Consider the following 57,671-nt stretch of genomic DNA (forward strand, 5'->3'; position numbering starts at 1 on the left):
CTATTTCATAAATAAAATTAGCATTAGAAGAAATAATTTCAAAAGGAAAAAGGCCTGAATATACTCGAATCATAAGTGCAGCCATTCCTCTAGGTAATAAAGCATCACTGTCTCCTTCAAAAAAAATACGTGAACCATTTAATTTTGCCTTTAACCAAACTTTTGATTGACACCCATGAATTAATTTATCTTCAGACCTAAATATAGATGATTTTTTGGACAATTTTTTTCCCAAATTTATCAAATATTCATATTTTTCCTCCCAATTTTTAAGAACTTGAAATTCCTTTTTTATTATTTCTTCTTTTTTATGCAAAGTCATTTCTAAATTTTTATATCAACATGAAAATATACACTTTTCTTCTTTTTAAGAATGGGGGCTTAATTTTATTCTAGCCATTTTTGCTGCTTTTGTCATATTTTTTAGAGAGATCAATACTTCCTTCCATTTCCTAGTTTTTAATCCACAATCTGGATTTATCCAAATATTTTTTATAGGTAATTTTTTTGAAGCTTTTTCTATTAAATCAAAAATTTCTTCTACGGTAGGGATTCTTGGAGAATGAATATCATATACTCCTGGACCTATTTCATTAGGATAAGAAAAAACTGAAAAGGCTTTTAACAATTCCATTTTAGATCTAGAAGTCTCCATAGTAATGACATCGGCATCCAGATCTGCTATATGTTTAAAGATATCATTAAATTCACTGTAACACATATGCGTATGTATTTGAGTTTCATCTTTCACTACACTTGAAGACAGACGAAAGGCCTTAATAGACCAATCAAAATAAGATTTCCAATTCTTTTTTTTCAAAGGCAATCCTTCTCTTAGGGCAGGTTCATCAATTTGAATCATTTGAATTCCAGATTTTTCCAAAGATAAAACTTCTTCTCTAATAGCCCAAGCTATTTGATAAGCAGTAAGAGAAATAGGTTGATCATCTCTTACAAAAGACCATTGTAAAATTGTCACTGGTCCAGTTAGCATTCCTTTTATTAATTTTTTTGTTTTAGATTGGGCAAAACATATCCATTCTACAGTCATATCTCCAACACGATCAATATCTCCATAAATAACAGGAGGTTTAACACAACGGCTCCCATAACTTTGAACCCACCCATTATCAGTAGATAGTATTCCTTTTAGTTTATCGGAAAAATATTCTACCATATCAGTTCTTTCAAATTCTCCATGAACTAATACATCTAAATCTATTTTTTCTTGCTCTTTAATAACATATATAATAAAATTTTTAATTTTTTCATCATATTTTTCTTGACTAAGTTCTTTTTTTCGAAATTTATTTCGTAAAGAACGTATTTCTTTCGTTTGAGGAAAAGATCCTATAGTAGTAGTGGGGAATAAAGGAAGATGAAATTTTTTTTTCTGCTTTTTTTGTCTAATATGAAAAGGATTCTTTCTTTGTATATCTTGCTCTGTTATTTTGGTTGTTCTTTCCTTTATTTTTTTATCATGAAAAATAGAGGATGATTTTTTTAGTATATAAGAATTACTAAGTAAAATACTTTTATTTCCTTTTACAATTTTTTCTAAATCATTTAATTCATAAATTTTTTGTTTTGCAAAAGACATTTTATTTTTTATATCTATATGAATGGAATTTTCATATTCTATGTCTATAGGGACGTGCAAAAGAGAACAATTAGGAGCTATCATAACTCTATCTTCTCCTATAGATTCTATGGTTCTTTTTATCTTTTGAATAGAATTAGCGTAATTGTTTTTCCATATATTTCTTCCATCAATAAGCCCCAAAGATAAAATCATTTTTGACTCTTTTGAAAAAAAAGAAAGAACTTGTTCTAATTGATTTGAATTTTCCACTAAATCGATATGTAAAGCTTGAACAGATACATCTTGTAAAAGAGATATATTTTCTGATATACCATCAAAATAAGAAGTTAACAGAATATTTATTTTAGAACAAAATTTAGAGATTTCTCCATAAGCATATTTAAAAACTTTTTTTTCTTTTTCAGACATATCTAAAACTAAAATAGGTTCATCTAATTGAATCCAATTAATTCCTTTATCTTTTAATTTGTTGATAATTTTTATATAAATAGGAATAATATTTTCTATTAAATCCATCTTATGAAAAGATTTTTCTTTTTCTTTTCCTAAAAATAAATAAGATACAGGTCCAATTAATACAGGTTTAATTTTTTTTATCGATTTCAATATATTTTTAGATTCCTCTAATTCATCAAAAATTTTATTTGAAAAAATAGAAAATTTTTGATTTTTATCAAATTCTGGAACAATATAATGATAGTTAGTATTAAACCATTTGGTCATTTCCATCGCTTTAATATCCCATCCATTTTTTTGAAATCCTCTAGCCATAGAAAAATATAGATCAATATTATTATTATGATTATGAATCACTGGAATAGAAAGATATGGTTCTGAAACAACTCCTAATAATAAAGACATATCTAAAACATGATCATAAAAACTGAAATCATTACATGGAATTAAATCTAAATCAGCTTTATCTTGCGTCTTCCAATTTTCTTCTCTTATTTTTTTCCCTACTTCAAACAAAGCATTAGAATCAATTTTATTTGACCAATAAGCTTCACAAACTTTTTTTAACTCTCTTCGTATACCTATCCTAGGATAACCCAAATTATGTTTCAGCATAAAATAATAATTTTTATTATTTAAATTTTATTTCCAATTATATGATAAAGAAAAATTAACTAAATATCCAATAATTGATATAAATATTCTAAAATTTTTTTATCTAAAAAAGAAAAATTAACATTTCTTCTGTTCATCATAATTTCAGCAGTTTCACAAACTTTATTGAAAGGAATTCTTTTTTTACTTTGAATCCCTCCCAAAGAAAAAGAAGGAATATATCTAGGAGGAAATCCATATCCAAAAATACTATTACTAACACCTACGATCGTAGCTGTATTAAATTGAGAATTTATTGCTGATTTGGAATGATCCCCCATTATTACACCAATAAATTGAAAATTTGTAGGAACAAAATCTTTTTTTTCATAATTCCAAACTGTTACTTTTCGATAATCGTTTCTCAAATTAGAAATATTTGTTCCAGCTCCTAAATTACACCATTCTCCCAAAACTGAATTTCCTAAAAATCCATCATGTCCCTTGTTAGAATAGGAAAAAATAACAGAGTTAAAAATTTCTCCTCCTATTTTACAAAAAGAAGCAATAGTTGTCCCTCCATATATTTTTGATCCTATATTCAATGTAGTATTTTTTCCAATTGCTACGGGACCCCTGATTATAGATCCTTCCATAATAACAACTTTTTTATCAATATATATGGGCCCATCTTTAGCATTTAATACTACATTATTTGTTTTTATATTTTCTTCCAGAAAAATTTTATCCCTACAAATAATATTATTATTTCCTAATAAAGAAAAAGATTTTTTTCCTTTTGTGAAAAACATAAAATCCTTTTTTAGTACAGTTTCATTATTTATAAATATATCCCATGGAGATTGAATATGAATAACTTCTTTTACAGAATATGTTTTTTTACACTTTTTTAAAGGAAAAGAAAGAATGTCTTCTTTTCCTTTAAAAAAATTCTTTTTTATAGCAATCATTTTTTCTTGAAAAAAAATGGTTTCGTTTTCTTTCAAAGAAAAAAGAATTTGAATTAACTCTTCATTGGGAAGAAACGAAGAATTAATTAATAATATATTATCAAAAAAAGAAAATTCTTCTTTTGAATATTTTTTTGAAAGAAATGGTTGTGTAATAACATCTTCAACATTTTTTTTCATGTATTTTTCCCATCTTTCTTTTATCGTACATAAACCCAATATGATTTCTGATACAGGTCTAGTAAGTGTTATGGGAAATAATTTTTTCCATTCTACTCCATCATATAATATAAAATTCATATGAATATATCTCTATAATTTTTTATATTTTTCATATTTCTTTTTAAACTTCTCAGCTGGACCTGTTTTCCCTAAAAATCTTTTTTCTCCAGTAAAAAATGGATGTGAATAACTAGAAATTTCCATTTTGTATAATGGATAATCATTTCCATCTATGTGTATCAAATCTTTTGTTATTACAGTCGATTTACAAATAATCATTTTGTCATTATTAATATCTTTAAAAACAACAGGTCTGTAATTTTTTGGATGTGTTTTTTTTTTCATATTTGTTTTTTTTTAGGAAAACGATAAATCATTCCATTAATATTCATTCCAGCGCCTAAAGAAGCCATAAGAATAGTATCTCCAGGGTTAATTTCATGAGGAGTCATTTTCCCTTTAAGAATTAAATCCAATAAAGTAGGAACGGTAGCTACAGAAGAATTTCCAAATTTTTGTATTGTTGTAGGCATAATTTGATATAAAAAATCTTCGCTTAAGAATCTGTAATTATATAATTTCAACAATCTTTTTAAGATTGCATAATCCATTTTAGCATTAGCTTGATGAATCAAAATTTTTTTTATATCCTTTAGATTTAAATTAGCATGATCAAGTATATTTTTTAGCATTTTTGGAACTTCTGTTAATGCATATTCATAAATTCTTCTTCCATTCATTCTAATATGAACTAAAGATTTTTTATAATTTGGATTTAAAGAAGGTCCATTAGTTAAATAATATAATTTTTCATTATTATCACATTGAGTATCATAATGAATAATCCCATGTTTTTCGTTTTCTTCGTTTTCCAAATATTCTACTGCAGATAGAACAGCCGCTCCTGCTCCATCGGAAAAAATCATTGCATTTCTATCATGTGGATCAATTACTTTAGACAAAGTTTCGGAACTAGTAATTAATATATTCTTAGCATATTTAGATCGTAAAAGTTGATCCGCAAGAATCATCCCTTCTATCCATCCTGTACAACCAAAAATCATATCATATGGTCTACATTTTTTATTTTTTATTTGAAGTTTATTTTTTACTTTAGCAGCTACGGAAGGCATCAAATCAGATTGATAAGAAATGGGATTAATGTCTCCATAGTTATGAGCCGATATGATATAATCTATTTTTTCTTGATTAATTTTAGAATTAATCAAAGCTCTTTTTGCTGCTATTGCAGCAATATCAGAATTAAATAAACCTTTATTTATATATCTTCTTTCCTCTATTTCTGTTATTTTTTGAAATTTATTAATGATTTCTTCATTAGATTTTTTAATTTTTAATCCTTTTTTATCGTAAAATTTATGTTTAAAAAAATAATCTTTTTTTATAATTTTATTTGGTAAATAATGTCCTGTTCCTGTAATGATTGATCGAATCATTTTTTAAAAAATTTAGTAATAAAATAAAAAAAATAAATTTTTGTAAAATAAAAGAATTAAATAACTATTTTTTCATATATATATATGAAGTATATTCCAAATATTATGAACAAATATTCTCTTTATTCAAAAGAAAAAAAATTAAAAAATATGTTTGATCATATCGCTAATAAATATGATTTAATCAATCATATGTTATCATTTGGAATAGATTTTATATGGAGAAAAAAAGTAATTCATTTATTATACAAATTTAGTGAAATAAGAATTAAAAAAATATTAGATTTAGCTACTGGTACTGGAGATTTAGCTATCTTGTTAGCTCATCAATTTAAACACGCTTATATTACAGGATTAGATCCATCTGATAAAATGCTTAAAATAGCTAAACAAAAAATAAAAAACAATTTTTTTGAAAAAAGAGTTCAAATCATTCAAGGTTATTCGCAAAATATTCCGTTTCGGAATGAAACTTTTGAGATAGTGACTATTGCTTTCGGAATCAGAAATTTTCAATATATACATCATTCTATTAAAGAAATATATAGAATTTTAAAACCTTCAGGTATTTTAGCCATTTTAGAGTTTTCTCAACCTTCTAATTACTGGATAATGAAAATTTATTATTTTTATTTTTATTTTGTAAAAAAAATTGGAAATTTTATTTCAAAAAATCATTTTGCCTATAATTATTTAAAAGAATCTATATTATCTTTTCCCTATTGCAACAATAAAATGAACAAACTTTTAAAATACCATCAATTCAATCCAATTCATATACAAAAATTAACTTTTGGAATTGTTTCTATTTACTTAGTCAAGAAAAAATAAATAATAGAAATTTATTTTAACAATTTTTAACTAAAATATTTTTTCATAATGATCAAGTATTTATCTGGATATTTTACATCTGCATTTCTTAAAAAAAGAATTAAGAGTATAGAATTTTTTATGCGTTATCCAATAGAAATACAAAATCAATTAATCAATAAATTGGTTTTTTACGCAAAAAATACCGAATTTGGAAAAAAATATGGATTTTGTGATATCAAAAAATATCAGCAATTTTCCGAAAGAATTCCTATATGTAAATACTCTGATTTACAATTTATTATAAAAAGAATTCGTCATGGAGAGAAAAATATATTATGGCCAGGGAAAGTCATATGGTTCGCAAGATCCTCTGGAACAACTAATACAAGAAGTAAATATATTCCTATCACCAGGTTGTCAATGGATACATGTCATTATAAAGCAGGAAAAGATATGTTGTCTATCTATATTCATAATCATCCAAAAACAAAAATTTTTTTCGGAAAAGCTGTTCGTTTAGGAGGAAGTTATGAATTACATAAAAAATATAACACCTTTTATGGTGATTTATCTTCCATTTTAATTAAAAATATGCCTTTTTGGGTAGAAAATATTTGTGTTCCTAGAAAAAAAATAGCTTTAATGAGTGAATGGGAAAAAAAATTAGAAAACATAGTAAAAGAAACAGGATATAAAGATGTTAGAATTTTGTTAGGTGTTTGTTCATGGTTATTGATCTTTTTAAATAAATTGTTAAAAGAGTTTGACAAAAAAAAAATAAATGAAATATGGCCTAATATAGAGGTAATATTTCATGGAGGAGTGAGTTTAAGGCCTTATATTTACCAATATAAAAAATTATTTGACAAATCTATAAATTATTACGATGTATACAGTGCGTCAGAAGGTTTTTTCGCTATACAAGATCAAAAAAATGTTGAAGATCTATTATTATTATTAAATCATGGTATATTTTATGAATTTATTCCTGCAGAAGAAATAGATCATGCGGATCCTAAAATATTTCCTATTGATAAAGTAGAATTAAATAAAAATTATGCACTTGTCATTTCTACTAATGCAGGATTATGGAGGTATATAGTTGGAGATACTGTTAGGTTTACTAGTTTATCTCCATATCGAATTTCTATTTCAGGAAGAACGACTCATTACATTAATTCTTTCGGGGAAGAATTAATTGTTGAAAATGCAGAAAAAGCTTTGAATAAAGCATGTATACAAACAAATTCTATTATTCATGAATATACAGCGGGCCCTGTATATATGAATCAAAAAAATTCTGGAGCCCATGAATGGATTATAGAATTTGAAAAAAAACCGAAAAATTTATGTGATTTTAGGAATATTTTGGATAATGAATTAAAATCTTTGAATTCAGATTACGAAATTAAACGATACAAAAATATGGTTTTAGGTCCTCCTATCATATATGTAGCTAGAAATGGTTTATTTTATGATTGGCTAAAAAAATATAAAAAATTAGGGGGACAAAATAAAGTCCCTCGTTTATCCAATGATAGAAAATACATTAATTCCATTCTAGAAATGGAAAATAATAAAGAATAATTTAAAAAAAATATTTTTAACTTTATAGTTTCATTATGACAGTAGAAAAAAAAAAAGAAATATTCAAAACTTATGGAACATCTGTTTACGATACGGGTTCTTCTAAAGTTCAGATTGCTTTGTTCACTTATCGGATCAATCATTTAAATAATCATCTTAAAAATAATAGAAAAGATTTTAACACGGAAAGAGCTTTAGTTAAGATGGTGGGAAAAAGAAAAAAATTGCTAAAATATATAGAAAAACATGATATCAATAGTTATAAAAATATAATTAAACATTTAGGGTTAAGAAAATAATATTAATAAAATATTTCTATAGTTTTTATATAGAAAATAAAAAATATGTCAGATATAGTAAAAGAAATCATATCTATGAAAGATGGTCGTACTATCATAATAGAAACAGGAAGATTAGCAAAACAAGCGGATGGAGCAGTTATAGTACGAGAAAAAAATACAATGCTTTTAGCAACTGTGGTAGTATCTAAGGAAACAAGAAATGAAATCAATTTTTTACCCTTAACAGTTGATTATAGAGAAAAATATTCTGCTGGAGGAAAAATTCCTGGAGGGTTTATAAAAAGAGAGGGAAGACCTTCTGATGAAGAAATTTTAACAATGAGATTAGTAGATCGTGTTTTAAGACCAACATTTCCAGATTCTTTTAAAAAAGAAATACAAATTATGATTTCGTTACTTTCATATGATAAAACTGTTTTGCCTGATGGGTTAGCCGGATTAGCTGCGTCTACAGCTTTATCAGTAGCAGGAGTTCCTTTTAATGGCCCTATATCAGAAATACGTATTATACGTTTAAATGGAAAATTTTTTATTAATCCTAGCTTAGATCAGTTAAAAAAAGCGGACATAGATTTGATAGTAGGAGCTTCAAATCATTCTATTATTATGATAGAAGGGGAAATGAAAGAAATAAAAGAAAATGAATTTTTGGAAACTATAATTAAAGCTCATAAAGCAATCAAACTTCAAATTGAAGCTCAACTACGTTTAGTTGAGAAACTATCAAACAATCGTACTTTTTTATTTGATGATAAAAAATCAATGAATTCTTCTGAAAAAAATAAAATATTAAAAAAAGAACTTTTTTTATTTTCACATGAAAAAATTGAAAAAATTTATCAAAATTGTCTGGACAAAAAAACTAGATCTATTCAAGAAAAAATTGTACTAAACGATTTTAAAAAAAATTTTTTAACAGAAGAAGAAATAGAGAAAAAAGAAACTTTTATAGACCAATTTTTTGAAGATATTAGAAAAAAAATAATCAGAAATTTAATTTTAAGGAAAGGGATTCGATTGGATGGTCGAACTAGTGAACAAATACGTTCAATATCTAGTTTTGTTGATTACTTACCTGGAGTGCACGGTTCAGCTTTATTCTCAAGAGGAGAAACTCAGTCTTTAACTACAGTTACATTAGGATCATCTTTAGATGCTAACAGAATTGATAATGTTATTATGGAAAATCATGAAAAATTCTATTTACATTATAATTTTCCACCTTTTTCTACAGGAGAAATACGTTCTATAAGAGGAGTTTCTAGACGTGAAGTCGGTCATGGAAATTTAGCTCAACGTGCATTAAAAAATATTATTCCCAGTACCACCCCATATACAATTCGTGTTGTTTCGGATATTCTAGAATCTAATGGATCGTCTTCTATGGCTACAGTTTGTGCTGCCAGTTTAGCATTAATGGATGCTGGAATCCCTATCAAAAATCCTGTTTCCGGAATTGCTATGGGATTGTTTATGGAAAATGAAAAAAAAGTTATTATATCTGACATAATAGGAGAAGAAGATCATTTCGGCGATTTAGATTTTAAAGTAACAGGAACTAAATATGGGATTACAGCTTGTCAAATGGATGTGAAAACAATACAAGGAGTTACATACGATTTGCTGAATCAAATTTTAATACAAGCTCTAGAAGGTCGTATTTTTATTTTAAAAAGAATGTTAGAAGCCTTACCTGAATATAGAAAAAAAATGAAACCTAATGCTCCCAAAATATATACTTTTAACATCCCAAAATATTTTATAGGTTCAGTTATAGGTCCTGGTGGAAAAGTCATTCAAGAAATACAGTCATGTACAAACACGAATATACTCATTGAAGAAAAAGGGGACTTAGGTTACATTGAAATTATCGGAAAAGATGATGAAAAAATAGAGATAGCTATCAATAAAATTAAACAAATTGCTTTTGTCCCTGAATTAGGAAAAATTTATAAAGCAAAAGTAAAATCTATAAAAGATTTTGGTGCTTTTGTTGAAATTTCTAAAGGAGTAGAAGGGTTGCTACATATTTCTGAAATAGGATGGAAAAGATTGAATAATATAGAAGAAGAGTTTCGTATAGGAGATATCATCGACGTTAAATTTATGGGAATGGATGAAAAAAATAAAAAAATGAAACTTTCTAGAAAAGTACTTTTACCCCGTCCTGGAAAAAAAAATGAATCAAAAGAAAAAATATGAGACAACTTAAAATTACTAAACAAGTAACAAATCGTGAATCTGAATCGTTAGATAAATACCTTCATGAAATAGGGAAAATTCCATTACTAACTCCTGAAGAAGAAGTAGAATACGCTCGAAGAGCAAGAGAAGGGGATGGTACTGCTATAGATAAACTTGTCAATGCTAATTTACGTTTTGTTGTTTCTGTAGCTAAACAATATCAAAATCAAGGATTGAGTTTATGTGATTTAATTAATGAAGGAAATTTAGGTTTGATAAAAGGAATATTACGCTTTGATGAAACAAGAGGATTCAAATGTATTTCCTATGTTGTATGGTGGATCAGACAAGCTATTTTACAAGCTATTGCTGAACAATCACGTTCTATTAGACAACCAACAAATAAATTAGCTTTATTAAATAAAATACTAAAAACACTTGCTCAATTAGAACAAGAATTGCAAAGGACTCCTTCTGCAAGAGAAATAGCAGAATATTTAGATATGAATGAGAAAGATGTTGAAGAGTCTATAAAAAACTCAGGAAGACATATCTCAATGGATGCACCATTAATAGAAGGAGAAGATTCTAATTTATATGATTTAGTTCGATCTGATGAATCACCTCGTCCAGATGAACATTTAGAAAAAGAATCTTTACGTAAAGACATAAGGAGAATTTTAGAAACTTTAAGTGAAAGAGAACGTCGTGTTATCATTTTACATTTTGGATTAAATGGATCCCCTCCCATGACTTTAGAAGAAGTGGGACAATCTTGCGATTTAACAAGAGAACGTGTCAGACAAATCGAAAGTATAGCTTTAAAAAGATTAAAACATTCTTCTAGAAGCAAAATATTGAAACCTTATTTAGGATAATGCGACCTCGAAGGGATTCGAACCCATAACCTTCTGATCCGTAGTCAGATGCTCTATCCAATTAAGCTACGAGGCCTATATAAATAATATAAAATAAATACGACTAACTACCTAATAAATATCATGATTGAATAATTTTCAAAAACTTTTCAAGGTTCAATGACGAATTCCCTACAAGACCACCATCTATATCCTTTTGATAAAAAAGATTTTTTGCATTAATATCATTAATACTTCCTCCATATAGAATAGATATCTCATTAGAAATATTTTTTCCGTATTTTTCTAAAAATAAGGAACGAATAAATTTATGCATCGTCTGAGCTTGTTCAGATGTAGCCGTTTTTCCTGTTCCAATTGCCCATATAGGTTCATATGCTATATAAAAAGATTTTATTTCATCTGAAGTACAATGAAAAACAGTTTCTGTTAATTGATTTTGAACAATTTTAAATTGTTTATTATTAGATCTTTCTAAATCTGATTCTCCTACACAGAAAATAATATTTAAACCATATTTTAATGCTATTTTTATTTTTTCTAATAAAATATTATTTTTTTCCAAAAAAAATTCCCTACGTTCACTATGTCCTAGTATAACTTTTTGAATGCCTATTGACTTTAACATATAAGCTGATATTTCTCCTGTATAGGAACCTTTGTTCTTTTGATGAATATTTTGAGCCGCTATATTCAAAGTTGTTCCTTGTAAAATTTGATTTGAAATATGCAAAAAAGGAAACGAGGGAGCTATAATGATTTCTTTTTTATGATTTATTTTTTTCTCAAAAACAATTCTTAAAAAATTTCTAATAAAATAAGTTGTTTCATGAAAGTCATAATTCATTTTCCAATTTGCAATGATAACTTTTCTCCTCATTTTTTAAATATAAATATAAAAATTTGTAATTTTTTAAATTAAATATTTTGTTTTAACAAAAAAATGATTTCAACCAGTATTTTAAAACAAAATTTTTCTAATTCTTTAAAATTAATTTTTTCCTCATTTTTTTTTAAAAACAAAATATTTTCCAAAACATTATTTACGGAAAATTTATTTAAAATTTTATCCATTCCATCTATATAATTTTTTATTTTTTTTAATTTATTATTATAAATAAAAATAACATTATCATGTGAGATTTTATGAAAATTGGACGTAAAAAAAATATCCAATTTGATTAAAATAATTATTAAATAATTGACAATATCTATATACGTATCTATTATTTTTTCTTCTTTTATTTTTTGATATCCTTTTGATTGAATATTTTTTATTCGGATTACTTTAATTAAAATTTGATCTATTATAGAATAATTATGAAAAAATTTCCATGATAATCCATAATCTTTTAATTTTTCTAAAAAAAGGTTTTTACATTTTTGAACAATAAAATCAATAGAATAAAAATTCATGTCATTTAATTTTATAATAAATTACAATAAATAATTTATCAATGACAATTAATTGTGCAGGCACTTTATTACATTTAAAAGAACCAAAAGTAATGGGAATAGTTAATTTAACTCCTGATTCATTTTATGATGGGGGTAAATTATGTTCTGAACACAATATACTACAACATATAGAAATTTTATTAAATGAAGGAACTGATTTTATAGATATTGGAGGTTGTTCCACGCGACCAGGATCTAGATTTATAACAAAAGAAGAAGAAATAAAAAGAATTGCAAAACCTATTCGTACTATCATAAAAAGTTTCCCGAATGTTAAAATATCTATAGATACCTTTCGTAGTGAAGTAGCTAAAATAGCAGTAGAAGAAGGAGCAATAATGATAAATGATATATCAGGAGGTAACTTCGATAAAAATATGTTTCCCTTATTAGGAAAACTTAAAATTCCATATATATTAAATCATATCAAGGGAATCCCTAAAAATATGCAAAAAAATATATCCTATCATGAAAATATCATAACAGAAATAAATAATTTTTTTTCTAAAAAAATTTACTATTTAAAACAACATGGAATTCAAGATATTATTTTAGATCCTGGATTTGGTTTTGGAAAAACATCAGAACAAAATTTCCAATTATTAAAACATTTATCTTTATTAGGGTTTCAAGATTATCCAATTTTAGTTGGTATTTCTAGAAAATCTATGATTCAATTCATTTTGAAAACTTCTTATGAAGAATCATTAAATGCAACTTCCATTATTCATACTATAGCAATTTTAAATGGATCCAAATTTTTACGTGTACATGATGTTAAAGAAGCAGTAGAATGTATTAAATTAGTACAATATTATAAAAAAATTTTATAATTCACCAATACTTATATTATTTTTACGTGAAGCTTTTTTTCATTGTTACATTTATTGAAAATTTCTTTCATTGATATTTTAGATATTTTTTTAGTAACCATTATTTTATTTCAAGTATACAGACTGGTTTACAGAACTGCAGCTTTAAATATTTTTTACGGAATCATTGCTACTTTTATTTTCTGGAAAATAGTAGAAATCTATAAAATGAAACTTCTCAGCATAGTTATCAGTGCTTTTTTTAAAGGAGGTTTCTTAGCTTTAATCATTGTGTTCCAACCAGAAATTAGAAAATTTCTTCTCATAGTAGGAAGTAGAATTTTTTTTAAAAAATTTATATTTTCTCTATTTAAAAAAACAGGAGTATCGATTAAAACTGAAACTATAGATAGCATTGTGAATGCTTGTGCTATTTTTTCAGGAGATAAAACAGGAGTTTTAATGGTCATTCAATTACATCAAGATTTAAAAGAATTTATACAAAATGGAGATGAAATGGATGCCAAAGTTAATATTTCTATTTTGGAAAGCATTTTCTATAAAAATAGTCCATTACATGATGGAGCAGTAGTTATTAAAGAAAACAAAATAATAAAAACAAGAGCAATTCTTCCTGTTTCTTACAATAAAGAAATTCCATCTCGTTTGGGATTACGACATCGAGCTGCCATTGGGTTATCTGAAAAAACAGATGCTATATGTCTTGTAATATCCGAAGAAACAGGTTATATATCTTATATAAAAGATCAAAAAAGAACTGTTATCACTAACATTAATAATTTAAAAATGAAACTAGAAGAAGATTTACTTTAATTATTTATTTTCAATAAAAAAATTCATTATATGATTTATGAAAATCTTCATAAGATATATCAATTATATTCTATTTGTTCTGGTATAGAAATAAACAGTAAAAAAGTTAAAATAGGATCTATATTTATAGCTTTTAAAGGAAAAAATTTTGATGGGAATCAATTTGCGGATGAAGCGATTTCAAATGGGGCAATACTTGCTATAGTTGATAATAAAAAATATGCTTTACGAAAAAAAATTATTGTTGTGGACAATACATTACATTTTTTACATGAATTAGCAATGTATCATAGATATAGATTACTTCACATTCCTATTATAGCTATCACTGGAAGTAATGGAAAAACTACTACAAAAGAATTGACGACAGCTATTCTAGCTAAAAAATATAAAAATGTTCACTGTACAAAAAATAATTTTAATAATCATATAGGAATTCCATTAACTATACTTTCTATGTCCATAAAAACACAAATATCTGTAATAGAAATTGGAGCTAATCATGAAAAAGAAATAGAAAAAATGTGTTCTATTATTAATCCAGATTATGGATATATAACCAATTTTGGAAAAGCTCATTTAGAAGGATTTAAAAATATAGAAGGAATCATACGCAGTAAATTGGAGTTATATGATTTTTTAAAAAAAAATAAAAAAATGGTATTTATCAATGGAGATGATCCGATACAATTGTTGAATAGTATGGGAATGAGAAGACATATTTTTTCAGGAAAAAAAAAAAAATCAGATATAAATGTTAAATATATATGGGAAAAAAATAGTATAAAATCTATTCTATATATTAAAAATATAAAAATTATTTCTTCTTTAATAGGAAATTACAATTTATATAATATAGCTTCTGCTATAACTATTGGAATGTATTTCAAAGTCCCTTTAAAAAAAATAAAAGAAGCAATGGAAGAATATATTCCTAAAAATTATCGATCTCAAATTTTAATAAAAAATAATGTAAAAATAATCATAGATTGTTATAATGCAAACCCTACTAGTATGATAGAAGCCCTTAGCTCTTTTAACGAAAGACAAGGAACTAAAATAATAATATTAGGAGATATGTTAGAATTAGGATCCTTTTCTAATAATGAACATGAAAAAATTATTTCTTTTATAAAAAAAAGCGACATTAACATTGCTTTTTTAATTGGAGATATTTTTTTTAACACCAAAAGTTCCTATTGGAAAATAAGAAAATTTATTAATAAAAAAAATTTTGTTGAATGGATTAAAAAACATCCTATTCAAAAAACGGATTATATTCTTGTTAAGGGATCTAGAAAGATAGCGTTAGAAAGCCTCATTGGTTTAATATAAATTTTTTCTTTGTTTATTGGATCTTAAAGATTAAATTTGCATGTGATGATTTCATAAAATTTTTTTAATGAAAGAAATTACCACAGAAACCTATATAAAGTGGTTTAAAAATATGTCTTTTTGGAGAAAATTTGAAGACAAATGTCGATCCCTGTATTTAAAACAAAAAATTAGAGGATTTTTACATTTATACAATGGACAAGAAGCAATCCCAGCTGGATTAAGCTATGCAATGGATTTATCTAAAGATAGAATAATAACCGCTTATAGATGTCATATTTTACCCATTTCTATGGGAGTAGATCCAAAAAAAGTTATGGCAGAACTTTTAGGAAAAAAAACAGGGACTTCTCATGGAATGGGAGGTTCTATGCATATTTTTAGTAAAAAATATCGTTTTTATGGGGGACATGGAATTGTAGGGGGACAAATTCCATTAGGCGCTGGAATTGCTTTTGCTGATAAATATTTTAATAGAAAAGCAGTCACTCTTACTATTATGGGAGATGGAGCTGTGAGACAAGGATCTTTACATGAAACATTTAATATGGCTATGATATGGAAACTTCCTGTTGTTTTTATATGTGAAAATAATAAATATGCTATGGGAACATCTATAAAACGAAGTAGTAATATAGAAGAAATTTATAAAATAGGAAAATCATATGGGATGCCTTCTTATCCTGTGGACGGAATGGATCCAAAAAAAATAGCACAAGCCGCTTATGTTGCCATAGAAAGAGCGAGAAAAGGAAAAGGTGCAACTTTTTTAGATATTAAAACATATAGATATAGAGGACATTCTATGTCTGATTCAGAATTATATCGTAGTAAAGAAGAAATTTTTTTATATAAAAAAAAAGATCCTATTTTGAAATTAAAAAATATTATAATCCAGAATAAATGGGAAACCATAGAAAATTTAAATGAAATAGAAAATAAAGTTAAAATAAAAGTAGAATCCTGTGTTGAATTTGCAGAAAAATCAGATTTTCCTTCTTTAGAAGAAATGTATAATATTGTTTATTATGAAAAAAATTATCCTTTTCTAGATAAGGTTTCGCCTTCGTATTCATAAATATATATAAATACCTTAATTATTATAAAATAACAAGAAAAGAATGGCAGAAATAATATCCATGCCCCAATTAAGTGACACAATGAAAGTGGGAACTGTAATCAAATGGAATAAAAAAGTTGGAGATAAAGTTTCAGAAGGTGATATTTTAGCTGAAATCGAAACAGATAAAGCTACTCAAGATTTTGAGATAGATGTTAGTGGTATTTTACTTTTTATTGGAGTAAAAGAAGGAGAAACTACATGTGTAAATGATATATTGGCTATTATAGGAAATGAAGGAGAAGATATAAGTCATATTATTTCAAAATTACAATCCAAAAAAGAAAAACAAGAAAAGATAGAATTTGGATTGAAAGAAGATAAAAAAATATTTATCTCTCCTGTAGCAAAAAAAATGGCTAAAAAAATAGGAATTCCTATAAATGATATTAAGGGGAGTGGAGAATATGGAAGGATCATTAAAAGAGACATAGAATTTTACCAAAAAAAAAATTTAAAGGAAGAAGAACATCACAATACAGTTATTCATTCTTCTATAAGAAAGAAAATAGCAGAACATTTAACTCATTCTAAATTTTCAGCTCCACATTATTATTTATTTAGTGAAATAAATGCGGATAAATTAATTGAATTTAGAAAAAATTTAAATAATAAACTTTCTTTAGAAGAAAAAATATCATTAAATGACATTATTATAAAAGCTGTAGCTCAATCTTTAATTAAACATCCTGATATGAATGTGTCATGGAATGATGAAAGAATTATAATACATTCACATATTCATATTGGAGTTGCTGTAGCTATAAAAGATGGATTGATAGTTCCAGTTATTAAAAATGTAGATCAAAAATCATTATTAAAAATTTCCAAAGAGATTAAAGATAAAATATTACGCTCAAAATCAAAAAAAATACAACCAGAAGAAATAGAAAATAGTACTTTTACAGTTTCAAATTTAGGAATGTATGGAATAGAATTTTTCACTTCCATTATTAATATTCCTAATACATCTATATTATCTGTAGGATCTATTATGAAACGTCCAGTTGTTATAAATGATAAAATTGAAATAGGAAATGTAATGAAAATCACATTATCTTGTGATCATAGAATTATAGATGGAGTTAAAGGGAGTGAATATATTCATTCTCTTATAAATTTTTTGGAAGATCCTATTACCATATTATTTTAATTTTTATTTATTATTTTTTTTATCCATAATAAAAAAATGGGAAATATAAATATTGAAAAAGTTAATAAAGAAAATGTTTTTTCTGAAAAAAAAAATATATTATGAATATATTTTTTTGAAAAAAAAACAAGCTTAATTCCAAGAATGATAATTATACAAAAAGTAGAATGTTTTAACTCTGGAAATTTTTCCATTAATTGAACAAAAAATCCCGAAATCAATCTCATTGACAAAATTCCTATACATACACCTAAAAAAATTAATATCAAATTTTCTGATAAGGCAACAGAAGCAAAAATATTATCAATAGAAAAAGCCAAATCCATCATTTCTATAATGAAAATGACTTTCCAAAAAGAATTTTGTCTATTTTTTAAATTATTTGAAATAGAATTTTTTTTTATAAAAAAATGATTCAATCCTACAAAAATCAAGTAAATTCCTCCTAATGGTTTTAACCACCATATTTTTATTAAAATAGAAGCAAATAATAAACATAGACCTCTGAAAAAATAAGCACCAATAATTCCATATTTTAGAGCTTTTTTTCTATCTTTTTTATTAAGATTAAGAATCATAGAAGCTAATACAGCCGCATTATCTATAGATAAAATACTTTCTATTAAAAATAAATTTCCTATAATAGAAATTGACAAAATAGGATGATGAATAATTTCTGTTATAGATTTTTCAAGATTCATTTTTAAAAACTTTGTAAAGCCTTTAATTTACTGTAAGTTCCTTTTTTTAAAATTAGAGTGTTATGTTTTCCTTCTTCTATAATTTTTCCTTTTTCTAATACAATAATATGATCTGCATTTTGTATAACCGAAGAAGATAATTTGTGTGCAATTACAAGAGATGTTCTATTTTTCATCATTTTACTTAAGGATTGTTGAACTGTAATTTCAGATTCTGTATCTAAAAAAGAAGTAGCTTCATCTAAAATTATAATTGGGGGATCTTTAAATACAGCTCTAGCTATACTAATTCTTTGTTTTTGCCCTAAGGATAATTTATTTCCGTTATATCCTATAATTGTATCATATCCTTTTGGTAATTTTTCTATAAAACAATGAGCATTAGCAATTTTAGCCGCTTTTATGACAGAATTTATAGATATGTTTTTTTCTGTTCCTAATGTTATATTATTAAAAACAGAATCATTAAAAAGAACTGGTTCTTGAGTTACAATGCCTAATAGTTTTCTATAATCTTTAATTTTTAAATATTTCATATTAGTTCCATCTACAGTTATTTCTCCAGATGTTACATCATAAAAATTAGCTAATAAATTGGCTATAGTCGATTTTCCACTGCCTGATCTTCCTATTAAAACTACAGTTTTTCCCTTTTTTAAAGAAAAACTTAAATTTGGAATCAAAATTAGTTTATTGTAACTAAATGAAACATTACGAAATAAAATTTCATTTTCAAAACGAAAAATAGATTTATGTCTAATTTTTTCATTTGATCTACATTTAGTATTCAATATTTCCACAATACGTTCTGCAGCTGCTCTTCCTTTTTGAATATTGGATATAGAATTAACCAAATTTTTTGCTGGACTAATAATTTGAAAAAATAATCCTATGAAAGGAAAAAGTATTTCTGGTCCCATTCCTTTTTTTTCCAAAAAAAGTTTTCCTCCGTACCAAATAATTAAAATCATTGTAATAGAACCAAAAAATTCGCTCATAGGAGAAGCTAATTCTTTTTTTCTATTAACACGAGAAGAAAGTATTTTTTGATATTCAGATACTTGTTCAAAATTTTTTTGCATTTTATTTTCAGCATTGAAAATATTTATAATCTTAGTAGAATTTAAACTTTCTTCTACAACAGAAAATAATTTTCCTAATTGATTTTGAGCCCCTATTGCATCTTTTTTTAAACTATTTCCTATAATAGATAAAAAAACTCCCATTAAAGGGAGGAATAAAAAGCCAACTAACGTCAGTTTATAATTCATAAAAAATAAGGTCAATAAATGAAAAATTACCATAATAGGAGAACTAATCAAATTAGCCAAAGAACTAATAATAGTAACCTCAATCTCATTAACATCATTAGACAATCTAGATATTAAATCTCCATTTCTTTTATTTGAAAAAAAAATTATGGGTAAAGAAAGTATTTTTTTGTGGAAATTATTTCTAATATTTCGAATTATAGAAGTTTTTATTCCTATTAAAAAATATTCGGCTAAATATCGAAAAATATTTCGAATTAAAAAAAGTAAAATAATAAAAATACAAAATATAGCTAAAGTGTTTATTTTTCCATATTTATATGATAATATTTTTGTATAATTATGAAAATATTTAATAATAAAATCAAAGGAAACATTAAAAAAATTAAAAAATGTTGTTTTATTTTTGTATTCAGAAGATTCAAGTAAAATACTCAATACAGGTGAAATAGATATTATGGATATAACTGAGAATAAAGAATATAAAAAATTACATGATATATTGATAATATAATGATATTTATAAGGCTTTGAATAAGCTAAAATTTTTTCAAGTGCATTCATTTAATTTTCTTAATTCCAATCCAATACAATAAAGATAGATATAAAAATTTTTTAATATGTTAATAAAATAATAATTTCATATATATAAATTATGAAAATTTATAGCGAATAGAAATAAAATGCGTGTAAGAAACTTTTTTACAATTTATGTAACCATAATATTGACTACAATTTGTTTATATTACATATCATATAGTATACATTCTGAAAATCAGACTAAGAAAAGTTTAAATCTAGGATTAGATTTAAAAGGCGGAATTAGTCTAATTTTAGATATTTCTGAAAAAGATTTGTTAAAAAAATTTTCTGAAAATTCCCAAAATTTTATTTTTTTAAAAGCACTAGAAAATGCTGATAAGAAAAAAAAAGAAAATCCAAATATAAATTATTTATCATTTTTTATCAATTTCTTTAATCAAGAGATTAAAAATAAAAAATTAAATATCAGTTTATCTTCTCCAAATTTATTTGGAAACAAATCAAATATTGAAGATATTGATCCTAATAGTTCTGATTTTGAAGTCGAAAGATTTTTAAAAAAAAAAGTAGAATCATCTATAATTTCTATTCAAAAAATTTTGAGATCCAGAATAGATAGATTTGGAATTATACAACCCAATATTCAAAGAATAAAAAATTCTAATCGAATTTTAATAGAATTATCTGGAATAAAAAATATAGATAGAATAAAAAATATTTTAGAAAAAAAAGCGGAATTACATTTTTTTGAAACTTATAATTTTCAAGAAATTATTTCATACTTTAATACAATTAATAAATTTTATAAGAAAAAACATTCTGAAAGGATGAAATCTTTTATAGATTTTTTGAATATCCCACTTATTAAATCTTCAAATATAGTTGGATTAGTTCATGTAAAACATAAAACAATCATTTCCAATTTTTTAAACTCTTTGGAGGCTAAAAATTCTTTACCGTATTATTTGCATGATGTAAAATTTTTATGGGGGTCGAAAAATTTCGAGAATTTTTGTCAATTATTTGCTGTAAAAATAAATGAAGAAGAAACGTATCATTCTTTAAACGGAGATATGGTAACTCACGCTTACAAATCTTTTGGCCCTTCAAATGAAATATCTATAAATATAAAAATGAATCAAGAAGGAACTAAAAAATGGAAAATATTTACAGAAAAAAATATGGGAAAAAATGTCGCAATAGTACTTGATAATTTCGTATACGCTGCCCCTGTAGTCAAATCAGTCATTCCAAATGGAATGTCTCAAATATATGGAGATTTTTCCATACAAGAATCGAATGATTTAATAAATGTATTAAATACAGGAGAATTGCCTACTTCTGTAAAAGTTATTCAAACTGACATAATAGGTCCTTATTTAGGGAAAGAATCCATTCGAAATGGAATCACATCTTTTTTAATAGCCTTATTTTTTATATTTATTTGGATGTTTTTTTATTATTCCATTCCAGGATTATATGCGAACATTGTCCTTTTTTTTAATATAATATTTATTTTTGGTGTTCTTATTTCCATGAATGCAGTTTTGACATTTCCTGGTATTGCAGGTATTATATTAACATTAGCAATGTCCATGGACGCTAATATTCTGATTTATGAAAAAATTAAAGAAAATATAAAAAATAAAATTTATATATTAACATCTATTCATAATAGTTATACATTACAAGGGGCTTTATCATCTATTATAGATGGACAAATTACCACTTTATTATGTGGGATTATTTTATATTATTTTGGAATAGGACCAATCCGAGGATTTGCTACTACCTTAATTATTGGAATCATAATATCTATGTTTACCTCCATTTGTTTAGGAAGATTATTTTTAGAATGGCATTTAAAAAAGTATAAAAAAATTTTTTTTAGAAATTTTTTGAATAAAATTCAAAATGTACAATATGATTTTTTATCTAAAAGGAAATGGATTTATATGATTTCTTCTATTCTGATTATTGTTAGTATACTTTCTTTTTTCTTAAAAGGCTTCAATCTTGGATTAGATTTTGTTGGAGGCCGTTCTTACGTAATTCTTTTTGATCGTAAGATGGTTCCTGAAAAAATTTCGGAAATTTTGTCAAAAACTTTTATAGAGAATGGAAAACCTTCCTTTCCGAGAGTACAAACATTTAGAGATGAAAATCAACTAAAAATAGTCACAAAATATAAAATATGGGAAGAAAACAATCAAGTAGATGAAATAATTTTAAAAAAAATATTTACAGCCTTAAAAGCTTTCTTTCCTATCAATTTTGAGGATTTTAAAAAAATAAAAAAAAATAAATCATTAGGAATTTTATCTGTTGAAAAAGTAGGACCTGTAATAGCTCAATATATGACTAATAAAGCATTTATTTCTATTATAATTTCTTTAATAGGAATTTTTACATATATTTTGATAAGATTCAAAAAATGGCAATTTGGATTTGGTGCAACAATCTCTTTAATTCATGATTCCATTATCGTACTTGGAGTCTTTTCTTTTTTTCACGAAAAATTTCCTATTCTAGAAATAGATCAGACTTTTATAGCTGCTTTATTAACGATAATAGGTTATTCAATTAATGATACCGTAATAGTTTATGATAAAATTAGACAAATTTCAAAAAAAACATCATTTCTTATGAAAGATACCATAAATAAAGGGATTTGCACCTCTTTAACAAGAACTATAAATACTTCTTTTATCACTTTATTAGTAATTTTGATTATTTTTTTAGTTGGAGGAAAAGTTCTTCATAGTTTTATGTTAGCTTTATTTATTGGAATCAGTATAGGGACTTATTCCTCTATCTTTATTGCCCCATCTATAGTATATGATTGTTGTAAAAAAAATATAAAAAAATGAAAAATTTTTTATTTATTAGTTTAGAAGAAAGTTTCTTTATCATTTTTATAGCTATACTTATTTTTGGTCCTAAAAAAATACCTGACATAGCTCGTGGATTAGGAGAAGGAGTACGATACTTAAGAAATGCAAAAACAAAAATTAAAAATGAAATTATTAAAAATAATATTGATCAATCTATAAAAAAAAAAGAAATTTCTGATGATGAAGAAAAAAAAGTAAAAAAATATATTCCTCCTTTTTCTATAAAACGAAATAATTAAATATTTTTTCTATAATCTATAATATTAGATTTTTCAATTAATACATTTCCTATTTTTTCTAAAATATTTTTTCTCAACTTAGTATTTAAAGATTCTATTTCATAAGAAAAATAAGAAATATTTTTATATGTATTAAAACGTTTTAATGGTCTTATGAAAAAAACTCCTCTTTCTCCTAATATTGGTTTAGAAATTTCATACAATTTTAAGGAAAATGCATATCCCACTACTTTAGGTTCTTTGTAGTCTCCAATCATAGATTGATCAAAATTGATTTTACAAGATTTATTTATTTTTTTAGAAAAACAAAAAGCTATTTTTTTCAAATTTATATGTTTATTTTTTATCATTTTATATAAAAAATGATCTATTTTTTTATTCATAAGAAAAGGAATGATATGATTTTTTATTTTTTCAATAGGATATCCTTTTTTTTGAATTTTAGATAAAAAAACCATAATATGATCTTTATTTGAAGTAGAAAAAATTTTTATATCTCCCTCCTTTCTATTTTTTTCATAAGACCAATTTATGATTTCTTTATCTACTTCGGTATTTAAATCGTGAATATTCCATTGATAATTTTTGATTTCTTTCAAAAAAATAGTTTCATATCTTTTTTTTCTTGCATTATTAATAAATGTATTTAAATTTGAATTTTTATTTTCTTTCATGAATTGAACAGTTTTTTGATAAAGGATCTCTTCCGTTTTTCTTGATGGAGTCAATGTTTTAATTATTATAGCAAATTGATAAACAGGTTTGATATCTTTTATGTCGTCAATTCTAATGATATGATATCCAAATTTCGTTTCAGTTAAACCTATTGTTCCTTTTTTATTTTTTGAAGAAAAAAAATGAAATGATCCCTCCCCCTTAAATGTTTCATTTTGTTCTTCATATTTCATCCATCCTAAATTACCTTTATTATTTTTGGCATTGATGATATCATCAGATTTTTTCGTTACTAATGAATTGAATTGATCAGGATTTTTAACAAGAAAATCATACATTGTTTTCGCTATTTCTTTAGCTTTTTTTTTAGTCCTATTTTTGGAAAAACGTACAGACTCCTTATGAGAAATTAATATATGGCTGGATAAAACGGAATTGTATACCATATTTTTTCCAGTTAGTTTAGCCATAATATAAATATTGTTATCTTTAACAGGGCCAAACATACTTCCAACTTTATTGTTTTTCACCACAAAATGTTGTAAAATAATAGGAAGATTTTTTTTTAAATAAAAATTTCTATCAAAAGGTTTTTCAGATTGATTAGAAACAATTATAGAATTATGATTCGAAAATCGAAATTTATTAAATAATTTTTTCATTTCAATATCCATATTATTTTCATCATCCAATGATGGACGAGAACGGAAAACTACAAAACTGAGGTTTCTTAAATTTTCTTTTTTGTAAAGAAATTTATTTTTATGAATAAAATCATAAATATCGTCACTTTTGATTCTATAATATCTTTTTTCTATTTCTGAATAAGGAATAAATATATAATCAATTATGGAAAATTTATTTTTATTTCTATAATTTAATTGAGCTTCTACAAAAGATGTATTCAATCCATACATCAACATTTCTACATATTTTTTTGCAAGGATTCTTTTTGGAATACTCTTTTTTTCATAAAACCAAATATTTTTTTCTGCTTCTATTTGAGGGGCTAAATTTGAAGGAATTTTTTCTAAATTTTTTAAATACAATTTAAATTTTTCTATATTCATTTTCCCATTTTCATTTTGAAAATCAATAATTTTACTATATATAGATTGTTTTTCTATTGCTTTCCAAAAATCTTTTTTTGTACTTTGTATTCCTAATTTATTAGCTTGTTGATTTAGTATTTTTTCATGAACTAATAGTTTCCAAGCGTCATTTTTTAAATAATGATCAGGCTCATCTTCACGAAATCGTTTCAAAAATTGAAAACAATCAAGATATTCATTTAAAAAAATATTATCTCCATTTACTTTTCCAATAATATCGGAATTTTCAGTAAAAAATTTTAGAATAATATTAGGATCTAATATAAAAAATATTAAAGATATGATTATGAAAAAGAAAACGAACCATGTATTTTTTCTGATTTTTTCTAAAAAACTCATTTTAAATTTTTTTTTTAAGAAAAACTTCTTCTATTTTATTTTTAGATACTTTTTTAATTTCAATAAAAAAATTATTATTAATAATAATTTTATCTCCATTTTTTGGAATATCTCCTGTATAAGTAACAATCAATCCTCCTAAAGTTTCATATTTATCAGATTGAGGAAGATCTAAATTATATTTAGCATTAATAAAATCAATTTCTAAACGTGCAGAAAATAAAAATTCACAATCATTTAATTTATTATCCAATAACAAATTCTCATCATGTTCATCCTTTATATCTCCAAGAAATTCTTCTAAAATATCTTCTATAGTTATCATCCCAGCTGTCCCTCCATATTCATCTAAAACAATAGCAATACTTCTTTTTTTTTTAATTAAAAGATCCATTATTTCCCTTACGGGAGTAGTTATATAAACTGATTCTACTGATCTAATTATAGATTCAATATTGTTTGGTTTTTTTAGTAATTCTAAATAATGAATATAACCTATAATATTATCTATATCATTTTTATAAATTACTATTTTAGATAAGCCACTTTCAGTAAAAATATTTCTAATTCTATCTGTAGAAGAGTATGTTAGATTAAAACAAACTATTTCCTTTCTAGGGACCATACATTCTCGTGCTTTTTTTTCAGAAAAATCTAGAGCTTTATGAAAAATTTCAATTTCAGATTCTATAAACTCTTTTCCTTTTACATTTTTTTCTATATTTTCTGATAAAAAACAAATCAAATCTTCTTTATCAAAAATTTTCTTTTTATTATTTTCTTGTTCTCCTAAAATTTTTAAAAAAATATTAGAAATACAAATAATAGAGTTTGTAATAGGAGAGAATATTTTATATATTATATATGCAGGGATAATGAACAAACTCAATAATTCATTTGAATATACACTAAATATTATTTTTGGTATGAATTCTCCAATAATCAAAATAATAGTAGCAGAAAAAACTGTTTCCAAAAAAATCATCCATAAAGAATTATCTAAAAATTCTTTTGGAAAAATATACAAAAATAATTTCCCCATATAAATCCCATATATAACTAATGATATAGTATTCCCAATTACCATTGTAGTAATAAATTTTTTGGAATTACTAATACTTTTTGAAAGTAATTTAGAATGAAAAGATCCTTTTTTGTTTTCTTTTTCTAATTCTATTTGAAATAAACTAGAAGAAATTAAAGCCATTTCCATACCAGAAAAAAAAGCAGATACAAGAATAGTAATAAAAACTATACTAATATGAAAAATTATATTATTTAACAGGCAAAGTTCCACTAATATTTTTTAATCTAATTTTTTTTAAATCATCAGAAGCTTCTATTCCGTTTGTTGCATGTAGTATAATTCCATCTGAATTAGATACGATTGTTGTATATTTTTTATTAAATATTTTTTTATTTTTTCTATCCCAAAAAATCTCCTCTGTTTTCAATAAAAAACCTTCAGGACTCATAATTTTGATATTTCCTTTAATATGATAAAATATTTGATCAATTGATTTTACCCAATCAGCACTAAGGTAAGTACATTTTTTAGTATCTTTATTATAAATAAATAAATTTAAACCATTCGGAAATAAAGTATAGAAGTCATATTCTATAATAACGGGAGAATAAATAGTAAATTTTAAGTATCCTTCTTCTTTATAGAAAATCCTTGTTTGAATAAGGATATTTTTAGGTAATTTTTTTCGTTTTTTTACTATTAAAGAATTTCTATTCACACAAGAAAATAGAACAAAAAATAATAAAAAAATAGAATAATGAAATTTATTACTGATTATTTATTGTATTTTTATTTTATTTTTTTGTATTTTTTGTATGGTATCTTAGCTCAGTAGGTAGAGCAAAGGACTGAAAATCCTTGTGTCCCCGGTTCGATTCCGGGAGATACCACTGTTTATGCTTACTTATTTATTCCTAATTCTTTTTTAACGGCTTCAGTAATATCCTCCCCTTTATTGACTAATACTCCTTTTCCAGGACTACAATCGTCAACTCTGATAATATTTTTATCTTTATCTATTACTTTATGAATAGCATTTTCTATTTTCTTGTATATAGGATTTAATAGTTTATTTTGTTTTTTAGTTAAATCATCTGCCGCTGTTTTTTGATAAGCATGAGCTCTTGCCTGCAAAATTTCTAATTCTTTTTTAAGAATTGGATTTTTATTTTTTTGAAATTTTTCTGCTTTTTTATGGAATTCTTTTGCTAATTTATCTAAAATATTTTCATGAATTTTACTAATTCTATCTAATTCTTTTTGAGCAGTAGAAAATTCTGACATTTTTTCTATCAAAGCTATACTATTTAGGCAAACTATTTTTCTATGACATTCCATAGAATATGAATGATATCCAAATAAAAATAGAAATAATAGAAAATAAAAAATTGTATTTTTTTTCATATGATCTTTTATGTTTTTATTTGTGTTATCTTACAAATCTTTTCCTATTATAAAATGTATTTTCCCTTTTGATTTTTTAAAACCATGAACTATATCATTATCTATAGGATATCCAAAATCTACTCCTAAAACACCTATTGGAGTCCAAAATAAACGAATTCCAAATCCAAAAGATTTATTTAGAATTAATGGATTAAATTTTTTGTAAGAATTATTGACATTTCCTCCTTCTATAAAACAAGTAGTCCAAAGTTTTAAATTTGATAAGTTCTTAATTAAATAACGCATTTCCAAAATGAATTTATTATAAATTGTTCCACCATTATTTAATATCTGATCTTTAGAAGAATATCCTCTTAATGGAATATAATCTTTATCATGTAATTTTGATCCTGATAAATTATTCTTCACTCCTCCTATATAAAATTTTTGAAACGAAAACAATTCTTTTGAATCATTGTATCGTCCCAAACAACCTAATTCTCCTCCTGCTTTCAAGATCATGTTCTCTATAATTTTATGATACCAAAAGAAAATTATTTTTAATTTAAAATACTCCATCCATTCCTTATTTTCATTTTTATTAAAAATTACGGAATATGGAAAAGTAAACATACTATGAAATTGTATTCTGGATCCTTGAAATGGAAAAATGATATCGGGAATTGTTGAAAATCTTTGTAATGAAATTAAATAACTGAGATTATTGAATTTACGTTTTTGATATAAATTAGAAGATATTTCTTTTTTATAAATAAATTTTTCGTAATCTATAGACATTAAAATTTTTGAATAAGGATCTAAAAAAGTTAAAGACTTATTTAAATCAACAGAAACCCCTATTTTTTCTAAAAAATGCTTTTCTTCATGTGATATTTTAGTATTTTTATATATTTGATACAAAAAATCTAAATCTTCTTCGTTTTTTATTTTTTGGATTAAGTATTGACTTTTAAAAGTAAGAGAAGTAGAAGATTTTCTCTCTATCCAGGGTTCTGTAAAAGAAAAACCATAAGATTTAAAATCTTTTCCTAATTGACTATGAATAATTAATTTCTGTCCGTCTCCTTGAGGGATAGGATTCCATAAATTCCACTTAAAAATATTTTTAATAGAAAAATTTCCAAAATTTAACTTAAAATTTCCAATAATTTTTCTAAAATCTTTTCCTCCAAATCCTCCATAAAATTGAAATTCATTTGTATTTTTTTCTATAACATGCCATTCTATATCTATCAATCCATTTTTTTTAGTTTTTTTAATTTCATAATATACTTTCTTAAAAAGATTTAAATTTTCTAAATGCAATAAACTATATTTTATTTTATAAATAGAAAAAAGATCTCCAGGATAAGTTTGTAATTCTCTTCTGATGACATGATCCTTAGTTATTGAATTTCCTAATATTATCACTTGATTTATATAAACTGGTTGATTTTCCTTAATTTTAATTTCCAAATCTATTTTATTATCTAAAATGATTTTTTCCATAAAAGAAATATCAACAAATAAGTAACCTAAATTTAAATAGGCATACAAAATACTATTAGTATAAGAAGGATTTAAAATATTTTTTTTAATTCCAATTTGATTATACACGTTTCCTTTTTTATAAAATAAAATTTTATTTAAAAAATCTGTTTTTAATTTTTTATTCCCTAAGATACTAACGTTTCCTAAATAATATTTTTTCCCTTCTATTATTTTTATCTTTATTCCATAATTTCCGGATTGTTTTTTCCATATCGAATCTAAAAATACTTTAATATCAATAAATCCCATCGATTTATATTTATTAATAATATTTTTTAAGTTTTTTTTTATATTTTCTTCAATAAAAAGAGGTTTTTCAATTCTATAAATTAGAGATAAAAAATTTTTTTTAGTTTTATTCATTAGATCAAGTAATTCTTTATATAGAATTGTTTGATTCCCATCAAATAATATTTCTTCTATTTTAATTTTTTTTCTTTTATTTATATACAAACATAATACGTTTTTCTTATCCCCTTCCTTCTTTATTTCACTTGTTATATCTATTTCATGATATCCTTTTTTTGTATAATATTCTTGGATATCATTTTTTACAGTTTGTATCAAATCACCAGAATTCTTATTTCCTATTTTAATTCTTTTTATAATATCAGAAAATTGATCTTTTTTAATTCCTGTTATTTTTATTTCATGAATTTCTTCTAAATCTTCTAATTCAAAAAATAAATCAATTTCATTTTCATTGTTATATAAATTTTTTTTATAAATGGATATATTTTTAAAAAGATTACTTTTCCACAACTTTTTTACAGCATTATCCGTTTTTATTCCATCAACATCAATTAGTTCTCCTGGAAAAATACCTGATAATTCAGAAATAAAACGATTATCATATTTAGTTTTTCCTGTAATATGTATTTCTCTCACAATGAAAGAAGTATTCTTATTATTTGTAATAAAATTATTCTCATTTTTAACAGAAAATGAGTATACTTGTTGTATTTGCATTATTATTATAAATAAATAAAAAATGCTATTTATAAAGAGATTTTGTTTCATGAATACAAAAAATTATTCTACGTTTCCAAAACGACGTTTTCTTTTTTGATAGTTTATTATAGCTTCGAAAAAATCTTTTTTCCGAAAATCAGGCCATAAAATATTTGTAAAATATAGTTCGGCATAAGCAGATTGCCAAAGTAAAAAATTGCTAATACGTTGTTCTCCACTTGTTCTAATAATTAAATCTACATCTGGTAAATTTTTAGTATATAAATGATTTTGAAAAAAAGAATAATTTATATCTTTTATCGAAAACAAACCGTTGTATATTTTTTCAGCAATATTTTTTGTTGCTCTTAAAATTTCTTCTCTAGCACTATAACTCAATGCTAAAATCAAAGTTCCAGATGTATTATATTTTGTTTTTTTCATGAAAAAAAATAGTTCTTTTTGAATCATTTCAGAAAATCTTTCGACTTCTCCTATAATAAGAATTTTAACATTTTTTTCATGAATTTCTTCAAAATTAATTTTTAAATTTTTATAAAATAAATGCATTAAATCATCTATTTCCTGTTTAGGTCTATTCCAATTTTCTGAAGAAAATACATATAAAGTTATATAAGGTATTCCTAGCTCTTTACATCCATTTATAGTATCTTTTACAGACTGAATCGCTTTTTCATGACCAAATGTTCTCATTTTACCTCTTTGTTCAGCCCAACGACCATTTCCATCCATAATAATAGCTACATGATGAGGAATATTATTATAGTCTATTTTTTTTAATAATTTTTTCATAAAAAACCATAAATACATCTTTTTTTTTTACAAAGATATAAATAAAAAATAAAGATTTTTATATTCAATTTCGTTGATCCATTCCCCATAAAAGTTTTTCTCTTAATGTTTTATAATATGTATTTTTTCCTTCTTGAAAAATATATATATAAAAAGGAGCTTTTTTAATGGATAATTCATTTTTCTGATTCAAAGAAATTAATCTAGTATCCATAGACAAAGAATAAGATTTTACACGACTATGTATTTTTAAATATATTTTTTTATGATCTGATATAATTAATGGACGTGAAAATAAGTTATGTGGAGATATAGGTGTCAAGACGAAATTTTTATTTTCAGGACTTATGATAGGCCCACCACAGCTTAAAGAATACCCGGTTGATCCAGTTGGGGTAGAAATAATCAATCCGTCGGCCCAATAAGAAGTTAAAAATTCATCATCTATATAAGCATCTATAGTGATCATAGAAACTGTTTCTTTTCTAAGAATCACAATTTCATTTAATGCAAAATTAAAAAACTTCCGATAATTTTTTACAGAAGTTTCTAACGATAATAAACTTCTAGGCATAATATGAAATTTTCTATTAAAAATTTGATCTATTTTTTTTATAAAAACATCTTTATTAAAAGTTGCCAAAAAACCTAAATTTCCCGTATTGACTCCAACTATAGGAATACCAGAATCTCTAATTAATGTAATAGCAGACAATATGGTCCCATCTCCTCCAAAAGTAAACATTAAATCAAAATTTTTATAGGCTAATTCCTTATAATGAGAAAATACAGGAAAATCTAAATTTTTGAATTCTTTAAAAGAAGACAAAACATTAAAAAATGATTTTTCAATATGAATCTCTATTGAATGATTAGATACATAGCCTATGAACTGATTTAAATATGGTATATTTTTTTCGTAAAATTTTTGTCCATATATGGCTATTTTCATATTTTAATTTTATTAAAAAACAATAAAATTTAAAAATTAATTGTTTTATTATCTTTAATCAAAGATAAAATAAAGAGATTAATTTTTTAAAAAAATAAAATACAAGATGAAAGAATCTTTGTTCCCGGCAAAAATATTGTTATTTGGAGAATATGGAATTTTGAAAAATTATAGTGGACTTTCTATTCCTCATAATATTTATAAAGGAACTTTAAAAATCCATTCCGAATTGAATAAAGATATTTTATGTTCCAATTATGAGATTAAGAAATTTTATAATTTTTTATCCATTTTAGAAAAAAAAAAACGAATTTTAACAAAATTGGATTTAAATAAATTACATCAAGATATACAAAAGGGAATATTTTTTCATTCAAATATTCCTCAGGGATATGGAGTGGGAAGCTCTGGAGCATTAGTAGCTGCTATTTATGATAAATACGCAAAAAATAAATTAAAAGGATCTTTTAAACACAATATTATAATATTAAAAAAAATATTCAGTCAAATGGAATCTTTTTTTCATGGAAAAAGTTCCGGAATAGATCCTTTAATCTGTTATTTAAATAAACCTTTACTCATTCGATCTAAAACAGATATTTCTATAATAGGGATTCCAAAAAAAAATGAAGGAAAAGGAGCAGTATTTTTGTTAAACTCTGGAGCCCCTAGTAAATCTGATACTATGATAAAATTTTTTTTAAATAAACTAAAACATGATAAATTTCAAAAAATTTTATTTGTAGAATTTATAAAATATAATGAGAAATGTATTGAAGCTTTTTTAAAAGAAGATTTTAAAATTTTATTTACAAATGTAAAACTATTATCTACTTTGATTTTTAATCATTTTCGATTTATGATATCCAAAAACTTTTGGAAAATATGGAAAAATGGAATATTCAATAATATTTATTATTTAAAATTGTGTGGGTCTGGAGGAGGTGGTTTTATTTTAGGTTTTACTCAAAATTATAACTTATCCAGAATCAAATTGAAGAAATACACAATGGAAGTCCTTTTTCGTTTTTAATTTATTCTTTTATGCATCATAAAATTAGATTAAATCATTATTTATCCAATGCAGGAATTTCTTCTAGAAGAAAAGCGGATCAACTTATTCAATCTGGAGCAATAGAAGTGAATGGAAAACCTGTTTTCAAATTAGGAACTGTTATTCATACAAATGATATTGTTAAATTTCATGGATCAAAAATAAAATCTAAAAATAAAATTTATATATTACTCAATAAACCTAAAGGATTTATTACAACTACACGTCAACGAGATCAATTAAATAGAAAAACAGTAATGAATTTAATTTCCTGTTTTCCTGAAAATAGGATTTTTCCTGTAGGAAGATTAGATTATTCGACCACAGGAGTTTTACTCTTAACAAATGATGGGAATATAGCTGAAAAATTGACTCATCCTAAATATCATATAAAAAAAATATATCATGTATCATTAAATAAAAAAATTAGAAATCAAGATTTAGATCAAATAAGAAAAGGAAAAATTTACCTAAAAGAAGGAAAAGTAAAAGTCATTTTTGTAAATAAAAAAAACGCTAAAAATAAAATAGAAATAGGATTATATATAGGATGGAATAAAGTTATTAAACGAATTTTTAAAAAACTAAATTATAAAGTAATTCGATTAGATAGGATTAATTTTGGTGGACTTACTAAAAAAAATCTTAAAATAGGAAATTGGTGTTTTTTAAATAAAGACAAAATAGAAAATATTATTAAATAATAATTTTTGCATGTATGAAAGTAATTACCATTATTAATGGTCCTAATTTAAACCTTTTAGGAATTAGGGAACCTGAATTATACGGGAATAAAAATTTCTTAAACTATCTGAATGAATTAAAAAAAAAATTATATTCTAATATAAAAATTATTTATTATCAAAATAATAGTGAAGGAAAAATTATAGATATACTACATTCTGTAGGATTTAAATCGGATGGAATCATCCTTAACGCAGGGGCTTATACTCACACTTCTATAGGAATTGCTGATGCCATAAAATCTATTTCTTCTCCTGTTATAGAAGTTCATATTTCTAACATTTATTCCAGAGAATCTTTTAGAAAAAAATCATTTCTTTCTCCTGTTTGTAACGGAACAATTTTTGGATTTGGATTAAAATCTTATGAATTAGGAATAATGAGTTTTTGTTTATGAGATTGATAAAAATTGTTTAATTTTTTGATATATCGAATTAAATTATTGATTCCATATTTATTTTTTACGGAAACTTTAAACCATATAGGCATAATAGGAAAACCATTTTGTTTAATTTTATCAATACAGAATAAAATATTTTCATCAATCACTCTATGATTTTTAAATTTATCTGTTTTTGTGAATACAATATAAAAATGTATTTTTGGATCGTTTAATTTTTGTATAAAATTTAAATCTATTTCTTGCATAAGAAATCTACAATCTATTAATAAAAATAAAACAATAATATTTTTTTTGTAAAAAATATAATCTGTAATTAATTTTTGCGTTTTTTTTTTATTTTTCTTTACATAAGAATATCCATAACCTGGTAAATCGACCAAATACCATTTATGATTTATTAAAAAATAATTAATACATTGTGTTCTTCCAGGAGAAGAAGAAACTTTAGCTATTTTTTTTTGAGCTATACTATTTATCAAACTAGATTTTCCTACATTAGATCGTCCTACAAAAGCATATTCAGGAAAATTATGAATGAATAATTGATTAATATTTTTTAAACTTTTTTTAAATTTTACAGAAAAAATTTTCATGATTAAAATCAAATTTAGAAAGCCATTTTTCTAATATTTCTATAAATATTTTAGGATGTTCCATCATTGGAACATGGCCACATTTGTCTATCCAATGTAATTCTGAATGAGGTAACAATCTATGAAATTCTTTTGCTACTTCTGGGGGAGTGACATTATCTTGTTTTCCCCAAATTAAACAAATAGGTTGTTTAATAACAGATAAATCTTTAGACATATTATATTTCATAGCGCTTTTTGCAATATATAAAATTTTGATTCCTTTTTTTTTATCATTAACAATATGAAAAACTTCATCTACTAATTCCTTTGTAGCTATATTAGGATCATAAAATACTTCTTGTGATTTTTTCCGAATATATTCATAGTTTTCTCTTTTAGGAAAAGCGTCTCCGAAAGCTTTTTCAAATAATCCTGAACTTCCTGTCAAAACCATAGAATGGACTAAATCTAGTCTTTTTTTTGCTATGATTAAAGCAATATGTCCTCCGAGAGAATTTCCTATTAAAGTAGCCTTTTGAATTCCTATTTCCATTAAAAATTGGGTAACATATTTAGATATGTTATAGATATTAGTCAAGAATAATGGAAGCTTGTAAAGAGGTAATGTAGGAATGATAACTTGATAACCTTTTTTTGGAAAAAAATCTAAAATAGCTTTGAAATTACTTAATCCTCCCATTAACCCATGAAGCAAAATTAAAGGATGACCTTTCCCTTTTTTTATATGAGGAAATTTTTTTTCTTTCTTTTTAATAAGATCAAACATAACATCATATGATTTTTTTTATATTTTTTAGTATTTCATTATTGATTTATAAACAATAAAGTAAGCTTCTTTAGCTGCCATTTCTTCTGATCTTTTCTTCGAAGAACCTCTCCCTTTAGTTTGAATTCCAGATTTTGATATTGTAAATTCAGATAAATAAATAATTTTATTTTGATTTTTATTTTCTTTAAAAGTTTTAAAATTTATGAAAAGTTTATTTTTTTGAGCCCATTCTATAATCCATCCTTTATAACTGAAAATTTCATTTTGCAATTTTTTTATATTGACATGAGGATGTAATATTTTTTTATATACAAAATTTTCACAACTTTTATATCCTTTTTCTAAACAAATAAACCCTATTAAAGCTTCAAGGGTATTTCCGAATATATTATCAGATATCATAGATTGATCGAAAAAAAGATCTGCAATCGTTAATTTTCTAGAAATTTCATTTAGATTTTTTCTACATACTATTTTAGATCGTATTTGAGTTAACTCCCCTTCTTTTTTTTTAGGAAATTTTTTATATAAAAAATGTGATATAATAGAATTTAATACAGCATCTCCCAAAAATTCTAATCTTTGAAAATAAATAGAATAATTTTGATTTAAATTCCTTTTTTTCGTGGAAAAACTATATATGAATGCTTCCTTTAAAAATTTGGTATCTTTTGGACAAAAGCCTAATATTTTTATCAATTTACCAACTAAGATAGAATAATCATTTTTTTCAAAAAAAGTATTATTTTCAAATAACATTTATTTTTTAAATAAAATAGAAACATTATGTCCTCCAAAACCAAAAGTATTGCATATACTAATTTTTACTTTTTTTTTGATCGCTTTATTTGGAGTTAAATTAATTTTTGTATTTATATTTTTATCTATATGGAATAAATTTATAGTTGGAGGTATTATTCCCTTTGTTAAAGGTAGAATAGAAGCTATTGCTTCTATTGCTCCAGCTGCACCTAATAAATGTCCAGTCATTGATTTTGTAGAATTAATATTAATATTGTGTATATTTTTATGAAAAACTTCTTCAAGTGCTTTTATTTCTGCAATATCTCCTAATCGAGTAGATGTTCCATGAGAATTAATATGATCAACTTCATTACATTTAATTTTTGCATCTTTAATAGCTGATTTCATAGCTAAAATAATTCCTTTTCCTTCTGGATGAGGAGCCGTAATATGGTAAGCATCTCCAGACATTCCAACTCCTCCTATTTCCGCATATATATTAGCTCCTCTTTCTTTAGCGTGTTTATATTCTTCAAGGATAAGACACCCTGCCCCTTCTCCTAATACAAACCCATCCCTATTTTCATCAAAAGGACGTGATGCAGTTTTATAATCTTCATTTCTGGTAGATAATGCATGTAAAGCATTAAAACCACCTACTCCACTTTGTGTAATCGCAGCCTCAGATCCTCCAGTAACCATAATATCAGCTTTTCCTAAACATATTAAGTGATAAGCGTCTACAATTGCATTAGAAGAAGAAGCACAAGCAGATACTGTAGCATAATTTGGACCATGAAGACCATAATTCATAGAAATAAAACCAGCTGTAATATCTATAAGCATTTTTGGAATGAAAAATGGACTAAATCTAGGATATTTTCCTCCATGTATATAATCTGAAATAGATTCTTCTAAATTTAAAAGGCCTCCAATTCCAGAAGCCCAAATCACTCCTATTTTTTCTTTTTTTTCTTTTGAAAAATCGATTCCACTATTTTTTATAGCCTCTTCAGAAGCAACAATGCCATATTGTGCACAAGGATCTATTTTTCGTCTTTCTTTTTTATTAAAAAAAATACTTGGATCATAATTTTTTAGTTCACAAGCAAATTTAGTCTTATATTTTTTAGTATCGAAATAAGTAATAGGGGCACAACCGTTTTTTCCGTTAACAAGAGAACCCCAATATTCTTCTACAGTATTTCCTATAGGAGTAATAGAACCAATCCCAGTAACTACTACTTTTTTAAGTTTTTCCATATCCATACATAAAAAAATATCTGTCTAATCAGTTTTTTTTTCTTCTGCATTCTTTTTATCCATCAAAAGATTTTCTATAGCCTGTACGGCTTCACCTACTGTTGTTATTTTTTCAGCTTTTTCATCCGAAATACTAATATTAAACTCTTTTTCAAACTCCATAATGAGTTCTACTATATCTAGGGAATCTGCTCCTAAATCATGGGTAAAACTAGCAGAAGGAGTTATATCACTTTCTTCTACGCTTAATTTTTCTACAATAAGAGCATTGACTTTGGATGCTATATCAGACATAGATTCAAAATTTTTTTTATGATACAAAATTAGCAAACTTTTGTAAATCATATATAAATTTGCTTTACGGATAAACAGTACATGACATATGATCTTTTTTTCTCTAGAAAATTATGGGATTTCGAATTCTTCATATAATTGGCAATTGACGCCTTATGAATTACAACAAATTATTATTCAAAACAACATGGGAATTGAAACAAAATCAGGAGTTTTAGCTGTAAATACAGGTGTTTTTACGGGTAGGTCTCCAAAAGACAGATTTATTGTTAAAGATAATATTACAGAAAAAAAAATTTGGTGGGATGAAAAGTATAATCAATCTTTTGATTCAGAAAAATTTGATTTTTTATATCAAAAAGTATCTCAATATTTATCGGGAAAAACGTTATATATCCGAGATGGATATCTTTGTTCGGATAAACGTTATCAATTAAATGTACGTTCTATTAGTGAATATCCATGGTCTGATCTATTTATTCACAATCTATTTTTTAGATTTACAAAATTAGAAATTATTTTACCAGATTGGTTATTATTATGTGCTCCAGGATTTAAAGCTGATCCTATAAAAGATGGAACACGAAATAAAAATTTTTCTATATTAAATTTTTCTAAAAAAATAATTCTGATTGGAGGATCAGGATATACAGGAGAAATTAAAAAATCTATATTTTCTGTATTAAATTTTATACTTCCTACATATAGGAATGTTTTTCCAATGCATTGTGCCGTAAATGTAGGAAAACACAAAAAAGATACAGCTATCTTTTTTGGATTATCCGGAACAGGAAAAACTACTATTTCTAATGATATTAATAGAAATTTGATTGGAGATGATGAACATGGATGGACTTATGATAACATTGTATTTAATTTTGAAGGAGGATGTTATGCCAAAATATTGGGTATTTCTAAAAAAAATGAACCGATGATTTATCATGCTATAAAAAAAGGAGCTATGTTAGAAAATGTAATTTTCAAAAAAGAAACTAGAGAAGTAGATTTTTTTAATGACAGCATTACTCAAAATATGAGAATAAGCTATCCTATTTATTTTATAAAAAATATTGAAAAAAAACTATTGTCTTCTAATATAAAAAATATTTTTTTTCTAACATATGACGCATTTGGAGTCTTACCTCCTATAGCTAAACTTAATAAAGCTCAATCTTCTTATTATTTTTTATTAGGATATACATCTAAAGTAGCTGGAACTGAATTTAATATTCAAAAAAAACCAAAAGCGACTTTTTCTTCTTGTTTTGGTGCTCCTTTTATGCCTTTACATCCCGTACAATATACAAAAATGTTAATGAAAAAATTAGAGAATACTGAAATCAATGTTTGGATGGTAAACACTGGATTGATATCAGGAGGGGATTCATTTGGATCTCGCATTAAATTAGATGATACACGTAAAATTGTACAAAATGCTTTGAATGGTTTTTTATTAAAAGTACCATACGAAATATCTCCCATTTTTAATTTTAAAATCCCAAAATATTGTCCAGGAGTATCTTCTTCTTTATTGAATCCTAAAAATTCGTGGAAAAATAAAAAAATGTATCAAAATCAAGTCAAAATACTTGCTAAAAAATTTATTCAAAATTTTGATACATATAGACAAAACATAGACAAAAATATTTTATCCGGAGAACCTATTTTAGAATAAGCATATTTATAAATTTTTGTATTTTTTGCAATATTTTTTAATATATTTTCCTAATATATCAAATTCTACATTTACAATATCACCAACATTCATCATATGAAGATTGGTATTTTCATAAGTATAAGGAAGAATAGAGACCTTAAACGTATATCGATCACATGTAATTATAGTAAGACTTATTCCGTTAATAGCAATAGAACCTTTTTTTACAACTAGATGATTCAATTTATTTTTAGATTTAAAAAAAAATAGCCAACTTCCATTTCTATTTTCAATCTTAATAATCGTAGCAATCGTATCTACATGTCCTTTAACTATATGGCCGTTTAATCTATTCTGCAATAAAATTCCTCTTTCTAAATTCACTTCATCTTGAATTCTTAAAAAATTTAAATTGGAACATAATAAAGTTTCTTCAGAAGCTATTACTGAATAAATTTTTTTATGGATATTCACTATACTTAAACATATTCCATTATGGCAAATACTTTGATTTATTTTAATTTCGTTTTTACAAAATGGATTATGAAAAGTTATACAAAGATTATTTTTCTCACGATTTAATTGATATACTTTTGTAGTGTATTCTACTATACCAGTAAACATAATGATTTATATTTTTTTAAATTAATGTATTATATGAATTATAAAAAAAAAAAAATTAAAGTGGGATTTACCACGGGTGATATTAACGGAATAGGAATAGAGATTTTCTTAAAAGTATGTTCTAAAAAAAAACTTTTAGATTTTTTTACTCCAATATTATTTGGATCTACCAAGATATGTTTTTATTATAAAAAAATTTTAAATTTTGAAATAAACAATATACGAGAAATAAAAAATTTTAAAGAAGTTGTTGATTATAAAATAAATGTATTCAACATATGGAAAGAAGACATGAAATTTGAATCTATAAAAATTCATCATCCTGAATCAGGAAAATTATCCATTTTATCTTTAAAAAAAGCTGTAAAAGCTTTAAAAGAAGGAAAAATAGATGTACTTGTAACAGCTCCAGTTAATAAAAAATACATGAATTTCAAAAATTTTTCATTTATCGGTCATACTGAATATCTGCAAAATATTTTAGAAGGAGAATCTTTAATGTTTATGATTCACGATATTTTAAAAATAGCTTTAGTTACCAATCATTTACCTTTGAAAAGAGTAAGTTCAGAATTAAATACTAAAAAAATAATAAAATCAATTAAAATATTACGTCAATCTCTTATCATTGATTTTGCTATAGAAAAACCTAAAATTGCGGTTTTAGGATGTAATCCGCATTCAAGTGATAATGGATTGATAGGAAATGAAGAAAAAATAAAAATTAAACCAGCTATTGATAACTTATTTCAAAAACAAGGATGGTTAGTTTTTGGTCCTTATTCTTCAGATAGTTTTTTCGGAAACCAAAGTTATTTAAATTTTGATGCTGTTTTAGCTATGTATCACGATCAAGGATTAATTCCTTTTAAAACTATAACTTTTAATCAGGGAGTAAATTTTACGGCTGGTCTTTCTCATATACGGACATCTCCTGATCATGGAGTTGCCTATGATATTGCTAAAAAAGGAATTGCAAATGAAAATTCATTTGAAGAAGCGATCTTTTATGCTATAAAAATATTTAAAAATAGAAAAGAATATATGAAATTCAGTTTATCCAAATTATTATAAAATTACAATAACTATATTTTTTCTCACTTGTAAAATTCCACTTTCTATTTTAATTTCCTTTTTTACATTTTTTTTATTTTTATCCTTTTCTAATTCTAATTTTAAAAATCCATACTTTAATATAGATATAAATGGAGCATGATTTTCTAATATTTGAAAATATCCACGGGATCCAGGAGCTATAATAGAAATTATATGTTTTTGATACAAAATTTTATGAAATCTAATAATTTTTATTCTCATATATTTATATTGATGACATTTTTTTTCCGCTTTCTATAACTTGTTCAATGGTCCCTTTTAAATTAAAAGCAACCTCTGGTATAGCATCTAATTTCCCATCTATTATCATATTAAATCCTTTTATAGTATCTTCAATTTTTACAAATTCTCCTTCTATTCCTGTAAATTGTTTTGCCACATGAAACGGTTGAGATAAGAAACGTTGAACACGTCTAGCTCTGGATACTATTAATTGATCTTCTTCATTTAATTCTTCTATACCTAGAATAGCTATAATGTCTTGTAAAGAATTATATTTTTGTAAAATTTCCTTTACTCTTTGTGCACAATTATAATGATTTTCATTTATTATATCTGGAGATAAAATTCTTGATGTAGAATCTAAAGGATCTACGGCGGGGTAAATTCCTAAAGATGCTATTTTTCTGGAAAGAACAGTAGTAGCATCCAAATGCGAAAATGTGATAGCAGGAGCGGGGTCTGTTAAATCATCTGCTGGAACATAAACGGCTTGCACTGAAGTGATAGATCCTGTTTTTGTAGAAGTTATTCTTTCCTGCATTGCCCCCATTTCAGAAGATAAAGTAGGTTGATATCCTACTGATGAAGGAATTCTTCCTAATAATGCAGATACTTCTGATCCAGCTTGAGTAAAACGAAATATATTATCTATAAAAAACAATACATCTTGTCCTTTTCCCCCTTCTAAATATTGATCTCTGTAATATTCAGCCAATGTTAATCCAGATAAAGCAACTCTTGCTCTAGCTCCAGGAGGTTCGTTCATTTGACCAAAAACAAAAGCTGCTTTAGATTCCTTCAAAGATTCTTTGTCTACTTTAGAAATGTCCCAATATCCTTTTTTCATCGATTCCATAAAAGACTTTCCATATTGTATAATTCCAGATTCCAACATTTCTCTTAATAAATCGTTTCCTTCTCTGGATCTTTCTCCAACTCCTGCAAAAACAGATCGTCCTCCATGTCCTTTTGCTACATTATTTATTAATTCTTGTATTAATACAGTTTTTCCAACTCCTGCCCCACCAAATAATCCAATTTTTCCTCCTTTAGGATAAGGCTCTATTAAATCTATAACTTTAATTCCTGTATACAAAATTTCTGCATCAGTAGATAAGTCTACAAATGCAGGAGATTGACTATGAATTGGTTTAGTTTGATATCTATCTATATTTCCTAATCCATCTATACAGTCTCCTAAGACATTAAAAACCCTCCCATTAATAGATTCCCCTACTGGAACACAAATGGGTTGATCTAATGCATAAACTTCTTGCCCTCTTTGTAATCCATCTGTTACTTCCATAGATATACAACGAACATTCCTATCCCCCATATGTTGTTGAACTTCTAATACTATTTTATTTTTTTTAGAAGAATAGGTTTCCAAAGCATCATAAATTTTAGGAAGATAAGATCCTTTTTTAAAAGAAACATCAATGACGGGTCCTATAATTTGAGTAATTATTCCTTTAAATTTTTTTTTATGCATCATGCAACCCCTTTTTTTTAAAGATTTATACAATTATATTTGTTATTGTAAATGTAAGAGAAAAAAGATAAAAATTTTGAAAATTTATTCATCAATCGATGAATTTTCTTCTTTATATCCATGTGTATTAACACTTGGAATTTTTGATGGGGTTCATATAGGTCATAAAAAAATTATTAAAAATTTAATTTTTAGATCTAAAAAAAAATATAGTTCTGTTCTCCTCACTTTTCATCCACATCCAAAAGAAATATTAAATTATGATAAAAATTTTTTTTACTTAAATACTCTTTCTGAGAAAATATATAACTTAAAAAGAACAGGAATAGAACATTTGATAATTCACCCTTTTACTATAAATTTTTCAAGATTAAGAACAATAGATTTTTTAAAAAAAATATTACATCCAAAATATAAAATTAAACAAATCATTACTGGGTATGATTCTCATATTGGAAAAAATAGAGATAATTCTTATAAAGAATTAAAAAAACTACATCATAGTTATGGAGTAAAAGTTTATCAAGTTGGTCCTTTCAAACTAATAAAAAAAATAGTTAGTTCTACTTATATACGTGAATCTCTTTTATCAGGAAATATACAATGGGCGAATCAAGCTTTGGGATATTTTTATACATTATCTGGAAAAGTCATACAAGGAAAAGGGATAGGTAGAATGATGAATTTTCCCACAGCCAATTTACAAATTGACTATAAAAAATTAATTCCTAAAAATGGGGTTTATGCTGTAAAAATTAATTATTTAAATAACCTGTATTCAGGTATGTTGAATATAGGAATAAACCCTACTATAGAGAAAGAAAATAAAAAAATAAAAATTGAAGTTCATATATTCAATTTTTTTGAAAATATATATGGAAAAAAAATAGATATTCAAATAATTCGTAGAATACGTAAAGAAAAAAAATTTAATTCCATACAAAAATTAAAAAAACAAATATATACAGACAAAATAAATATACAAAAATTTTTTTCTTGTGAAAAAAAAAATTAATAAAATTATTAAGTATATATTGAAAAATATAAATCATAAAATTATTTTTATATCAAAAGATTCTACTATTATAGAATATATTAGAACTAAATATAGTTCAAAATTTAGTTCAGAAACTAAATTTTTTACAATAGAAAAATTCTTTGAAAACATTTCTGGATTAAAAATTTTAGATGATTATTCTATATTGCTTTATTTTTTTTCTCTTTTAAAAAAAGATGATTTTGTAGAAAAAAAATTTCATGATTTTTTTAATTGGGGACCAAAAATATTAAATGATTTTCAGAAAATAGATTTCAATATGATTAATATTGAACATTTTTTTTCTTCTATTATTTCTTCAGAAAAAATAAATAAATGGAGTTTTAATTTTTTAGAACAAAAAAAATTATTTTTTTGGGAAAAAATTCATAAATACTATTATATTTTACAATCTCAACTTTTAAAAAAAGGAATTGCTTATCATGGAATGCTTTTTAAAATAGGCATTTCTCGTTTAGATTCCTTTTTATATCATAATTTCAATACAAAAATTGTATTACTTATTGTTGATTATATTGCAGAATATGAGAAAATTTTAACTAAAAAAATTATTCAACAAGGATTAATTTATCATTTATGTGAAAAAAATATTTCAATTTCAACTTTAGAGCATTTTAATGAAAAACGAATTTTGAATTCAAAAACACGTTTACAATATGATAATTTCAAAATTATTGGTGTTTCAAAAGAAATAGAACAAGTGAAAATTGTGGAAAATATCATATGTAAATTAATGAAAAAAGATCAAAAACCTAATAAAATACTTATAATACCAGGGAATAATAATTTGACTATTCCACTAATACATTCTATAAAAAGAAAATTAGAAATTGATATATCTTTTAATATTAATTCTCCATTAAATGATATTCCTATTTATTATACTTTTTATTCTATATTTCAATTACTATTAAATAAAAATAAATTTTCAAAATTTACTAGAAAAGATGTTATAAAAGTATTATCCAATGGATATATTCAAAAATTTTTTTTAAAAAAAAATTCAATTTTAGAAAAATTGAATCTAAAAAAAAATTCGGATTTTTTTTGCGAAAATCTAATAAAAAAATATTTATATAAAAATAATTTATGGATTATTTTTAAAATTCAAACCAATAACATTAAAATGATTCTTATAAGTATTATTGGTTTTATTAGAAAATTCAAAAAATTACTTATTACGAATAGTAGAAAACATTTTTTAGAATTGAAATTTCTTTTTAAACTAGAAATTTATATACAACAATTAAGAATAATAGTTAGAAAAACTAAAAATTTATATCTCGGAATTAATGATGTATTTAACATATATGAACAGTTTACTAAAACAGAAAACATACGATATTTTCGTAAAAATAGAAAAGGATTATATATCACAGGTTTTATAGATATTTTTTTGGAAAATTTTGATGTTGTGATCATAACTTCCTTTAATGAAGGAGTTATCCCTCCAAGTCATAATAATCATTCTCTCATTCCTTTTGATATATATAAAAAGTTACAAATTCATAATATTAATGAAAATTTTTATTTTCATCATTTAACAAGAATTATTCAATTTTCAAAAGAAAGATATTTCATATATAAAAATCATCCAGATGAAATTAATTCTGGAGAAAAAAGTCATTTTATTCATAGAATAGAAATCATTTCTAAAATTAAAATAGAAAAAATTAAAAAATCATTTTTTCCTATAACTTCAAAAAGACTACCCATTGTAATTTATAAAACAAAATCTATAATTCAATGTTTACATAAATTAATCAATAAAGGATTATCTCCTTCTTCTATTCATTTATATAATTATAATCCTCTTCTATTCTATTATAAAAAAATACTTAAGTTAAATGAACCAGAAAAAATACATTATAAAAAAAAAATAGGAAAAATTATTCATAAAATATTAAAAATATTATATAATCCCATAAAAGAAAGTTTGATGACCATTGATTGTATTCATAAAATGAAAAAAAACTATGAAGAAACTATTAAAGAAGTTCTTTTAGAAAAAGAAGAAATCATTGAAGGAAATAATATGTTTTTTTATTATATAATTAAAAATTATATAGAAAATTTTATTTCATGGGATGAAGAATTTATTAGAAAGGGACGAAAAATTTTTATCAAAGAAATCGAACGAAAAGTTTCTGCAAAATTAAATATAGGATCAAAAAAAGTAAATTTACATGGTATTATAGATCGTATAGATGAGTATGATGGAAAAATTCGTATTCTTGATTATAAAATAGGGTTTTCTAAAATTAAAGAAATCAACATTTCTTTAAAAAATATTGAAAATATTTTTTATGATGTAAATCATGCAAAAACCATGCAATTGCTTATTTATGTTTATTTATGGTTTAAATCTTCCGTATTCAAAGACAGTAAAAAAAAATCTCCTATTATAGGAATTGTTTCTCCCGAAATGAATAGAAATAACATATTCCAAGTTCCTATAAATATTTGTCATACTAAAAAAAGAAATATAACATATGCAGATTATGAAATAAACGTTCTTCCATTTCTTATTAAAAGAATTTCCGATATCCTAGATCCTAGAATGCCGATTATAGAAAAATTTATTGATTTTTAATAAATTTTTCTATATAATTCCCTACTTCATCAGTAGTAGAAGATAATTTTAAATCAATAATATCTTGTGTACATATTTTTTTTTCAATAGAATTTTTAACAGCCTTTTCTATAATATTTTTTTCTTTATGCATTCCAAAATATCCTAACATCATAGATCCTGAAAGAATACAACCCAAAGGATTTGCTATATTTTTTCCTTTTGCTTGAGGATAAGATCCGTGTACAGGTTCAAACATGGATTTATAATCTCCTATAGAAGCCGAAGGCAGTAATCCTAAAGAACTTGTTAAAACGCTAGATTCATCTGAAAGAATATCTCCAAACATATTATCCGTTAAAATGATATCAAATTTTTGAGGATTCATAATAATTTGCATGGATGCGTTATCTACATACAAAAAATCTATATAAATATCTGGATAATCAAACGATATTTTTTTAATAACTTCTCTCCACAATCTAGAAGTTTCTAATACATTAGCTTTATCTACTAATGTTACTTTTTTTTTACGTAAAAGAGCAGCTTTAAAAGCCATTTCTCCTATTCTCTCTATTTCTGATTTAGAATAAATACAATAATCATAAGCTATTTTTCCATTGTTATAACGCCCTTTTTCCCCAAAATAAATCCCTCCTGTTAATTCACGATATATAATAAAGTCAACTTTATTTAATAATTCCTTTTTTACAGGAGACTTATCTAAGTTAGGAAAGACTACTATAGGACGAATATTACAATATAAATTCATTTTTTTTCTAAGTTTTAATAATCCATCTTCAGGTCTCATTCCTCTTGTATTATGATCATATTTCGGCTCTCCTATACAACCAAATAAAACAGCATCTGCTTTTAAACAATTATCTATAGTTTCTTCTGGCATAGGATTTCCAAATTTTTCTATGGCTTTAGATCCAGCTAAACTATTTTTATAATGAAAATTGTGTCCATATTTTATGGCTATGGAATTTAAAACTTTTATAGTTTGTTTTATTACCTCAGGTCCTATCCCATCTCCTTCTATTACAGAAATATTTTTTATCATATTAAAAAATATTTTCTATTTTTTTCAAAATTTTCTACATCATTTTTAATAGAAATCAAAAAATCTATATCATCATAACCATTGATAAAACAATTTTTTTTATATGGATGGATATAAAATATATCAAATTCTCTTGTTTTTAATATTGTAACTTTTTGAAGAATTAAATCAACTTGTATTTTAATTTTAGGATTTTTTTCAACGGTATTAAATAATTTTTTTAAAAAATATTCTGATACTTCTATAGTTAATAATCCATTATTTAATGCGTTTTCTTTAAAAATATCAGCAAAAAAACTAGATATTATTACTCTAAATCCATAGTCCAAAATAGCCCATACAGCATGTTCACGACTGGATCCACATCCAAAATTTTTTCCTGATAAAAGGATTTTACCATTAAAATTATAATTATTTAATATAAAATTTTTATTCAAAGAACCATTTTTTTGATAACGCCAATCCATAAAAATATTTTTTCCACATTCTTCACGTTTAATCTTTTTTAAAAAACGAGCAGGTATAATTTGATCCGTATCTATATCCTCTATAGGTAATGGAACTGCCTGACTAATTAACATCGTAAATTTTTTCATGAATATATTTATTAATATCTACAATTTTTCCTTCAATAGCTACAATAGCTGCAGTCAAAGGACTAGCAAGTAAAGTACGAGATCCTGGACCTTGTCTTCCTTCAAAATTTCGATTAGAAGTAGAAATACAATATTCTCCTGCAGGAATCTTATCCTCATTCATACCCAAACAGGCAGAACATCCTGGTTGACGAAAATCAAATCCAGAAAATTTAAAAATCTTATCTAATCCTTCTTTTTTTACAAGTTTAACTACTTTATTTGATCCAGGTACGATCATTACATTTACATGATTAGCTTTTTTTTTCCCTTTTATTACAGTAGCCACTAATCTTAAATCTTCTATTCTAGAATTTGTACAACTTCCTATAAAAATATAATTAATCGTTTTTCCTATTAATGATTCTCCTAATGAAAATCCCATGTAATACAGAGATTTACGATATTTATTTAATTTAGGAATTTTTTCAGATATTTTGATTGACATTCCAGGATTTGTCCCATATGTTATCATAGGTTCAATATCTTCAGCATTAAAAACATGTTCTTTATCAAAGATAGTATTATCATCTGTTCTTAAAGATTTCCAATATTCTATAATTTTTTTCTCTTCAATTTTAAATTTTTTGAACCCCTTACATTTTTTAACATAATCAAAAGTTATTTGATCTGGAGCTATTAATCCACCTTTTGCTCCCATTTCAATGCTCATATTACAAATAGTCATTCTCCCTTCCATACTCATTTTTTGAATGGTAGACCCCATATATTCTATAAAATATCCAACTCCAGCATATACTCCTAATTTTGATATAATATATAAAATCACATCCTTAGGAGTAACTCCTTTTTTTAAACATCCATTTAATTGTATTTTCATTTTTTTAGGTTTGGATAACAATAAACATTGACTAGCCATAACCATAGTCACTTGACTAGTTCCAATTCCAAAAGCTATACAACCAAAAGCTCCATGAGTAGAAGTGTGACTATCTCCACAAACTATTGTCATTCCAGGTAATGTATGACCTAATTCAGGTCCGATAACATGAACTATTCCATTATTTTTATTCCCTAATCCATATAATGTAATTCCATATTTTTCACAATTATCTGTTAATAAATTTATTTGTTTTCTAGATAGAGGGTCTAAAATAGGTAAATGCTGATTAATTGTAGGGACGTTATGATCTACCGTAGCTATAATTTGATTTGGTCTAAAAATAGATAAATTTCTTTTTTTTAACTCTATAAAAGCTTGAGGACTTGTGACTTCATGTATATAATGTCTATCTATATAAATAACATATATTTTATTTTCCAATTTTTTAATAATATGTGCGGACCAAATTTTATCAAATAATGATTTTGACATTTTTATAGAACATTTATTCTTAAACTATTATTATTCGTATTAGTATGCAATACTTTATTATTTTTTTTGTTATTAAAATTAGCTTTTTTTAAAATTATTTTTAATTCCATATCAGTAATTTCTTTTTTTTCATCTGCATATTTTAAGAAAATAGAATAAACCAAATCTAAATAATTTTGGTTTAAAAAATAACCTAATTTCTTATAACGAAATGCTAAAGCGGCTCTACCGCTTCTAGCTGTTAGAATTATTGAAGATTTATTTATTCCAACATCTTCTGGATTAATACTTTCATAAGTTTCCCTTTTTTTAATGACTCCATCTTGATGTATACCAGAAGAATGAGAAAAAGCGTTTACTCCTACTATAGCTTTATTAGCTTGTACTTTCATTCCCGTACATTCTGATACTAAATAACTTGTAGAATAAATCAATTTTGTATTGATATTTGTAAATAAATTCAAATGAGAATTTTGTTTAAAAATCATAACAATTTCTTCTAGAGAAGTGTTTCCAGCTCTTTCTCCAATCCCATTAATAGTGCACTCTACTTGTTCCGCTCCATTCATAACGCCAAATAATGAATTAGCAGTAGCCAATCCTAAATCATTATGACAGTGAGTCGATAATATAATTTTATGAATTCCTTTTACATTTTCTTTTAAAAAACGTATTTTTTTTCCGTATTCTTCTGGTAAACAAGCCCCTGTTGTATCAGGGATATTAATTACCGTAGCTCCATATTTAATTACATTTTCACAAATTTTTGATAAAAATTCATTTTCTGTACGTCCTGCATCTTCTGCATAAAATTCTACATCTTCAACAAACTTTTTTGCATATTTTACAGCAGAAATTGCTCTTTCTATAATTTTTTCTGGAGTGCTATTAAATTTATAACGAATATGACAATTTGAAGTCCCTATTCCAGTGTGAATTCTCGGCCTTTTGGCATATTTTAATGCTAATCCCGCTATTTCTATATCCTTTTCTACAGCTCTAGATAAGGCACATATTACTGTATTTGAAACCGATTTACAAATTTCTTTAACAGATTGATAATCTCCTGGACTTGAAATTGGAAATCCAGCTTCTATTACATCGACTCCCAAAAATTCCAATTTTTTAGCTATTTTTATTTTTTCTTTAGCATTTAATTGACATCCTGGAATCTGTTCTCCATCTCGTAAAGTTGTATCAAAAATTTGTATTCTTTTTTTCCCCATATCATTTTATTTTTTTTATCAAAACTATTTTTAACAAAAAGAAAATAGAAATAAATTATTATAAGACTTACAATGTCTAATTAGTAAAATTATTTTATATTATTCTATTAATCAAATAAAATATCATTATAATATTACAATGTCTAATTATAATAATAAATCAGATCATCTTTTTTTATTAATTCAAACTTTATCAAAATCCGAAAAAAGAAATTTTAGACTTTATACAAATCGTATAAAAAAAAATAAATATGCGAAGTTCATGATACTATTCGAGATCATGAATAAAATGAGTTTTTACAATAAACAAAAAATATTAAAAAATACTATTATAAAAAAAGAACAATTGTCTAACATAAAAGCTCATTTATATAAACAAATTTTAATTAGTATAAAAAAATTACAGCATACAGAAGAAAATCATGACATACAAATACGTGAATATTTAGATTTTGCTAAAATTTTATACAATAAAGGCTTATATATACAAAGTTTAAAATTATTAGGAAAAGCAAAAATTATCGCAAGATCTTATGAATCTAATACCGTTCTATTAGAATTAGTAGAATTTGAAAAAATGATAGAATCTCAACATATAACTAGAAGTCTTTATTCTAGATCGGGAGAATTATCCGCAGAATCCAAAGAATTAATTGAAAGAATTCAATGTAATAACGCATTATCTAGCCTTTCTTTAGAATTATATGGTTTATATTTAAAAGTAGGATATGTCAGAAACGAAAAAGATAAAATTTTTATAGAAACATATTTTCGTACAAATATTCCAAAATTTGATATTGATAAACTTGGTTTTTACGAAAAGTTATTTTTATATCAAGCTCAAGTATGGTATCATTATATCCGACAAGATTTTGTAATGTGCTATAGATCATCTTATAAATGGGTTGAATTATTTCAAAATTATACAAAAGCTAAAAAAATAGCCCCTATAAGTTATTTAAAAGGATATCATTATTTATTAGATACCTTATTTTATTTGAATCATTATTCAAAATTTATTCATGTATTTAAAAAATTTGAAAGAGAAGTAAAAAATGGAGAAATATTGATAAATGAGAATACTAAAATATTAATTTTTATGTATACATATACAAACCGTATAAATAAACATTATATGGAAGGAAGTTTTTCGGAAGGAGTGAAAAAAGTAATTCCATCATTATTTATAGAATTGAATCAAATTTTTAATCGTTTAGATTCTCATTATATTATGGTTCTTTATTATAAAATTTCTTGTTTGTATTTTGGTAGTGGAGATAATAAAAACGCTATACGGTATTTATCAAAGATTATAGAAAATAAAAAGAAAAATTTACGACAAGATTTACAATGTTTTGCGAGACTTTTATATTTAATTGCTTGCTATGAAAGCGGATTAGATGAAAATATGGATCAAAAAATTCAATCCACATATAAATTTTTTATCCAAATGGATGATTGGTATATTGTGCAAAAAAAAATTATTCATTTTTTTCAAAATTTAGGAAATATATATCCACATCAAATTAAAAATCAATTTAAAAAATTGAGAGATAAATTAGTTAAATATTACGATCATCCTTATGAAAAAAGAACCTTTCTATATTTAGATATTATTTCTTGGATAAATTCAAAAATAGAAAATAAATCTGTAGAATTAATTATAAAAGAAAAATTCATAAAAAATAATTTAAGTGAAAAAAAACAAAATTATTTAATTCAATAACAATATGACTTTAAAAAAAAGAATCATAAAATATGAAAAAATAAAATGAATTAAAGCTTTAAATAATAAAGATAAATTTGAAAGAGCATTACAATCAATGATTGAACAAAAAAAAATAAAAATACTGAAAAATAATTTCATTATACTACATAATATATAAATAGATGTAATGTTTTTATATTTATTTTTTACAAATAAATAGACAATAAAAAATAGACCATTTACAGGTAATAAAAAAACATATATTTTTAATATAAAAGGAAAAACTGTTTTAAAACAAAGAGCGCTAAAAATGACATGAATTAAACTAAAAAAAAAAGTAAATAAATTATATATTGCAATTTTTTTAATCATAATCGGATAAGCTAAAATTATTATTATTTCTTATATGCAAAACATTATTGATGAACTCTCATGGAGAGGTTTAATTAAAAACAAAGTTCCTGGTATAGAAAATAAATTAAAAAAACCTATAACCATGTATATAGGTTTTGATCCAACATCTAATTCTTTGCACATAGGAAGTCTTTTACCTATTATTTTATTAATTCATTTTCAAAAAAAGGGACATAAATCTTTAGCATTAATTGGTGGAGCAACAGGTTTTATAGGAGATCCTTCCGAAAAAGAAGATAAAAGAATCTTTTTAAGTCAAGAAATTTTGCAAAATAATACGGAATCTATAAAAAATCAAATATTAAGACTTTTGAATTTTTATTCAGAGAAAATAGAATTATTAAATAACTTAGATTGGATTCAAAATATTTATTTTTTATATTTTATTCGTGAAATAGGGAACCATTTTACTGTAAATCACATGATATCTAAAGATTCTGTAAAAAAAAGAATTAATAATAAGAAAAACGGAATATCCTTTACTGAATTTTCTTACTCTCTTATACAAGGATATGATTTTTTGTATTTAAATAAAATAAAAAATTGCCAATTGCAAGTTGGAGGATCTGATCAATGGGGAAATATTACGACAGGTATAGAATTAATTCGAAAAAAAACAGGAAAAAAAGCGTATGGAATTACTTTTCCTTTAATCGTAAAATCTAATGGAATGAAATTTGGTAAAAGTGAAAAAGAAGAAAATATATGGTTGGATGAAAAAAAAACATCTCCATACAAATTTTATCAATTTTGGATGAATATTTCTGATTTAGAAATTGAAAAATATATAAAAATATATACTTTTTTTTCTAAAGATAAAATTGAAAATTTAATTTTAGAACATAGAAAATGTCCAAATAAAAGATTGTTACAGAGAAAATTAGCTAATGAAATAACTGAATGGGTTCATGGAAATAAAATTTCAAAAAAGATGATAGAAATCACGAATATATTATTTGAAAAAAAAAATAATCCTTTTCAATTATTGGATGAAAAAACTTTTATTTCTATATACAATTATATACCACATATGATTTTATCTTATGATGACTTTAAAAAAGGAATTTTTTTATTAGATATTTTAAAAAAAAGTGGGTTTTTCTCTTCTAAAAGTGAAGCAAATCGTGCTTTAAAAGCAAATTCAATTCACTTAAATAAAATTCTTGTAAAAGAAAATATTCTGATAAATAAAGAAAATATGATAGGAAAAAAATATCTTTTGTTCCAATTTGGAAAAAAAGAATTTTTTATTATAAAAATTGAATGAATTTAATATCCAAACTCTTTTAATTTTTTATAATCATATTTGAGATGTCCTTTCTACATATATATATGATAGTATATATACTATAAAAGTATTTTTTTTAAAAAATTTAGTATGTATTTTTACGGAATAAGGAATTTCTTTTTTATATAAAAAAAATATTTTTTACCTAATTATTTCATTTACAAAAAAACGTTCAGGTCTATTCCTTAAATAATCTTTTGGATAATAAGGTGTATGTTCAGATAATAAAGATATAATTTTATTCATTAATAAATATTGATTTATTTTTTTTAATGCAGATATTGGTAATATTAAGGAAGATATTTATGCCAATAGTTAATGGTATAATATAATGTACTTTTTATAAATTATGTACCTATTTTATCTATTTTATTAATTAATATGATAATAGGAACATTTTTTTTTAATATAATTAAATATTGAAACATATTCCAATTTTCCTATTTCTGTAGTGAGTAAAATAATATCTGCATCTTCTAATGATTTTTTTACATTCTGAATATTGCATCATAATTTTTTGCATGGGATAAATAGGATCAATCATTTATTCCAGGAGTATAAGAAAATATAATCTGATAATTATATTTATCAATAATTCCTAATATTCTATGACGAGTGGTTTGTGGTTTTTTTGTTATTATAGAAAACTTTTCTCCCACTAGGGAATTCATTAAGGTAGATTCCCCAACATGAGGATATCCTATGATATTAATAATAATAAAACCGGATTTATGAATCACTTATTATAATTTTAAATATTAATATTGTCAATTTTTTATGATTGTCTAAATACAATTCCTTGTTCTTTAAAAAAATCTATTAAGATTCTCTGATTTTTTTGTATTTTTCCTTGTATTATTTCTTTGGATAGATTATTTAAAATATCATGTTGAATCACTCTTTTTAAAGGACGAGCTCCAAAATGAGGATCGTATCCTTTTTCAGATAAATATTCTATAGCTTCATTAGTAGATTCTATATAAATATTTTTCTTATTATATAATAAATTTCCTAATTTTTTCATTTGTAATTTTACAATATCTTTGATCTCTTTTCTAGAAAGAGGTTTAAACAAAATAATTTCATCTATCCGGTTAATAAATTCAGGTCTAACAACATTTTTTAACAAATCTATTAAAGTTTTTTTTGTTGCCTCCATTCTGTTATAAGAAATTTCTTGATCAAAATTTTCCTGTATAATATCTGATCCAATATTGGAAGTCATAATAATAATTGTATTTGTAAAATTTACCGTTCTTCCTTTATTATCAGTTAATCTTCCATCATCTAAAATTTGTAAAAGAATGTTTAATACATCTGAATGAGCTTTTTCTATTTCATCTAATAAAATCACACTATAAGGACGTCTACGTATAGCTTCTGTTAATTGTCCACTTTCATCGTACCCTATATATCCAGGAGGAGCACCTATAAATCTACTGATAGAATGACGTTCTTGATATTCACTCATATCTATCCGAACCATATTATTCTCATCATCAAATAAATATTCTGCTAAAGTTTTAGCTAATTCTGTTTTTCCCACTCCTGTACTCCCCATAAAAAGAAAAGATCCTATCGGTTTTTTTTCGTCTTGTAATCCAGCTCTAGAACGTCGGATAGCATCTGCTATAGATTGAATAGCTTCATTTTGTCCTATCACTCTTCTATGTAACTCTTTTTCCAAAAATAATAATTTTTCTCTTTCACTTTGTAACATTTTAGTAACCGGAATTCCAGTCCATTTAGATACTACTTGAGCTATATTTTCTTTATAAACTTCTTCTTGTATCATTTTTTTCCCCTTATCTTCTTGTTTTTTTAATTCGTTTTCCAACGCTTTAACTTTGTTTTCTTTTTCTTTTATTTTCCCATATCTTAATTCTGCCACTTTTCCATAATTTCCTGACCTTTCTGCTTGCTCAGCTTCAAATTTATAATTCTCTATTTTATCTTTAGCTTTTTGTATCCCTTCAACTAAATCTTTTTCATTTTGCCACTGTGTTTGTAATTGCATTCTTTCTTCATTTAATTGATATAATTCTTTTTTTAAAGGAATTAATTGTTTTTCATCATTTTCTCTTTTTAAAGCTTCTATTTGTATTTCCATATGCATAATTTTTCTATGTAATATATCTAATTTTTCTGGTTTTGAATTTATTTCCATTCTTAATTTAGAAGCCGCTTCATCTACAAGGTCTATAGCTTTATCTGGTAAAAAACGTTCATTAATATAACGTTTAGACAATTCTATAGCAGCTATAATAGATTCATCTTTTATTCTTACTTTATGATGACTTTCATATTTTTCTTTAATTCCACGTAATATAGATATTGCATCGTTGATAGAAGGTTCATTTACGTATACCTGTTGAAATCTTCTTTCTAAAGCTTTGTCTATTCTGAAGTATTTTTGATATTCATTTAAAGTTGTAGCTCCTATAGCTCTAAGTTCTCCTCTAGCTAATGCTGGTTTTAAAATATTTGCGGCATCCATAGACCCTTCTCCTCCTCCTGCACCAACTAGTGTATGAATTTCATCAATAAATAAAATAATTTCTCCATCAGAAAATGTAACGTCTTTGACTACAGCTTTAAGACGTTCTTCAAATTCTCCTTTATACTTAGCCCCTGCAATAAGAGAAGCCATGTCTAAAGAAAATATTTGTTTATTTTTTAAATTATCCGGAATATCTCCACTAATAATACGATGAGCTAACCCTTCAGCTATAGCTGTTTTTCCTACACCAGCTTCTCCAATTAATATTGGATTATTCTTTGTTCTTCTAGATAAAATTTGTAAAACTCTACGTATTTCTTCATCACGTCCAATCACAGGATCCAATTTTCCTTCATAGGCCCATTCATTAAGGTTTTTTGCATATTTATACAAAGCATTATAAATATTTTCTGTAGTAGGATAAATGACTTTTCCGTTTTTTTTTCTTATTTCTTCAACAACTTCTTTTATCTTTTTTTCTGTTATTTTTTGATCTCGCAATAATTGCGAAGTATCATCAAAACTCATAAAAATTCCATAAAAAATATGTTCTATAGAAATAAATTCATCTTTTAATGTATTGGCATAATTTTCTGAAATATTTAACATTTTTGTAACATATGAACTGAAATGTTGAATCAAAGGTCTACTAAGTATT

The 57,671-nt window shown here is 24.4% G+C and carries 51 protein-coding genes and 2 tRNA genes (2 of these 53 only partly in view); 22 read left to right on the top strand and 31 right to left on the bottom strand.

Going from position 1 to position 57,671, the window contains the following annotated elements:
- The 5 genes in view from H0H62_RS02565 to H0H62_RS02585 are tightly spaced (at most 59 nt apart) and all read right to left on the bottom strand, a layout consistent with a single transcriptional unit that may run on beyond the window.
- Positions 1-322, bottom strand: partial view of a SufE family protein gene (locus tag H0H62_RS02565; RefSeq protein ID WP_185860634.1) — the 5' portion only. The gene continues 122 nt to the left of window position 1, outside the view; only the first 322 of its 444 coding nucleotides appear in the window; it begins with the start codon at positions 320-322; its stop codon lies off the left edge, out of view.
- Positions 323-367: 45 nt separating this feature from the next.
- On the bottom strand, positions 368-2,674 hold the full coding sequence (gene metE / locus H0H62_RS02570) for a 5-methyltetrahydropteroyltriglutamate--homocysteine S-methyltransferase (RefSeq protein WP_185860635.1): 2,307 nt from the start codon (positions 2,672-2,674) through the stop codon (positions 368-370).
- A 59-nt stretch (positions 2,675-2,733) separates the two neighbouring features.
- Entirely contained in the window at positions 2,734-3,924 is a 1,191-nt protein-coding gene (locus H0H62_RS02575; RefSeq protein WP_185860636.1) for a putative sugar nucleotidyl transferase, read from the bottom strand.
- Positions 3,925-3,936: 12 nt separating this feature from the next.
- Positions 3,937-4,191 (bottom strand): type B 50S ribosomal protein L31, encoded by a 255-nt coding sequence (locus H0H62_RS02580; protein ID WP_185860637.1) that lies wholly within the window; start codon positions 4,189-4,191, stop codon positions 3,937-3,939.
- Complete coding sequence (locus H0H62_RS02585) at positions 4,188-5,303, bottom strand: 3-oxoacyl-ACP synthase III family protein (protein ID WP_185860638.1); 1,116 nt, start codon at positions 5,301-5,303, stop codon at positions 4,188-4,190. Before H0H62_RS02585 ends, H0H62_RS02580 begins: the two co-directional genes overlap by 4 nt.
- A gap of 105 nt (positions 5,304-5,408) precedes the next feature.
- Between H0H62_RS02585 and ubiE the strand changes: the two genes are divergently transcribed.
- From ubiE to H0H62_RS02610, 5 genes are read left to right on the top strand one after another with little or no spacing between them, the layout of a single operon-like run.
- Positions 5,409-6,134, top strand: coding sequence for a bifunctional demethylmenaquinone methyltransferase/2-methoxy-6-polyprenyl-1,4-benzoquinol methylase UbiE (gene ubiE, locus H0H62_RS02590; protein ID WP_185860639.1), 726 nt, complete (start codon positions 5,409-5,411; stop codon positions 6,132-6,134).
- Between the two features lie 48 nt (positions 6,135-6,182).
- On the top strand, positions 6,183-7,703 hold the full coding sequence (locus H0H62_RS02595) for a GH3 auxin-responsive promoter family protein (RefSeq protein WP_185860640.1): 1,521 nt from the start codon (positions 6,183-6,185) through the stop codon (positions 7,701-7,703).
- A 35-nt stretch (positions 7,704-7,738) separates the two neighbouring features.
- The gene (gene rpsO / locus H0H62_RS02600; protein WP_185860641.1) at positions 7,739-8,002 is read left to right on the top strand and encodes a 30S ribosomal protein S15; all 264 of its coding nucleotides are present in this window, start codon (positions 7,739-7,741) and stop codon (positions 8,000-8,002) included.
- Positions 8,003-8,047: 45 nt separating this feature from the next.
- Positions 8,048-10,207 (top strand): polyribonucleotide nucleotidyltransferase, encoded by a 2,160-nt coding sequence (locus H0H62_RS02605; protein ID WP_185860642.1) that lies wholly within the window; start codon positions 8,048-8,050, stop codon positions 10,205-10,207.
- Positions 10,204-11,067 carry a sigma-70 family RNA polymerase sigma factor gene (locus H0H62_RS02610; RefSeq protein ID WP_185860643.1) on the top strand — a complete coding sequence of 288 codons (864 nt, stop codon included), beginning with the start codon at positions 10,204-10,206 and terminating at the stop codon, positions 11,065-11,067. Before H0H62_RS02605 ends, H0H62_RS02610 begins: the two co-directional genes overlap by 4 nt.
- 2 nt (positions 11,068-11,069) lie before the next feature.
- Here H0H62_RS02610 and H0H62_RS02615 read toward each other — a convergent pair.
- From H0H62_RS02615 to H0H62_RS02625, 3 genes are all read right to left on the bottom strand, one after another.
- Positions 11,070-11,143, bottom strand: a tRNA-Arg gene (locus H0H62_RS02615).
- 45 nt (positions 11,144-11,188) lie between these two features.
- Positions 11,189-11,947 carry a triose-phosphate isomerase gene (gene tpiA, locus H0H62_RS02620; protein WP_185860644.1) on the bottom strand — a complete coding sequence of 253 codons (759 nt, stop codon included), beginning with the start codon at positions 11,945-11,947 and terminating at the stop codon, positions 11,189-11,191.
- Positions 11,948-11,985: 38 nt separating this feature from the next.
- On the bottom strand, positions 11,986-12,483 hold the full coding sequence (locus H0H62_RS02625) for a DUF1599 domain-containing protein (protein WP_185860645.1): 498 nt from the start codon (positions 12,481-12,483) through the stop codon (positions 11,986-11,988).
- Positions 12,484-12,524: 41 nt separating this feature from the next.
- Here H0H62_RS02625 and folP point away from each other — a divergent pair, with 41 nt between their 5' ends.
- The 5 genes from folP to H0H62_RS02650 all read left to right on the top strand — a co-directional run bounded on the left by folP (position 12,525) and on the right by H0H62_RS02650 (position 17,779).
- Positions 12,525-13,358: a dihydropteroate synthase gene (gene folP / locus H0H62_RS02630; RefSeq protein ID WP_185860646.1), complete on the top strand. Its 834-nt coding sequence runs from the start codon at positions 12,525-12,527 to the stop codon at positions 13,356-13,358.
- A 42-nt stretch (positions 13,359-13,400) separates the two neighbouring features.
- Positions 13,401-14,171: a diadenylate cyclase gene (locus H0H62_RS02635; RefSeq protein WP_185860647.1), complete on the top strand. Its 771-nt coding sequence runs from the start codon at positions 13,401-13,403 to the stop codon at positions 14,169-14,171.
- A 30-nt stretch (positions 14,172-14,201) separates the two neighbouring features.
- Positions 14,202-15,506 (top strand): UDP-N-acetylmuramoyl-tripeptide--D-alanyl-D-alanine ligase, encoded by a 1,305-nt coding sequence (locus H0H62_RS02640; protein ID WP_185860648.1) that lies wholly within the window; start codon positions 14,202-14,204, stop codon positions 15,504-15,506.
- A gap of 67 nt (positions 15,507-15,573) precedes the next feature.
- A complete protein-coding gene (pdhA, locus tag H0H62_RS02645) occupies positions 15,574-16,584 on the top strand; it encodes a pyruvate dehydrogenase (acetyl-transferring) E1 component subunit alpha (protein WP_185860649.1) in 1,011 nt (336 codons plus the stop codon).
- Between the two features lie 43 nt (positions 16,585-16,627).
- On the top strand, positions 16,628-17,779 hold the full coding sequence (locus H0H62_RS02650) for a dihydrolipoamide acetyltransferase family protein (protein ID WP_185860650.1): 1,152 nt from the start codon (positions 16,628-16,630) through the stop codon (positions 17,777-17,779).
- Here H0H62_RS02650 and H0H62_RS02655 read toward each other — a convergent pair.
- A complete protein-coding gene (locus H0H62_RS02655; protein WP_185860651.1) occupies positions 17,776-18,480 on the bottom strand; it encodes a DUF475 domain-containing protein in 705 nt (234 codons plus the stop codon). The genes H0H62_RS02650 and H0H62_RS02655 overlap by 4 nt on opposite strands.
- Before the next feature lie 2 nt (positions 18,481-18,482).
- Positions 18,483-20,315 carry an ABC transporter ATP-binding protein gene (locus H0H62_RS02660; protein WP_185860652.1) on the bottom strand — a complete coding sequence of 611 codons (1,833 nt, stop codon included), beginning with the start codon at positions 20,313-20,315 and terminating at the stop codon, positions 18,483-18,485.
- 119 nt (positions 20,316-20,434) lie between these two features.
- Between H0H62_RS02660 and secD the strand changes: the two genes are divergently transcribed.
- Positions 20,435-23,164: a protein translocase subunit SecD gene (gene secD, locus H0H62_RS02665; RefSeq protein ID WP_185860653.1), complete on the top strand. Its 2,730-nt coding sequence runs from the start codon at positions 20,435-20,437 to the stop codon at positions 23,162-23,164.
- Positions 23,161-23,427: a Sec-independent protein translocase subunit TatA/TatB gene (locus H0H62_RS02670; protein ID WP_185860654.1), complete on the top strand. Its 267-nt coding sequence runs from the start codon at positions 23,161-23,163 to the stop codon at positions 23,425-23,427. The genes secD and H0H62_RS02670 overlap by 4 nt, the downstream gene beginning before the upstream one ends.
- On the opposite strand, the gene H0H62_RS02675 is transcribed toward H0H62_RS02670, so the two are convergent.
- From H0H62_RS02675 to H0H62_RS02685, 3 genes are read right to left on the bottom strand one after another with little or no spacing between them, the layout of a single operon-like run.
- Entirely contained in the window at positions 23,424-25,553 is a 2,130-nt protein-coding gene (locus tag H0H62_RS02675; protein ID WP_185860655.1) for a SurA N-terminal domain-containing protein, read from the bottom strand. The two genes, H0H62_RS02670 and H0H62_RS02675, sit on opposite strands and share 4 nt — an antisense overlap.
- A 1-nt stretch (position 25,554) precedes the next feature.
- Positions 25,555-26,826: a hemolysin family protein gene (locus tag H0H62_RS02680; RefSeq protein ID WP_185861013.1), complete on the bottom strand. Its 1,272-nt coding sequence runs from the start codon at positions 26,824-26,826 to the stop codon at positions 25,555-25,557.
- Between the two features lies 1 nt (position 26,827).
- Positions 26,828-27,298 (bottom strand): hypothetical protein, encoded by a 471-nt coding sequence (locus tag H0H62_RS02685; protein WP_185860656.1) that lies wholly within the window; start codon positions 27,296-27,298, stop codon positions 26,828-26,830.
- A gap of 99 nt (positions 27,299-27,397) precedes the next feature.
- On the opposite strand from H0H62_RS02685, the gene H0H62_RS02690 reads away from it, so the two are divergent.
- Positions 27,398-27,470: transfer RNA gene (locus H0H62_RS02690), tRNA-Phe, on the top strand.
- A gap of 10 nt (positions 27,471-27,480) precedes the next feature.
- On the opposite strand, the gene H0H62_RS02695 is transcribed toward H0H62_RS02690, so the two are convergent.
- From H0H62_RS02695 to H0H62_RS02710, 4 genes are all read right to left on the bottom strand, one after another.
- On the bottom strand, positions 27,481-27,984 hold the full coding sequence (locus H0H62_RS02695) for an OmpH family outer membrane protein (protein WP_185860657.1): 504 nt from the start codon (positions 27,982-27,984) through the stop codon (positions 27,481-27,483).
- Positions 27,985-28,014: 30 nt separating this feature from the next.
- Positions 28,015-30,537: a BamA/OMP85 family outer membrane protein gene (locus tag H0H62_RS02700; RefSeq protein WP_185860658.1), complete on the bottom strand. Its 2,523-nt coding sequence runs from the start codon at positions 30,535-30,537 to the stop codon at positions 28,015-28,017.
- 12 nt (positions 30,538-30,549) lie between these two features.
- Positions 30,550-31,281, bottom strand: a complete 732-nt coding sequence (locus H0H62_RS02705) for an isoprenyl transferase (protein WP_185860659.1) — start codon at positions 31,279-31,281, stop codon at positions 30,550-30,552.
- Between the two features lie 64 nt (positions 31,282-31,345).
- Positions 31,346-32,233: an NAD kinase gene (locus H0H62_RS02710; protein ID WP_185860660.1), complete on the bottom strand. Its 888-nt coding sequence runs from the start codon at positions 32,231-32,233 to the stop codon at positions 31,346-31,348.
- Between the two features lie 106 nt (positions 32,234-32,339).
- On the opposite strand from H0H62_RS02710, the gene H0H62_RS02715 reads away from it, so the two are divergent.
- From H0H62_RS02715 to H0H62_RS02725, 3 genes are read left to right on the top strand one after another with little or no spacing between them, the layout of a single operon-like run.
- Complete coding sequence (locus H0H62_RS02715) at positions 32,340-33,266, top strand: mevalonate kinase family protein (RefSeq protein WP_185860661.1); 927 nt, start codon at positions 32,340-32,342, stop codon at positions 33,264-33,266.
- Positions 33,267-33,277: 11 nt separating this feature from the next.
- The gene (locus H0H62_RS02720) at positions 33,278-33,991 is read left to right on the top strand and encodes a pseudouridine synthase (RefSeq protein WP_185860662.1); all 714 of its coding nucleotides are present in this window, start codon (positions 33,278-33,280) and stop codon (positions 33,989-33,991) included.
- Between the two features lie 14 nt (positions 33,992-34,005).
- Positions 34,006-34,428 (top strand): type II 3-dehydroquinate dehydratase, encoded by a 423-nt coding sequence (locus H0H62_RS02725; RefSeq protein ID WP_185860663.1) that lies wholly within the window; start codon positions 34,006-34,008, stop codon positions 34,426-34,428.
- Here H0H62_RS02725 and yihA read toward each other — a convergent pair.
- From yihA to H0H62_RS02750, 5 genes are read right to left on the bottom strand one after another with little or no spacing between them, the layout of a single operon-like run.
- On the bottom strand, positions 34,395-35,027 hold the full coding sequence (yihA, locus tag H0H62_RS02730; protein WP_185860664.1) for a ribosome biogenesis GTP-binding protein YihA/YsxC: 633 nt from the start codon (positions 35,025-35,027) through the stop codon (positions 34,395-34,397). The two genes, H0H62_RS02725 and yihA, sit on opposite strands and share 34 nt — an antisense overlap.
- Positions 35,002-35,796 (bottom strand): alpha/beta fold hydrolase, encoded by a 795-nt coding sequence (locus tag H0H62_RS02735; RefSeq protein ID WP_185860665.1) that lies wholly within the window; start codon positions 35,794-35,796, stop codon positions 35,002-35,004. The genes yihA and H0H62_RS02735 overlap by 26 nt, the downstream gene beginning before the upstream one ends.
- Before the next feature lie 27 nt (positions 35,797-35,823).
- Positions 35,824-36,558 carry a ribonuclease III family protein gene (locus tag H0H62_RS02740; protein WP_185860666.1) on the bottom strand — a complete coding sequence of 245 codons (735 nt, stop codon included), beginning with the start codon at positions 36,556-36,558 and terminating at the stop codon, positions 35,824-35,826.
- Positions 36,559-37,806 (bottom strand): beta-ketoacyl-ACP synthase II, encoded by a 1,248-nt coding sequence (fabF, locus tag H0H62_RS02745; RefSeq protein WP_185860667.1) that lies wholly within the window; start codon positions 37,804-37,806, stop codon positions 36,559-36,561.
- A gap of 24 nt (positions 37,807-37,830) precedes the next feature.
- Entirely contained in the window at positions 37,831-38,100 is a 270-nt protein-coding gene (locus H0H62_RS02750) for an acyl carrier protein (RefSeq protein ID WP_185861014.1), read from the bottom strand.
- Between the two features lie 88 nt (positions 38,101-38,188).
- On the opposite strand from H0H62_RS02750, the gene H0H62_RS02755 reads away from it, so the two are divergent.
- Positions 38,189-39,775: a phosphoenolpyruvate carboxykinase (ATP) gene (locus H0H62_RS02755; RefSeq protein ID WP_185860668.1), complete on the top strand. Its 1,587-nt coding sequence runs from the start codon at positions 38,189-38,191 to the stop codon at positions 39,773-39,775.
- Between the two features lie 6 nt (positions 39,776-39,781).
- Here the strand turns inward: H0H62_RS02755 and H0H62_RS02760 are convergent, their stop codons facing one another.
- Complete coding sequence (locus H0H62_RS02760) at positions 39,782-40,381, bottom strand: riboflavin synthase (protein ID WP_185860669.1); 600 nt, start codon at positions 40,379-40,381, stop codon at positions 39,782-39,784.
- Positions 40,382-40,414: 33 nt separating this feature from the next.
- On the opposite strand from H0H62_RS02760, the gene pdxA reads away from it, so the two are divergent.
- Positions 40,415-41,455: a 4-hydroxythreonine-4-phosphate dehydrogenase PdxA gene (gene pdxA, locus H0H62_RS02765; protein WP_185860670.1), complete on the top strand. Its 1,041-nt coding sequence runs from the start codon at positions 40,415-40,417 to the stop codon at positions 41,453-41,455.
- On the opposite strand, the gene H0H62_RS02770 is transcribed toward pdxA, so the two are convergent.
- Positions 41,450-41,698: a F0F1 ATP synthase subunit epsilon gene (locus H0H62_RS02770; RefSeq protein ID WP_185860671.1), complete on the bottom strand. Its 249-nt coding sequence runs from the start codon at positions 41,696-41,698 to the stop codon at positions 41,450-41,452. The two genes, pdxA and H0H62_RS02770, sit on opposite strands and share 6 nt — an antisense overlap.
- A gap of 4 nt (positions 41,699-41,702) precedes the next feature.
- Positions 41,703-43,211 carry a F0F1 ATP synthase subunit beta gene (atpD, locus tag H0H62_RS02775; protein ID WP_185861015.1) on the bottom strand — a complete coding sequence of 503 codons (1,509 nt, stop codon included), beginning with the start codon at positions 43,209-43,211 and terminating at the stop codon, positions 41,703-41,705.
- A 76-nt stretch (positions 43,212-43,287) separates the two neighbouring features.
- On the opposite strand from atpD, the gene H0H62_RS02780 reads away from it, so the two are divergent.
- On the top strand, positions 43,288-44,226 hold the full coding sequence (locus H0H62_RS02780) for a bifunctional riboflavin kinase/FAD synthetase (RefSeq protein ID WP_185860672.1): 939 nt from the start codon (positions 43,288-43,290) through the stop codon (positions 44,224-44,226).
- Entirely contained in the window at positions 44,210-46,861 is a 2,652-nt protein-coding gene (locus H0H62_RS02785; protein ID WP_185860673.1) for a PD-(D/E)XK nuclease family protein, read from the top strand. The genes H0H62_RS02780 and H0H62_RS02785 overlap by 17 nt, the downstream gene beginning before the upstream one ends.
- Here the strand turns inward: H0H62_RS02785 and leuB are convergent.
- The 4 genes from leuB to H0H62_RS02805 are packed head-to-tail and all read right to left on the bottom strand — an operon-like array spanning position 46,848 to position 51,103.
- A complete protein-coding gene (gene leuB / locus H0H62_RS02790) occupies positions 46,848-47,906 on the bottom strand; it encodes a 3-isopropylmalate dehydrogenase (protein WP_185860674.1) in 1,059 nt (352 codons plus the stop codon). The two genes, H0H62_RS02785 and leuB, sit on opposite strands and share 14 nt — an antisense overlap.
- Positions 47,903-48,502 (bottom strand): 3-isopropylmalate dehydratase small subunit, encoded by a 600-nt coding sequence (leuD, locus tag H0H62_RS02795; RefSeq protein WP_185860675.1) that lies wholly within the window; start codon positions 48,500-48,502, stop codon positions 47,903-47,905. Before leuD ends, leuB begins: the two co-directional genes overlap by 4 nt.
- The gene (gene leuC / locus H0H62_RS02800) at positions 48,477-49,877 is read right to left on the bottom strand and encodes a 3-isopropylmalate dehydratase large subunit (RefSeq protein WP_185860676.1); all 1,401 of its coding nucleotides are present in this window, start codon (positions 49,875-49,877) and stop codon (positions 48,477-48,479) included. The genes leuD and leuC overlap by 26 nt, the downstream gene beginning before the upstream one ends.
- A 2-nt stretch (positions 49,878-49,879) precedes the next feature.
- A complete protein-coding gene (locus tag H0H62_RS02805) occupies positions 49,880-51,103 on the bottom strand; it encodes a 2-isopropylmalate synthase (protein WP_185860677.1) in 1,224 nt (407 codons plus the stop codon).
- A 280-nt stretch (positions 51,104-51,383) separates the two neighbouring features.
- Here H0H62_RS02805 and H0H62_RS02810 point away from each other — a divergent pair, with 280 nt between their 5' ends.
- A complete protein-coding gene (locus H0H62_RS02810; RefSeq protein ID WP_455708578.1) occupies positions 51,384-52,829 on the top strand; it encodes a hypothetical protein in 1,446 nt (481 codons plus the stop codon).
- A gap of 388 nt (positions 52,830-53,217) precedes the next feature.
- Positions 53,218-54,492, top strand: coding sequence for a tyrosine--tRNA ligase (tyrS, locus tag H0H62_RS02815; RefSeq protein ID WP_185860679.1), 1,275 nt, complete (start codon positions 53,218-53,220; stop codon positions 54,490-54,492).
- A 557-nt stretch (positions 54,493-55,049) separates the two neighbouring features.
- Here the strand turns inward: tyrS and H0H62_RS03080 are convergent.
- Positions 55,050-55,253, bottom strand: coding sequence for a GTPase (locus H0H62_RS03080; protein ID WP_238784126.1), 204 nt, complete (start codon positions 55,251-55,253; stop codon positions 55,050-55,052).
- Positions 55,254-55,288: 35 nt separating this feature from the next.
- Positions 55,289-57,671: the 3' portion of an ATP-dependent chaperone ClpB gene (clpB, locus tag H0H62_RS02825; protein ID WP_185860680.1), read on the bottom strand. 218 nt of this gene lie beyond the right edge of the window; 2,383 of the gene's 2,601 nt are visible here — the last part of the coding sequence; its start codon lies off the right edge, out of view — the gene reads right to left on this strand; the stop codon is at positions 55,289-55,291.

The organism is Blattabacterium cuenoti, assembly GCF_014251695.1.
GTDB lineage: Bacteria > Bacteroidota > Bacteroidia > Flavobacteriales > Blattabacteriaceae > Blattabacterium > Blattabacterium cuenoti_T.

What these genes read in the sequence shown, in the direction of transcription:
- metE (WP_185860635.1), bottom strand. Translation starts at nt 2,674, where the DNA reads ATGCTGAAACATAATTTGGGTTATCCTAGGATAGGTATACGAAGAGAG.
- H0H62_RS02575 (WP_185860636.1), bottom strand. Translation starts at nt 3,924, where the DNA reads ATGAATTTTATATTATATGATGGAGTAGAATGGAAAAAATTATTTCCC.
- H0H62_RS02580 (WP_185860637.1), bottom strand. Translation starts at nt 4,191, where the DNA reads ATGAAAAAAAAAACACATCCAAAAAATTACAGACCTGTTGTTTTTAAA.
- H0H62_RS02585 (WP_185860638.1), bottom strand. Translation starts at nt 5,303, where the DNA reads ATGATTCGATCAATCATTACAGGAACAGGACATTATTTACCAAATAAA.
- ubiE (WP_185860639.1), top strand. Translation starts at nt 5,409, where the DNA reads ATGAACAAATATTCTCTTTATTCAAAAGAAAAAAAATTAAAAAATATG.
- H0H62_RS02595 (WP_185860640.1), top strand. Translation starts at nt 6,183, where the DNA reads ATGATCAAGTATTTATCTGGATATTTTACATCTGCATTTCTTAAAAAA.
- rpsO (WP_185860641.1), top strand. Translation starts at nt 7,739, where the DNA reads ATGACAGTAGAAAAAAAAAAAGAAATATTCAAAACTTATGGAACATCT.
- H0H62_RS02605 (WP_185860642.1), top strand. Translation starts at nt 8,048, where the DNA reads ATGTCAGATATAGTAAAAGAAATCATATCTATGAAAGATGGTCGTACT.
- H0H62_RS02610 (WP_185860643.1), top strand. Translation starts at nt 10,204, where the DNA reads ATGAGACAACTTAAAATTACTAAACAAGTAACAAATCGTGAATCTGAA.
- tpiA (WP_185860644.1), bottom strand. Translation starts at nt 11,947, where the DNA reads ATGAGGAGAAAAGTTATCATTGCAAATTGGAAAATGAATTATGACTTT.
- H0H62_RS02625 (WP_185860645.1), bottom strand. Translation starts at nt 12,483, where the DNA reads ATGAATTTTTATTCTATTGATTTTATTGTTCAAAAATGTAAAAACCTT.
- folP (WP_185860646.1), top strand. Translation starts at nt 12,525, where the DNA reads ATGACAATTAATTGTGCAGGCACTTTATTACATTTAAAAGAACCAAAA.
- H0H62_RS02640 (WP_185860648.1), top strand. Translation starts at nt 14,202, where the DNA reads ATGATTTATGAAAATCTTCATAAGATATATCAATTATATTCTATTTGT.
- pdhA (WP_185860649.1), top strand. Translation starts at nt 15,574, where the DNA reads ATGAAAGAAATTACCACAGAAACCTATATAAAGTGGTTTAAAAATATG.
- H0H62_RS02650 (WP_185860650.1), top strand. Translation starts at nt 16,628, where the DNA reads ATGGCAGAAATAATATCCATGCCCCAATTAAGTGACACAATGAAAGTG.
- H0H62_RS02655 (WP_185860651.1), bottom strand. Translation starts at nt 18,480, where the DNA reads ATGAATCTTGAAAAATCTATAACAGAAATTATTCATCATCCTATTTTG.
- H0H62_RS02660 (WP_185860652.1), bottom strand. Translation starts at nt 20,315, where the DNA reads ATGAATGCACTTGAAAAAATTTTAGCTTATTCAAAGCCTTATAAATAT.
- secD (WP_185860653.1), top strand. Translation starts at nt 20,435, where the DNA reads ATGCGTGTAAGAAACTTTTTTACAATTTATGTAACCATAATATTGACT.
- H0H62_RS02670 (WP_185860654.1), top strand. Translation starts at nt 23,161, where the DNA reads ATGAAAAATTTTTTATTTATTAGTTTAGAAGAAAGTTTCTTTATCATT.
- H0H62_RS02675 (WP_185860655.1), bottom strand. Translation starts at nt 25,553, where the DNA reads ATGAGTTTTTTAGAAAAAATCAGAAAAAATACATGGTTCGTTTTCTTT.
- H0H62_RS02695 (WP_185860657.1), bottom strand. Translation starts at nt 27,984, where the DNA reads ATGAAAAAAAATACAATTTTTTATTTTCTATTATTTCTATTTTTATTT.
- H0H62_RS02700 (WP_185860658.1), bottom strand. Translation starts at nt 30,537, where the DNA reads ATGAAACAAAATCTCTTTATAAATAGCATTTTTTATTTATTTATAATA.
- H0H62_RS02705 (WP_185860659.1), bottom strand. Translation starts at nt 31,281, where the DNA reads ATGAAAAAATTATTAAAAAAAATAGACTATAATAATATTCCTCATCAT.
- H0H62_RS02710 (WP_185860660.1), bottom strand. Translation starts at nt 32,233, where the DNA reads ATGAAAATAGCCATATATGGACAAAAATTTTACGAAAAAAATATACCA.
- H0H62_RS02715 (WP_185860661.1), top strand. Translation starts at nt 32,340, where the DNA reads ATGAAAGAATCTTTGTTCCCGGCAAAAATATTGTTATTTGGAGAATAT.
- H0H62_RS02720 (WP_185860662.1), top strand. Translation starts at nt 33,278, where the DNA reads ATGCATCATAAAATTAGATTAAATCATTATTTATCCAATGCAGGAATT.
- H0H62_RS02725 (WP_185860663.1), top strand. Translation starts at nt 34,006, where the DNA reads ATGAAAGTAATTACCATTATTAATGGTCCTAATTTAAACCTTTTAGGA.
- yihA (WP_185860664.1), bottom strand. Translation starts at nt 35,027, where the DNA reads ATGAAAATTTTTTCTGTAAAATTTAAAAAAAGTTTAAAAAATATTAAT.
- H0H62_RS02735 (WP_185860665.1), bottom strand. Translation starts at nt 35,796, where the DNA reads ATGTTTGATCTTATTAAAAAGAAAGAAAAAAAATTTCCTCATATAAAA.
- H0H62_RS02740 (WP_185860666.1), bottom strand. Translation starts at nt 36,558, where the DNA reads ATGTTATTTGAAAATAATACTTTTTTTGAAAAAAATGATTATTCTATC.
- fabF (WP_185860667.1), bottom strand. Translation starts at nt 37,806, where the DNA reads ATGGAAAAACTTAAAAAAGTAGTAGTTACTGGGATTGGTTCTATTACT.
- H0H62_RS02750 (WP_185861014.1), bottom strand. Translation starts at nt 38,100, where the DNA reads ATGTCTGATATAGCATCCAAAGTCAATGCTCTTATTGTAGAAAAATTA.
- H0H62_RS02755 (WP_185860668.1), top strand. Translation starts at nt 38,189, where the DNA reads ATGATCTTTTTTTCTCTAGAAAATTATGGGATTTCGAATTCTTCATAT.
- H0H62_RS02760 (WP_185860669.1), bottom strand. Translation starts at nt 40,381, where the DNA reads ATGTTTACTGGTATAGTAGAATACACTACAAAAGTATATCAATTAAAT.
- pdxA (WP_185860670.1), top strand. Translation starts at nt 40,415, where the DNA reads ATGAATTATAAAAAAAAAAAAATTAAAGTGGGATTTACCACGGGTGAT.
- H0H62_RS02770 (WP_185860671.1), bottom strand. Translation starts at nt 41,698, where the DNA reads ATGAGAATAAAAATTATTAGATTTCATAAAATTTTGTATCAAAAACAT.
- atpD (WP_185861015.1), bottom strand. Translation starts at nt 43,211, where the DNA reads ATGCATAAAAAAAAATTTAAAGGAATAATTACTCAAATTATAGGACCC.
- leuB (WP_185860674.1), bottom strand. Translation starts at nt 47,906, where the DNA reads ATGATAAAAAATATTTCTGTAATAGAAGGAGATGGGATAGGACCTGAG.
- leuD (WP_185860675.1), bottom strand. Translation starts at nt 48,502, where the DNA reads ATGAAAAAATTTACGATGTTAATTAGTCAGGCAGTTCCATTACCTATA.
- leuC (WP_185860676.1), bottom strand. Translation starts at nt 49,877, where the DNA reads ATGTCAAAATCATTATTTGATAAAATTTGGTCCGCACATATTATTAAA.
- H0H62_RS02805 (WP_185860677.1), bottom strand. Translation starts at nt 51,103, where the DNA reads ATGGGGAAAAAAAGAATACAAATTTTTGATACAACTTTACGAGATGGA.
- H0H62_RS02810 (WP_455708578.1), top strand. Translation starts at nt 51,384, where the DNA reads ATGAATAAAATGAGTTTTTACAATAAACAAAAAATATTAAAAAATACT.
- tyrS (WP_185860679.1), top strand. Translation starts at nt 53,218, where the DNA reads ATGCAAAACATTATTGATGAACTCTCATGGAGAGGTTTAATTAAAAAC.